The sequence below is a fragment of the Catenulispora yoronensis genome, from assembly GCF_039531695.1.
In the GTDB taxonomy this organism is placed as follows: Bacteria; Actinomycetota; Actinomycetes; order Streptomycetales; family Catenulisporaceae; genus Catenulispora; species Catenulispora yoronensis.
In genome coordinates this window covers 346,030-403,700 of record NZ_BAAAQN010000001.1, presented here as the reverse complement: position 1 = coordinate 403,700, position 57,671 = coordinate 346,030, and the positions used below count along the sequence as shown (strand labels likewise).

48 protein-coding genes and 1 pseudogene (2 of these 49 only partly in view) are annotated in these 57,671 nt (G+C 70.6%); 21 read left to right on the top strand and 28 right to left on the bottom strand.

Annotated features, from left to right (window positions below):
• From ABD481_RS01440 to cysD, 3 genes are all read right to left on the bottom strand, one after another.
• Nucleotides 1-2,444, bottom strand: the 5' portion of a protein-coding gene (locus tag ABD481_RS01440) for a hypothetical protein (protein ID WP_344663611.1). The gene continues 421 nt to the left of window position 1, outside the view; only the first 2,444 of its 2,865 coding nucleotides appear in the window; its start codon is at nt 2,442-2,444; its stop codon lies off the left edge, out of view.
• Nucleotides 2,445-2,668: 224 nt separating this feature from the next.
• A complete protein-coding gene (locus ABD481_RS01435) occupies nt 2,669-4,021 on the bottom strand; it encodes a sulfate adenylyltransferase subunit 1 (protein ID WP_344663610.1) in 1,353 nt (450 codons plus the stop codon).
• Nucleotides 4,021-4,926, bottom strand: coding sequence for a sulfate adenylyltransferase subunit CysD (cysD, locus tag ABD481_RS01430; RefSeq protein WP_344663609.1), 906 nt, complete (start codon nt 4,924-4,926; stop codon nt 4,021-4,023). The genes ABD481_RS01435 and cysD overlap by 1 nt, the downstream gene beginning before the upstream one ends.
• A gap of 429 nt (nt 4,927-5,355) precedes the next feature.
• Between cysD and ABD481_RS01425 the strand changes: the two genes are divergently transcribed.
• The 3 genes from ABD481_RS01425 to ABD481_RS01415 are packed head-to-tail and all read left to right on the top strand — an operon-like array spanning nt 5,356 to nt 10,125.
• Entirely contained in the window at nt 5,356-6,597 is a 1,242-nt protein-coding gene (locus ABD481_RS01425) for an NAD-dependent epimerase/dehydratase family protein (RefSeq protein WP_344663608.1), read from the top strand.
• A 58-nt stretch (nt 6,598-6,655) separates the two neighbouring features.
• Nucleotides 6,656-8,071, top strand: coding sequence for an HlyD family secretion protein (locus tag ABD481_RS01420; protein WP_344663607.1), 1,416 nt, complete (start codon nt 6,656-6,658; stop codon nt 8,069-8,071).
• The gene (locus tag ABD481_RS01415; RefSeq protein ID WP_344663606.1) at nt 8,071-10,125 is read left to right on the top strand and encodes a glycosyltransferase family 2 protein; all 2,055 of its coding nucleotides are present in this window, start codon (nt 8,071-8,073) and stop codon (nt 10,123-10,125) included. The genes ABD481_RS01420 and ABD481_RS01415 overlap by 1 nt, the downstream gene beginning before the upstream one ends.
• Here ABD481_RS01415 and ABD481_RS01410 read toward each other — a convergent pair.
• Both ABD481_RS01410 and ABD481_RS01405 read right to left on the bottom strand, forming a co-directional pair.
• Complete coding sequence (locus ABD481_RS01410; RefSeq protein ID WP_344663605.1) at nt 10,081-11,034, bottom strand: hypothetical protein; 954 nt, start codon at nt 11,032-11,034, stop codon at nt 10,081-10,083. The genes ABD481_RS01415 and ABD481_RS01410 overlap by 45 nt on opposite strands.
• A 68-nt stretch (nt 11,035-11,102) precedes the next feature.
• Nucleotides 11,103-11,828, bottom strand: coding sequence for a G1 family glutamic endopeptidase (locus tag ABD481_RS01405; RefSeq protein WP_344663604.1), 726 nt, complete (start codon nt 11,826-11,828; stop codon nt 11,103-11,105).
• A 272-nt stretch (nt 11,829-12,100) separates the two neighbouring features.
• Between ABD481_RS01405 and ABD481_RS01400 the strand changes: the two genes are divergently transcribed.
• From ABD481_RS01400 to ABD481_RS01385, 4 genes are all read left to right on the top strand, one after another.
• Nucleotides 12,101-13,147 carry a LuxR C-terminal-related transcriptional regulator gene (locus tag ABD481_RS01400; protein ID WP_344663603.1) on the top strand — a complete coding sequence of 349 codons (1,047 nt, stop codon included), beginning with the start codon at nt 12,101-12,103 and terminating at the stop codon, nt 13,145-13,147.
• 339 nt (nt 13,148-13,486) lie between these two features.
• A complete protein-coding gene (locus ABD481_RS01395; protein WP_344663602.1) occupies nt 13,487-13,690 on the top strand; it encodes a helix-turn-helix domain-containing protein in 204 nt (67 codons plus the stop codon).
• A gap of 7 nt (nt 13,691-13,697) precedes the next feature.
• Nucleotides 13,698-14,168 carry a Clp protease N-terminal domain-containing protein gene (locus ABD481_RS01390; RefSeq protein ID WP_344663601.1) on the top strand — a complete coding sequence of 157 codons (471 nt, stop codon included), beginning with the start codon at nt 13,698-13,700 and terminating at the stop codon, nt 14,166-14,168.
• Nucleotides 14,169-14,237: 69 nt separating this feature from the next.
• Nucleotides 14,238-14,618 (top strand): hypothetical protein, encoded by a 381-nt coding sequence (locus ABD481_RS01385; protein WP_344663600.1) that lies wholly within the window; start codon nt 14,238-14,240, stop codon nt 14,616-14,618.
• On the opposite strand, the gene ABD481_RS01380 is transcribed toward ABD481_RS01385, so the two are convergent.
• Nucleotides 14,615-15,109 carry a pyridoxamine 5'-phosphate oxidase family protein gene (locus ABD481_RS01380; protein ID WP_344663599.1) on the bottom strand — a complete coding sequence of 165 codons (495 nt, stop codon included), beginning with the start codon at nt 15,107-15,109 and terminating at the stop codon, nt 14,615-14,617. The genes ABD481_RS01385 and ABD481_RS01380 overlap by 4 nt on opposite strands.
• A 64-nt stretch (nt 15,110-15,173) precedes the next feature.
• Between ABD481_RS01380 and ABD481_RS01375 the strand changes: the two genes are divergently transcribed.
• Nucleotides 15,174-15,851, top strand: coding sequence for a winged helix-turn-helix transcriptional regulator (locus ABD481_RS01375; protein ID WP_344663598.1), 678 nt, complete (start codon nt 15,174-15,176; stop codon nt 15,849-15,851).
• A gap of 20 nt (nt 15,852-15,871) precedes the next feature.
• Here the strand turns inward: ABD481_RS01375 and ABD481_RS01370 are convergent, their stop codons facing one another.
• The 5 genes from ABD481_RS01370 to ABD481_RS01350 all read right to left on the bottom strand — a co-directional run bounded on the left by ABD481_RS01370 (nt 15,872) and on the right by ABD481_RS01350 (nt 22,368).
• Entirely contained in the window at nt 15,872-16,645 is a 774-nt protein-coding gene (locus ABD481_RS01370) for a hypothetical protein (protein WP_344663597.1), read from the bottom strand.
• An 876-nt stretch (nt 16,646-17,521) separates the two neighbouring features.
• Nucleotides 17,522-20,902: a pyruvate carboxylase gene (locus ABD481_RS01365; protein WP_344663596.1), complete on the bottom strand. Its 3,381-nt coding sequence runs from the start codon at nt 20,900-20,902 to the stop codon at nt 17,522-17,524.
• Nucleotides 20,903-21,136: 234 nt separating this feature from the next.
• Nucleotides 21,137-21,484, bottom strand: coding sequence for a VOC family protein (locus ABD481_RS01360; protein WP_344663595.1), 348 nt, complete (start codon nt 21,482-21,484; stop codon nt 21,137-21,139).
• Nucleotides 21,481-21,663 (bottom strand): ribbon-helix-helix domain-containing protein, encoded by a 183-nt coding sequence (locus ABD481_RS01355; protein ID WP_344663594.1) that lies wholly within the window; start codon nt 21,661-21,663, stop codon nt 21,481-21,483. The genes ABD481_RS01360 and ABD481_RS01355 overlap by 4 nt, the downstream gene beginning before the upstream one ends.
• A gap of 96 nt (nt 21,664-21,759) precedes the next feature.
• Complete coding sequence (locus ABD481_RS01350; RefSeq protein ID WP_344663593.1) at nt 21,760-22,368, bottom strand: DUF1707 SHOCT-like domain-containing protein; 609 nt, start codon at nt 22,366-22,368, stop codon at nt 21,760-21,762.
• A 422-nt stretch (nt 22,369-22,790) separates the two neighbouring features.
• Between ABD481_RS01350 and ABD481_RS01345 the strand changes: the two genes are divergently transcribed.
• On the top strand, nt 22,791-24,089 hold the full coding sequence (locus tag ABD481_RS01345; protein ID WP_425559084.1) for an FUSC family protein: 1,299 nt from the start codon (nt 22,791-22,793) through the stop codon (nt 24,087-24,089).
• Between the two features lie 56 nt (nt 24,090-24,145).
• Here ABD481_RS01345 and ABD481_RS01340 read toward each other — a convergent pair whose 3' ends face one another.
• Nucleotides 24,146-24,907, bottom strand: a complete 762-nt coding sequence (locus ABD481_RS01340; protein WP_344663592.1) for a sirohydrochlorin chelatase — start codon at nt 24,905-24,907, stop codon at nt 24,146-24,148.
• A gap of 299 nt (nt 24,908-25,206) precedes the next feature.
• Between ABD481_RS01340 and ABD481_RS01335 the strand changes: the two genes are divergently transcribed.
• Both ABD481_RS01335 and otsB read left to right on the top strand, forming a co-directional pair.
• Entirely contained in the window at nt 25,207-26,682 is a 1,476-nt protein-coding gene (locus tag ABD481_RS01335; RefSeq protein ID WP_344663591.1) for an alpha,alpha-trehalose-phosphate synthase (UDP-forming), read from the top strand.
• An 83-nt stretch (nt 26,683-26,765) separates the two neighbouring features.
• Nucleotides 26,766-27,521, top strand: a pseudogene (gene otsB, locus ABD481_RS01330) (trehalose-phosphatase); the annotation flags it as partial.
• A 181-nt stretch (nt 27,522-27,702) separates the two neighbouring features.
• Here otsB and ABD481_RS01325 read toward each other — a convergent pair.
• Complete coding sequence (locus ABD481_RS01325; protein ID WP_344663590.1) at nt 27,703-28,605, bottom strand: UTP--glucose-1-phosphate uridylyltransferase; 903 nt, start codon at nt 28,603-28,605, stop codon at nt 27,703-27,705.
• A gap of 426 nt (nt 28,606-29,031) precedes the next feature.
• Between ABD481_RS01325 and ABD481_RS01320 the strand changes: the two genes are divergently transcribed.
• Nucleotides 29,032-30,435: a diguanylate cyclase domain-containing protein gene (locus ABD481_RS01320; protein WP_344663589.1), complete on the top strand. Its 1,404-nt coding sequence runs from the start codon at nt 29,032-29,034 to the stop codon at nt 30,433-30,435.
• A gap of 123 nt (nt 30,436-30,558) precedes the next feature.
• Here ABD481_RS01320 and ABD481_RS01315 read toward each other — a convergent pair whose 3' ends face one another.
• From ABD481_RS01315 to ABD481_RS01305, 3 genes are all read right to left on the bottom strand, one after another.
• Nucleotides 30,559-31,947 carry a condensation domain-containing protein gene (locus ABD481_RS01315; RefSeq protein WP_344663588.1) on the bottom strand — a complete coding sequence of 463 codons (1,389 nt, stop codon included), beginning with the start codon at nt 31,945-31,947 and terminating at the stop codon, nt 30,559-30,561.
• Nucleotides 31,948-32,025: 78 nt separating this feature from the next.
• A complete protein-coding gene (locus tag ABD481_RS01310) occupies nt 32,026-33,162 on the bottom strand; it encodes a sensor histidine kinase (protein WP_344663587.1) in 1,137 nt (378 codons plus the stop codon).
• Nucleotides 33,162-33,821 carry a response regulator transcription factor gene (locus tag ABD481_RS01305; RefSeq protein WP_344663586.1) on the bottom strand — a complete coding sequence of 220 codons (660 nt, stop codon included), beginning with the start codon at nt 33,819-33,821 and terminating at the stop codon, nt 33,162-33,164. The genes ABD481_RS01310 and ABD481_RS01305 overlap by 1 nt, the downstream gene beginning before the upstream one ends.
• A gap of 228 nt (nt 33,822-34,049) precedes the next feature.
• On the opposite strand from ABD481_RS01305, the gene ABD481_RS01300 reads away from it, so the two are divergent.
• From ABD481_RS01300 to ABD481_RS01290, 3 genes are read left to right on the top strand one after another with little or no spacing between them, the layout of a single operon-like run.
• Entirely contained in the window at nt 34,050-34,760 is a 711-nt protein-coding gene (locus tag ABD481_RS01300) for an ABC transporter ATP-binding protein (protein ID WP_425559092.1), read from the top strand.
• Nucleotides 34,757-36,292 carry a DUF1349 domain-containing protein gene (locus tag ABD481_RS01295; RefSeq protein ID WP_344663585.1) on the top strand — a complete coding sequence of 512 codons (1,536 nt, stop codon included), beginning with the start codon at nt 34,757-34,759 and terminating at the stop codon, nt 36,290-36,292. The genes ABD481_RS01300 and ABD481_RS01295 overlap by 4 nt, the downstream gene beginning before the upstream one ends.
• Nucleotides 36,289-37,029 carry an ABC transporter permease gene (locus tag ABD481_RS01290; RefSeq protein ID WP_344663584.1) on the top strand — a complete coding sequence of 247 codons (741 nt, stop codon included), beginning with the start codon at nt 36,289-36,291 and terminating at the stop codon, nt 37,027-37,029. The genes ABD481_RS01295 and ABD481_RS01290 overlap by 4 nt, the downstream gene beginning before the upstream one ends.
• A 65-nt stretch (nt 37,030-37,094) precedes the next feature.
• Here ABD481_RS01290 and ABD481_RS01285 read toward each other — a convergent pair whose 3' ends face one another.
• From ABD481_RS01285 to ABD481_RS01270, 4 genes are all read right to left on the bottom strand, one after another.
• Entirely contained in the window at nt 37,095-38,936 is a 1,842-nt protein-coding gene (locus ABD481_RS01285; protein ID WP_344663583.1) for an ABC transporter ATP-binding protein, read from the bottom strand.
• Complete coding sequence (locus ABD481_RS01280; RefSeq protein ID WP_344663582.1) at nt 38,933-39,490, bottom strand: hypothetical protein; 558 nt, start codon at nt 39,488-39,490, stop codon at nt 38,933-38,935. The genes ABD481_RS01285 and ABD481_RS01280 overlap by 4 nt, the downstream gene beginning before the upstream one ends.
• Nucleotides 39,491-39,557: 67 nt before the next feature.
• Complete coding sequence (locus ABD481_RS01275; RefSeq protein WP_344663581.1) at nt 39,558-40,082, bottom strand: MauE/DoxX family redox-associated membrane protein; 525 nt, start codon at nt 40,080-40,082, stop codon at nt 39,558-39,560.
• Between the two features lie 101 nt (nt 40,083-40,183).
• Nucleotides 40,184-40,336 (bottom strand): hypothetical protein, encoded by a 153-nt coding sequence (locus ABD481_RS01270; protein ID WP_344663580.1) that lies wholly within the window; start codon nt 40,334-40,336, stop codon nt 40,184-40,186.
• A 136-nt stretch (nt 40,337-40,472) separates the two neighbouring features.
• On the opposite strand from ABD481_RS01270, the gene ABD481_RS01265 reads away from it, so the two are divergent.
• Nucleotides 40,473-41,456: an ArsR/SmtB family transcription factor gene (locus tag ABD481_RS01265; protein WP_344663579.1), complete on the top strand. Its 984-nt coding sequence runs from the start codon at nt 40,473-40,475 to the stop codon at nt 41,454-41,456.
• Nucleotides 41,457-41,481: 25 nt separating this feature from the next.
• Here ABD481_RS01265 and ABD481_RS01260 read toward each other — a convergent pair whose 3' ends face one another.
• Both ABD481_RS01260 and ABD481_RS01255 read right to left on the bottom strand, forming a co-directional pair.
• On the bottom strand, nt 41,482-41,976 hold the full coding sequence (locus ABD481_RS01260; protein ID WP_344663578.1) for an ester cyclase: 495 nt from the start codon (nt 41,974-41,976) through the stop codon (nt 41,482-41,484).
• A 168-nt stretch (nt 41,977-42,144) separates the two neighbouring features.
• Entirely contained in the window at nt 42,145-42,984 is an 840-nt protein-coding gene (locus ABD481_RS01255; protein ID WP_344663577.1) for an SDR family NAD(P)-dependent oxidoreductase, read from the bottom strand.
• A gap of 99 nt (nt 42,985-43,083) precedes the next feature.
• On the opposite strand from ABD481_RS01255, the gene ABD481_RS01250 reads away from it, so the two are divergent.
• The 3 genes from ABD481_RS01250 (at nt 43,084) to ABD481_RS01240 (ending at nt 46,721) form a co-directional block, all read left to right on the top strand.
• Nucleotides 43,084-43,776, top strand: coding sequence for a TetR/AcrR family transcriptional regulator (locus ABD481_RS01250; protein ID WP_344663576.1), 693 nt, complete (start codon nt 43,084-43,086; stop codon nt 43,774-43,776).
• Between the two features lie 388 nt (nt 43,777-44,164).
• Complete coding sequence (locus ABD481_RS01245) at nt 44,165-45,067, top strand: transposase (protein WP_344663575.1); 903 nt, start codon at nt 44,165-44,167, stop codon at nt 45,065-45,067.
• Nucleotides 45,068-45,167: 100 nt separating this feature from the next.
• The gene (locus tag ABD481_RS01240) at nt 45,168-46,721 is read left to right on the top strand and encodes an FAD-binding protein (RefSeq protein ID WP_344663574.1); all 1,554 of its coding nucleotides are present in this window, start codon (nt 45,168-45,170) and stop codon (nt 46,719-46,721) included.
• A 45-nt stretch (nt 46,722-46,766) separates the two neighbouring features.
• Here the strand turns inward: ABD481_RS01240 and ABD481_RS01235 are convergent, their stop codons facing one another.
• From ABD481_RS01235 to ABD481_RS01215, 5 genes are all read right to left on the bottom strand, one after another.
• Nucleotides 46,767-48,482, bottom strand: a complete 1,716-nt coding sequence (locus ABD481_RS01235) for a M48 family metalloprotease (protein ID WP_344663573.1) — start codon at nt 48,480-48,482, stop codon at nt 46,767-46,769.
• Nucleotides 48,479-49,309: an RNA polymerase sigma factor gene (locus tag ABD481_RS01230; protein ID WP_344663572.1), complete on the bottom strand. Its 831-nt coding sequence runs from the start codon at nt 49,307-49,309 to the stop codon at nt 48,479-48,481. The genes ABD481_RS01235 and ABD481_RS01230 overlap by 4 nt, the downstream gene beginning before the upstream one ends.
• 80 nt (nt 49,310-49,389) lie before the next feature.
• On the bottom strand, nt 49,390-53,352 hold the full coding sequence (locus tag ABD481_RS01225) for a tetratricopeptide repeat protein (RefSeq protein WP_344663571.1): 3,963 nt from the start codon (nt 53,350-53,352) through the stop codon (nt 49,390-49,392).
• 196 nt (nt 53,353-53,548) lie between these two features.
• Nucleotides 53,549-54,583, bottom strand: a complete 1,035-nt coding sequence (locus tag ABD481_RS01220) for a zinc-binding dehydrogenase (protein ID WP_344663570.1) — start codon at nt 54,581-54,583, stop codon at nt 53,549-53,551.
• 44 nt (nt 54,584-54,627) lie between these two features.
• Nucleotides 54,628-55,605, bottom strand: a complete 978-nt coding sequence (locus ABD481_RS01215) for an aldo/keto reductase (protein WP_344663569.1) — start codon at nt 55,603-55,605, stop codon at nt 54,628-54,630.
• Between the two features lie 141 nt (nt 55,606-55,746).
• Between ABD481_RS01215 and ABD481_RS01210 the strand changes: the two genes are divergently transcribed.
• Complete coding sequence (locus ABD481_RS01210; protein WP_344663568.1) at nt 55,747-56,661, top strand: helix-turn-helix transcriptional regulator; 915 nt, start codon at nt 55,747-55,749, stop codon at nt 56,659-56,661.
• 28 nt (nt 56,662-56,689) lie between these two features.
• Here the strand turns inward: ABD481_RS01210 and ABD481_RS01205 are convergent, their stop codons facing one another.
• Complete coding sequence (locus ABD481_RS01205; protein ID WP_344663567.1) at nt 56,690-56,980, bottom strand: hypothetical protein; 291 nt, start codon at nt 56,978-56,980, stop codon at nt 56,690-56,692.
• A 159-nt stretch (nt 56,981-57,139) separates the two neighbouring features.
• On the opposite strand from ABD481_RS01205, the gene ABD481_RS01200 reads away from it, so the two are divergent.
• A protein-coding gene (locus ABD481_RS01200) for a DUF3050 domain-containing protein (protein ID WP_344663566.1) crosses the window boundary here: on the top strand, nt 57,140-57,671 show its 5' portion. 260 nt of this gene lie beyond the right edge of the window; 532 of the gene's 792 nt are visible here — the first part of the coding sequence; its start codon is at nt 57,140-57,142; the stop codon falls past the right edge of the window.

Sequence of the window (57,671 nt, the reverse complement as noted above, 5' to 3'; positions counted from 1 at the left end):
ACGAGGACCAGTGACCATGGCTCAGGGGTCTGATAGCGGCCGCGGAGGCTGGCGATGGCCGCGGTGAGTGTTGTGGCGTGCTTGCCTTGTGCCGGGTCGTCCGCGAGTCGTCGCACCAGGTTCGGGGCCTGGTCGGTGCCGGATCCCGTGGTGATCAGGGCCTGAATGAGCGCCGAGGCCAGCTCCGCCTCGTCGGGATCGGGACCGAACAGGGTGTCGACGAGGTCTTCGAATCCGCCCGAATACCACGGGGCCCAGACCCGGAACGCCTTCAGCCCCCGGAACCGCACGCCGCCGTCGTCCGAGGCCGGCAGCAGGTTCCGGATCAGGGCCGCGTAGACGGCGCGTGCCTCCGGCGGATACTGGCGTGGATGCGGCTGAAAGAGCGTGCGGATCAACGCCTCGCTCATTCCCGGTGCGACGGACGCGGCGACGGCGTCCAGTGCCCGCGGATCCTCGGTGGCGCCGCGCAGCACGACCGCGATCGCCACTCGCACGTCCCGGTGCGTGTCAGGCTGCTGCCAGGCTCGGAGCAGCACGTCCAGGTGGCCGGGGATCCGGTTGCGGCGCAGCTGGCGGACCACCTGCTTCCGCAGTGAGATCTTGCTGTCCGGGGCGACGAGAGCCGAGGTGAGCGCCGGCCCGAGGACGGAGGGGCGGACTCGTGCGCAGCACTCCGTGAGCGCCGCGACCGCCTCCGGCGACTGCGGGCCGTTGGCCTCGGCCAACAGGCGGGACAGCGCGGATTCCGCCGACTCGGGGGAGCGCGACGCCGCCGCGGCTTCGGGCGCCTCGGGCGCTTCGGACGGTTCGGCCTGATCGGTCCGTCCGGCAGCCGCTGGAAGCTCCGGACAGTTCCCGGCCCGCCGCCCCAGCGCCCGTCGCAGATCCCTGACCACCGCGTCGTCGTCCAGCCACGGCCGCAGCAACGCGACCAACTCGCGTTCCTGTCCCGGACGCAGTGCCAGGTCCAGTCGCCAGTCGGTCATCTGCGGGGTCACGTGAATGTACCGGTTCCGGCGCCGTCTCCGCGCAGGCGGCACCGCGTCCGGCGCCTCGGGCTCCGGAACGGCCAGCCCCGCCGCGCCGAACCGGGCGACGAGCCGCCGGTACACGTCCAGTGCCCAGGCCACCAGCCCCGGCGAGGTCTGGTGCCGCAGTGTCCGCCTGGCCAGGACCCTGAGATGGAACCGCGTCGAGTCCGACGTGTCCCGCGCCTCGGTCACGACTGCCGTCAGCCGGTCCAGGACCGGTACCCACGTGTCGTCGAACACTGCGATCGGAAGCGCGCCGAGCGAATCCAGGAAGCTCCCCCGCACCGGATCCTGCTCGTTCAGCACGCGCGGCGCCAGCGCCTCGACCTGCCGCAGCACCTCCCCCGCGTCGCCGGTCCGGGCCGCGCACCGCAGCAGCAGCGCCCGGGCGCCCACCCGCACCGTCGGCGTGCCCGCCGCCGCGCCCTCGGTCAGCACTTCGACCGCCTCGGCATACGGCAGATACGACGCCAACTGCAGTTCGGCCACCTCGGCCTGCGACCGCCCCCGCGTCGCGTGCCACTGCGGCCGATGCCACTCCAGCATCCGCCGGGCCTCGGCCTCGGCCCGCGCCCTGGGCAGCTCGTCGAGCAGCGGTTCGGCCCACATCGGAGCGAGCCCCGGGGCGGCCGCGGCGAAGGTGTCGACCAGGGCTTCGCGCCGGTTCGGCGGCAGGTATCTCAGCACCGCCGACAGCGTGTAGAGGTCGCCGTCCACGGTAGCGATGATCGCCGCATCGTCCAGCTCGGCGACGGCGCGGAAGTAGCGCTGCTGGTTCTTCAGCCGGCCGTCGCCGCGCACCACGGGCCAAGCGCCGATCGGATCGGCCTTCGTCAGCGCCGTCATGGCGTGGGCCGGGAGCTGCTGCCCGTAGCGAGTGTTCTGCTTCTTCAGCAGGGCGATTGTCCGCGTCGGCAGGGACTCGGCGAGGATCGCGACGGCGTCCCCCCACCGTTTCCAGAACGCGTATCCGAGCACTTCGAGCGCCGGGTCACCGCTGTCCAGGTGCGCCATCACGGCTTCGGGATGCCGCCGGGCCAACGCGGTCCACGAGCCCACCGCGTGCGCCAGCTCCGGCAGCTGTTTCGCCGCCACGTCGGCCGAGCACGCCGCCAGCAGCAACGCGGCCTCGCCGTCACCCCACTGTCGCCGCACCGACGGCAGCAACCGGTCCGCCAACGCGGTCCGCCGCGCGTGGAACAGGGTTCGATAAAAGGCCCGGCGCAGTTCCAGCGACGCGTCCGTCAGGACGGCCGCCGCCGCGTCGTCCGCCACCGGAAGCGTCCTGACCGCTCGCAGCGCGGCCCGCCGGAGTGCGAGGTCCTCGCCTCGCAAGGCTTCCTCGATGACCGGGAAGTCCCGATCGACCATCGCCTGATGCAGCGCCGCCCGGCGCTCTGTCTCGATCATGCGCCGACGGTGCCGTCGTCCTTCCGCGTGTTCATGGTCGCGATGCTCGCAGCCGGGTCGCACGCGACGCAACGCAATTGCCGCCCGGGACATGTCAGAGGCCTCAATCCGGCCCGTCGGATTGAGGCGCTGAACAGGTGTTTCGGTCTGCTTCTGTTTTGCGGCCTGCGGAAGTTTGCAAAGGTTACGGAAGATCCAGCGAGATCTGGGAAGTCCGGGAAAGGTCAGCTACCGTCCGCGTCCTCCAGCGAGGTCCGGCCGATCATCCCGGCCGTGAGGGTGTCGCCGTGCGCTTCGTCGATCAGCAGGAACGCTCCGCAGTAGCGGTTGACGGCGTAGTCGTCGGCGACGATCGGCGCCGCCGTCCGCAGCATCACGCGGGCTATGTCGTTGACCCGGAGTCGGTCCGGATACGGGCTCCTTTCCAAAGTGGTGATGTCCAAGCGATAACTGAGCTCTGTGACGACGGCCTTCACCGTTCGGGTCGTATGCCGGAGCAGGACCCGGTCGCCGACGCACAGCGGACGGTCCGAGAGGTGGCAGACCATGGCGGTCACGTCCCGGGTGGCTGCCGGGGCCGAGACGGTGGCCGCCATGAGGTCGCCCCGGGCCACGTCGATGTCGTCCGTGAGGCGGACCGCCACGGATTGCGGAGCGAACGCCTCCTCGACCGGCTCGCCGTTCACGTCGATCGCGGAGATCGTCGAGCGCTGGTCCGAGGGCAGCAGCGCCACCTTGTCGCCCGGCCGCAGGACTCCGGACACCAGCTGCCCGGCGTAGCCGCGATAGTTGTGCTCCGCGGACCGGATCACGTACTGGACCGGGAAGCGGACCGGCTCGGCCGCCGGGTCGTCGGCCACCGGGACGGCTTCGAGGTGGTCGAGCAGTGTAGGACCCTGATACCAGTCCATCGCCGTCGAGCGCTCGACGACGTTGTCGCCGCGCAGCGCGCTGATCGGGATCACGGTCAGCGACTCGATGCCCAGCCGGGTGGCGTGCGCCGAGAGCCGGCTCGCGACGTAGGCGAAGATCTCCTCGTCGAAGCCGACCAGGTCCATCTTGTTGACCAGGAAGACCGTGTAGGGGACCCGCAGCAGGGCCGCGATCGCCAGATGCCGGCGGGTCTGCTCGACCACGCCGTGGCGGGCGTCGATCAGCAGGGCCGCCAGCCGGGCGGTGGAGGCGCCGGTGACCATGTTGCGGGTGTACTGCACGTGTCCCGGGGTGTCGGCCAGGATGTAGCGGCGCGTGGGGGTGGCGAAGTAGCGGTAGGCGACATCGATGGTGATGCCCTGTTCGCGCTCGGCCCGCAGGCCGTCGGTGAGCAGCGCCAGGTCGGCCGCGGCCAGTCCGCGGTCGTGGGAGGCCCGCTCCACCGCCGCCAGCTGGTCGGGCAACACGGCGTCCAGATCGTGCAGCAGGCGGCCGACCAGCGTCGACTTGCCGTCGTCGACGCTGCCCGCGGTCGCGATCCGCAACAGCGCCCTGGTCCCGCTCCCGGACCCGGGCGGATCCGGCTCGAACCGCCCGCCCTCGGCCGGCTGGCGCCCGGTGCGCGGTGTCGTCGACGGTGCCATCAGAAGTAGCCCTCTCGTTTGCGGTCTTCCATCGCCGCTTCCGACAGCCGGTCGTCGGCCCGGCTCGCTCCCCGCTCGGTGAGGCGCGAGGCGGCGATCTCGGCGATCACTTCGGCGACGGTGCCGGCGTGCGAGTCGACCGCGGCGGTGCAGGACATGTCGCCGACGGTGCGGTAGCGCACCGTCCTGGTCTCGTTCCGCTCCCCGGCGCGGGCGCCGCCCCAGGCCCCCGGGGCCAGCCACATGCCGTCCCGGAGGAAGACCTCGCGGGTGTGGGAGAAGTAGATGGACGGCAGTTCGATCCGCTCCTGCCGGATGTAGGCCCAGACGTCGAGCTCGGTCCAGTTCGACAGCGGGAACACGCGCACGTGCTCGCCGACCCGGTGGCGCCCGTTGTAGAGCTGCCACAACTCGGGGCGCTGGCGCCGCGGATCCCACTGGCCGAACTCGTCGCGCAGCGAGAACACCCGCTCCTTGGCCCGGGCCTTCTCCTCGTCCCGGCGCCCGCCGCCGAACACCGCGTCGAAGCGGTGGGTCCGGATCGCGGCCAGCAGCGGCACGGTCTGCAGCGGGTTGCGGGTGCCGTCGGCCCGCTCGGACAGCCGGCCGTCGTCGATGAACTCCTGGACCGAGGCGACGTGCAGCCGGATCCCGTCCAGCGCGGCGATCCGGTCGCGGTAGGCCAGCACCTCGTCGAAGTTGTGGCCGGTGTCGACGTGCAGCAGCGGGAACGGCAGGCCGCCCGGGGCGAACGCCTTGGCGGCCAGGTGCAGCATGACGATGGAGTCCTTGCCGCCGGAGAACAGCAGCACCGGGCGGTCGAACTCGGCCGCCACCTCGCGGAAGATGTGCAGCGCCTCGGCCTCCAGGACATCGAGGTACGGCAGGGTGTGGCTCGGCCCCATACGCTCACCTGCTTTCCCGTCAGGAATCGAACTCGAAAAGGTCACCCCTGATCGGTGATACCGCGCAGTAGCGGTCACGTCAGGAGCATGATGAGTTTATTTGACGAACCCTTTACCGAGCGGCGTCCCGCCGGCTACGGAAACCAGACTTGTCAGGAACTCGCCAATTGCCCGCCGAGGTTTTCAGAAATCCCGGATGCAAGTCTCTGACCTGCGTGCGCTTCCGATAGCAGGGAGCTGGGAGCCTCGCAGTACACGGTGCCGGGGCGGACAGCCCGCCTTGACGCCGGAAATGGCCGAGCGTACTTTCCGGATCGTTCGCCCTCACGCTTATTGGTGATCACCGAAGAGGCCCGGCAGCCTATTCAGCGCATCGCCCGGCCATTGTGCCGCCCTCCCATTTCTTTCTTTCGAAGGGTGTCAGTCATCATGCGTGTCCTCATTCTCGGCGGCGATGGTTTCTGCGGCTGGCCGACGTCCTTGCACCTGTCCGATCTGGGCCACGACGTCACCATCGTCGACAACCAGAGCCGGCGGCGGATCGACCTGGAGCTGGAGGTGGAGTCCCTGACCCCGATCCGGTCGCCCGGCGTGCGGATCCGCGCCTGGCGCGAGGTGTCCGGGCGGGACATCGGCTTCGTCCGGCTGGACCTGGCCGCCGAGTACGACCGGCTGGTCGCCCTGCTCCAGGAGCTGCGCCCGGACGCGATCGTGCACTTCGCCGAGCAGCGGGCCGCGCCGTACTCGATGCGGTCGGCGGCGGCCAAGCGCTACACCGTGGACAACAACGTCCGGGCCACCCACAACCTGCTCGCGGCGCTGGTGACGACCGGGATCGACGCGGCGCTGGTGCACCTGGGCACGATGGGCGTGTACGGGTACGGATGGTCCGGGTCGGCGCCGATCCCCGAGGGCTACCTGACGGTCAAGGTGCCGACCCCGGACGGCGACCTGGAGCGGGAGATCCTGCACCCGGCCAACGCCGGCTCGGTCTACCACATGACCAAGACCCTCGACCAGCTGATGTTCGCCTTCTACGCCGCCAACGACCGGCTCCGGATCACCGACCTGCACCAGGGCATCGTCTGGGGGACCCAGACCCCGCAGACGGTCCGGGACGAGCGCCTGGTCAACCGGTTCGACTACGACGGCGACTACGGCACCGTCCTGAACCGCTTCCTGATGCAGGCGGCCATCGGCCATCCGCTGACGGTGCACGGCACCGGCGGCCAGACCCGGGCCTTCATCCACATCCGGGACACCGTCCGCTGCGTGGAGATCGCGCTGGCCAACCCGCCGGCCGCCGGCGCCAAGCCGGCCATCTTCAACCAGGTCACCGAGAGCCACCGGGTCTACGACCTGGCCAAGCTGGTCAGCGACCGGACCGGGGTGGAGGTGGTGCACCTGCCGAACCCGCGCCTGGAGGCGGTGGAGAACGACCTGGTGGTCCGCAACGAGCAGTTCCTCGCCCTGGGCCTGCGGCCCACGACCCTGTCCGAGGGCCTGCTCGCCGAGTGCACCGACATCGCCACCCGGTACCGGCACCGGGTGGACCTGTCCAAGATCGTCGCCCGCTCGGTGTGGCAGGCCGGGATGGAGACCGCGCAGGACCTGATGACCGACCTGCCGGACGGCCCGGACCCGCTGGTGCCGACCGTCGCAGCTTCCTGACCGCACCCCGATCACCCGCCGATCGCACCCTGATCACATCGCACCCGGAGGACACACCATGGCGAAACGGGCCCGTACGCGGGGCATGAACGCGGCCCTGGACAGCGGCGAGGCCGGCGTCGGGGAGATGAAGCCGGCCCACGCGCCGATGCGGCCCCGCCAGCTGGCGGTCGCGTCCGTCGTGGCGCTGACCGGATCCGGTCTGGGCCTGGCCACCTATCACCGGGTGGCCGCCAAGACGCCGACGTTCAGCGGGCAGGCCACCCCCGCCCACACCTTCTACCTCAACTTCCCGACCGCCGGGACGGTGCAGACGCTCACCGTCAAACCCGGCCAGACCGTGCACGCCGGGCAGGTGCTCGCCACCATGGACGGCGGCGTCGCGGCGGCGAACCTCGCCGCCGCCCAGGCCGCCGTCGACGCCGACACCGCGACGGTCGCCGCCGACGAGTCGCCGCAGGCCGGAGCCGCGCAGGCGGCGCAGGACAAGCTGAGCGTCACCCAGGCCGGCGCCGCGACCGACTCGGCGAAGAACGCGCTGCTGCTGACCCAGAACAACGACCAGCACACGATCGCCGCGCAGACCGTCGTGGTCACCGGTGCCCAGAACGCTTATAACGCCGACAGCTCCGACTACGCGCAGCAGTGCGCTTCCTCGACCGGGAAATCACCGACGACCGCGGCCACCCCCACCGCTACCCCCACCCCCGCGCCCTCGACCTCCAGCACCACGCAGTTGCAGTTCTGCCAGAACCTGAAATCGAAGGTGGGCCACGACGCCACCGACCTGTCCATGGCCCAGGCGGAGCTGGCCAGGCTCCAGTCCACGGCGAAGCTGGACGAGGCCCAAGCCCTGGACGACGTGACCCAGCGCCAGGCGGTCCTCACCGCCGCCCAGCAGAAGGTGACCGCGGCCACCGCGCCGCTGACCGCGGCGACCATCGCCGCGGACAAGGCCCGGCTGACCGACGCGCAGGCCCAGGTCGCCACCTACCAGCAGGCGGTGCGGAACGCGACGCTGATCGCGCCGGCCGACGGCGTGGTGGCCGCCGTCGCCGGCGCGGTCGGCGACCTGGCCGGGCCCGAGGGCGTGCACACCTACGGCGGCCCGGCGGCCCAGGCCGGGACCCAGGCCGATCAGCAGCCCGGCTTCCAGCTGTTCGTGCCGAACTCCGGCGGCACCGGCGGGTCCGGGCCGGCCTCCGTCTACCAGCCGCTGCTCACCCTGTACGCCGGCCCGATGACCGTCGTCGCGCAGATCCCGGAACAGAACATGGCCGCCGTGCACGCCGGGGCGCGCACCCGGCTGGACGTCACGGCGACCGGGACCGCGGCCGTCGGCACGGTCGGCGAGGTCACGCTCGACCCCGCCCGCGTCCCCGGCACCACGACGTACTACGACGTCCGGATCGCCGTGGACTCGCCCCCGCCGGAACTGCTGGCCGGGATGACCGTGGAGGTCAGCCTCTTCTGATGTCCGATCCGATATACAACCGCCAGGGCCTGGCCCTGCTCGTCATCGACCTGATCGTCCTGGTGGCGGTGATCTGGCAGCCGCTCTCCCGCCGCCACGACGACTCCGACCACGGCACCGACCGGCTGGTGCGGCTGCCGCCCTTCCGCAAGCCCTCCCTGCGGCGGCTGTTCGCCTTCCTGGCCGTCGGGCTGACGGTGAGCACCGGCATCATCGGGTGGCACGACTTCCAGCTGCTGCGCGTCTACCAGGTGTTCGTGGCCGACGTGATCAGCACGGTCGACCGCGACCCGGCCGCCGTCGACTACGCGAAACAGGTCGCCCCGCTGGTCCCGGCCGCCGTCGTCGGCTACCTGCTCACCCTGGCGGTCGTGCTGCCGGCGACGCTCGGCCGGCGGGTCATGATCCTGCTGCACGCGCCGCTGTTCGTCGCGGTCTCGGTCGTCGCCACCTGCCTGGTCGGCCTGGCCGGGACCGCCGCCGGCGTCCCGGCGGGGCTGGTCCCGATCGCCACCATCTACTTCCAGTACGTGCTCGGCTTCATGATGATCTTCCGGCTGTCGTTCACCACCTACGCCCTGCCGCGGACCACCGGCCAGCCGATCCTGCGGCGGGGCGACTGGCACGACAACCTGACCCTGCTGTGCTGCCTGATCGGCGCCACCGGCGGCATCGGGACCCTCGCCCTGGTGCTGATCGGGGCCGCCGGCGACCATCCGGTGGCCGTGTTCCTGATCATCGTGTGCCTGCGGACCGCCATCTCCGACGTCGTCTTCATCCTGCTCGGCGTCGTGAAATGGGCCGGCGGTCGGCGGCCGCAGCCCGGCCCCGAGCGGCCGGCGCTGGACGTCATCATCCCGGCCTACAACGAGGCGGTCGGGATCGAGCGGCTGCTGCGCTCGATCGACCGCGCCGCGCAGGCCTACGGCGGCCCGGTCCGGGTCGTCCTGTGCGACGACGGCTCCACCGACGAGACCAGCGAGCTGGCGCTGGCCGCGATGGCCGCCTACCGCTTCGCCACCGGGGAGGTGATCCAGGGCAGCCACGGCGGCAAGGCCAAGGCGCTCAACCTGGCGCTCGCGCGCTGCACCGCGGACTACGTCTACCGGCTCGACGCCGACTGCGCGATCGACGCCGACGCCTTCGTCTACAGCATCCCGTACTTCCTCAACGACTCGCGGGTCGGCGTGGTCGGCGCGTTGACGATCCCCAAGGAGCCCTACCACACCTGGATCGACCGGATGCGGGCGATCGAGCAGATCTTCAACTTCGGGTTCTCCCAAGTGATGCTGTCGCAGGTCGACGCGGTGCCCTGCATCCTGGGCAGCTTCACCGCGTTCCGGCGCGCGGCGGGCGTGGAGCTCGGCGGGTTCGTCAGCGGCATGTTCGGCGAGGACGCCGAGTTCACCTGCGCCCTCGGACGGCGCGGCTGGCGGGCGGCGCTCGACCCGCGCATCGTGTCCTACGAGGACGTCCCGCCGACCATCAAGGATCTGCGGGTGCAGCGGTTCCGCTGGGGGATGGGCGGGCTGATGGTCTTCGGCCGGTTCACCCCGTTCGGCAACGGCGCCCCCGGCCCGCGGTTCTGGTATCAGCTCCCCAAGAGCGCCGGCTTCAGGCTGTTCTCCTCAGCCCACTTCTTCATCCTGATGCTCGCCCTCCAATACGCCACGATCGCGCCCGGCATCCGGCACGACATCGGGAAGTTCGCGATCCTGCTGCTGATCTCCTTCATCCCGGGCCTGGCGCCCCGGCTGCTGATCCTGTTCCACTACCGGCGGCTGGACATCCTGCCGTGGAGCCCGCTGTGGCTGCTGTTCGCGATCCTGAAACGGGTGTTCCTGCTGGAGGCGATCCTGGCCTGCGGGGTCCGCCCGGTGCGGCCGCCGCGGGCGCTCCGGGCCCGCCGTCCGGCCCGGAGCACGCGGAGCGCTCGGAGCCGGAGCACGCGGAGCCAGAGCACGCGGAGCACCCGGGCGCGGCCCGGCGTCCACTTCCCGGCGGCCGGCTCAACCGATCCCCGGGTCGCGGGCGAGGGTGGCCAGAACGGATAGCGCGACCTGTGGGAAGGGCCCGACGCAGGTCGGACAGTACTGCGATCGGGCCGGATCGTTGAGCCAGAAGCCGTCGACCGACGAGCGGACCGACCGGATCGCGGTGACGAGCGTCGCGGCGTCCACCCCGCGGCTGTCCGAGCTGGTGCTGATCCCGGCCAGCACCACGACCGCGGGATTGCTCTGCCGGGCCTGGGCCGCCGCGGCGACCACGAAGGCGCGGTAGGCGGCCAGGTTGGTCTCCGTGCCCTGCGCCTGGAGGTCGATGGCGTCGGCGACCCGCGCGATCGAGCCGATCAGGCCGGACGCCAGGAAGGCGCTGTAGCGGTCCTGGCCGGGCGATCCCGCCGCCAGGCTCACCCCCGGCGTGGCGACGAGCAGCAGGCTGTGCCGGTGCGCGAGCGTCGCCGCCAGCTGGTAGTAGCGGGCCGGATCGGCCTGCTCCCCGGCCGGGGTCAGCCACCAGCGCTCGTTGTCGTACAGCACCGCCCGGGCGTGCGGGTCCAAGGTCCCGTCCGTGACGGCGCGCTGCATGGTGGCGTAACTGGTGAAACTGGCGGTCGGCGTGCTGGTCCAGCCCCGGGGGATGGACCCGTAGTTCGACATCAGATACGCGTGCGGCGTGTCGAAGAACCGCGTCGTCACGGTGCCTTCGGCATCGGTCGCGCGCAGCTGGTTCAAGGTGGTGCCACCGACGATCCAATACAGGGCACCGCTGTGAGGTGACGGAGCGCTCGCCGTCGCCGTGGCGGCGGTCGGCGCGACCAGCAGGGGGGCCGGCGGGCCAGAGGTCCGGCCACGGGGCGTCCGCGTCGCCGGCGTCGCCTTGGCGGGCGTCGGCTGCGCGTGGACCGAAGGGGCCGAGGAGGCCCCCGAACAACCCGTGGCCGTCGCGAACACCAGGCTCACCGCCGCCAGACTCGCACGGCGCCTGGCGCTCGACGCGGACTCACCCCCGGCCCGCCGGTCCGCCCGCCTCACGGAACCATCGCGAACGAGCCGTTGGACAACGCCGTGGGCCGGTAGCCCCCGCTCGACAACCCGATCGGGTTGTAGCTGTCCAGGACCCGGCCGTTGACCGTGATGCCGCTGAACGAGCACGACGAGAAGCGCGGGTAGCTGTGGCTCGGCGACTCGATGATGGCCTCGGCGCTGACGTTCTGCGCGCCCAACTGCTTGGTGGTGCGGTAGCTCCAACCCTGGGTGTTGTCCTTGAGCGTCAGCGTGTAGCTGCCGTTGCCCGCGGTGGTGACCGTGCCGGTGAACGAATCGCCGGCGTGGACCGGATGGGTCGCGGTGGCCAGGTAGACCGGGTTCGCCGGGTACATCTCGTACCAGGCCCGGTACCGCGGCGAACCGCTCGCGCAGCTCACCTCCGCGCCGACCTGCTCGACGGTCGAGGACCCGTAGCCGTCGATCCCGACCCACGGCGCGAACAGGTTGCTGCTGCTGGTGCAGCTGACGGTGGGCTCGATCCAGGAGCCGACGATGCTGCGGAACCCGCTGCCGGTGGCGACGTAGCCGCCCCAGACGCTGTCGGCCAGCTGCCCGGAGACCGGCGCGTACCCGAGGGCGCGCCCGGCGCCCGCGGCGCCGGCCGAGACCGGGGCCGCACCGGCCGGTACGGCCAGGGCCGCGGCCGCGACCGCCTCGGCCAGCCGGGGCCCGCGCCGGCGCGGGCCGGCGGTGCTCGATGTCCTCATGCAAACTCCTTTGGCGGGGGGCGGGGTGTGCCGGGGAGCCGCCCGAGCGAAGCCGGGCACACCGGCCCGACCATTCACATCAGCATGCTGACGAAGCCGCGGCGCCGGCGAAAGACGTGGTCGTGGCGAGATCCGGACATGACGGAAACCGGTCGCCGTATTTGCCAATGTTCTGATTCAGAGGTATGCCATGGCTCAGCCCGTGACGGCGCGGAGCGGACCGGCACCGCACCGCTGTCGTCTGCCACCCGGAGCGACAAGAAGGTGAATCGGTGTTCGATCAACTGGAGAGCTGGAGGAGATCCGCGCACGACGTGGGTCCGACCCGAGAAGAGGAGGACGTCTATCTGGAGCTGTGCCGGCGCGGCACGGCGAGCATCGCCGAGCTGGCGGAGGCCCTGACCGTGCGGCCGGAGGAGGTGCTGCGGTCGCTGGCCGGCCTGCACGGCCGGCGGTTCGTGCGGATGTCGGACAGCGGCGCCCGCGCCGCCTGGTTCGCGACCGCCCCCGACGTGGCCCTGGAAGGGCTGCTCAGCGGGCGCGAACGCGCCGACCGCGACCTGCACGCGGAGATCACCCGGCTGCTGGACGGGTACCACCAGGAGCGCTGCCGCCGCGATCCCGGCCGCAGCGACCTGGTCGAGGTCGTCACCGGCCGCGAGGCCATCACCGAGGTCTGGCTCTCCCTGCTCGCCGGGGCCCGCCAGGAGGTCGCGGTGCTGGTCCAGGAGCCGTTCGTGCAGGACGACGTGATGAGCGCGGAGCTGGAGGTGCTGGGCCGCGGCGTCGCCTGGCGGTCGGTCTACGAGCGCGCCACCCTGCTGGAGCCGGAGAACCTGGCCCAGGTCCGGCTGCTCATGGCGGCCGGCGAGACCGCGGCCGTGGTCACCGACCTGCCGTTCAAGCTCGCCGTCGTCGACCGCCGCTGGGCGCTGATCCCCGTCGCCTCGGGCGCCGAGCTGGACGGGGCACTGGTCGTCCGGCCGTCCCCGATGCTCGACGCGCTGATGCAGACGCTGGAGACGCAATGGGCCCGCGCGATGCCGCTCCCGGGCAGCACGCATCGCGACCACCCGCGCGACCACCCCGGCGGCGACGCCGGCCCCGAGGCCGACGACCATCCGGAGGGCGGCCGCCGCCGGGACAGCCCGGAGCTGCTGACCATGCTGACCGCCGGCATGACCGACGACGCGATCGCCCGCCAGCTCCAGGTCTCGGCGCGCACCATCCAGCGCCGTGTCAGCGAGCTGATGAAGGAACTGGGCGCTCGCAACAGGTTCCAGGCCGGAGTGCAGGCGGTTCGGCGGGGATTGTTGTAGCGGGGACTGCTGGAGGCGGGTCCGGTCGGGTGTGACTTGACCTGACCGGACCTGACCGGACCTGACCGGACCGGACCGCAGCCGACGGGTCCGGGTCCGATTCCCTCAGGGGAGCCGGACCCGGACCTGGACTGCTCGGGGACCGGTGCTCCGTGCTCCCCGTCAGGATGCGGGCCCGAACCAAGTGCCCAGTGCTTTGCGCAACGCTTCCTGAGCGGCCCCCGTTTCGGACACAGGACTCTCCCCTCCAGCTGCCGCTCTCGTCAATCTGAATCGGCATCGGCATTGGGCGTCAATTTGGATTGACAGAAGACTCGATGTCAATCCAGACTGACAGACATGGAATCCGATGAGCTCGCCGAGCGCCTCCGCTCCCGGGACCCCGCGGTCGGCCTGCGCGCGGTCGGCGCTCTGCACCGCCTGGCCGAACAGGTGGAGGCGGCCGCGGTGGCCAGGGCCCGGGCCCAGGGCTGGTCCTGGGAGCAGATCGGCGACGCCCTGGGCGTGTCCCGGCAAGCCGCCCACACCAAGCACGGGAAATGAGACGGGAATGTTCGAACAGTTCGCATCCGGCGCCCGCACCGTCGTCACCGCGGCCCTCGACGAAGCCCGGCACCGCGGCGACCGCCGTGTCGGCACCGAACACCTTCTGCTCGGCGTGCTGCGCCTGCCGGACACCCCCGGCACCCAGGCGCTCGGCGTCGACCTCGCAACCGCCCGGGCCGCCCTCGACGCGCTCGACCGCGAGGCCTTGGCCGTGGTCGGCGTCGACGTGGCCGGCCTGGACCGCCCCCCGATCCCGGCCTCGCGCAAACGGACGCCCTTCACCTCGGCCGCCCGCGGCGTCATCCCGAGATCGCTCGTCGAGGCGCGCAAGAGCAGCAGCCGCCGCATTACCGCCGAACACCTGCTGTTGGCCATCCTGGAACGCGAGCAGCCAGACCCGGCGGCCGACCTGCTGGCGCACTTGGGCGTCGACCGGAAAGCCGTCACACAGCGGGTCCGGCAGGCGATCGCCTAGATGGTCCGGGGGCCGGGTATGTGGGGGGACCTGCCACGTCGCGCACGCTGGGTTGCCGCAGGGTACGTCGTGGGCTTCGCCGAGGGATTCTGCTCGCACGCGTACTCCCTGTGGACCGGAGGGATTCACGCTTACGGCCGTGACCCTGTCCTGATCCAGGTGCTGTTCCACGCGATGCTTGTCTTCGACGCGCTGGCCGTCGTGCTCATCATCCGCGCGAGCCCGGCGGGGCCGCCGCTGGCTGCCGCCGCGATGCTCGCCGACGCTTCCGCGAACTGGTGGACCCAGGCTCCGGATATGGCGCGTCATCCACTGCGCTACCTCGTCCCGTTCGGGTTGCTGCCGATCACGCTGTTCGGCGTGTTCGTACTGGTCACGGCGATACCGCTGTACCAGACGATCGCCGCGAGGCGGCCGGCTGCGGATCAGGCTTCGCGGCAGCTCGCCTAGGAGGCTGCGCCGAACGCGGCCAGGACCGGCTCCGGCGTCCGCTCGGGGAACCGCTGCTCCTGGAAGTCCAGGACGCCGACCCAGGTGGGCCGCAGGCCGATCCGCACCATGCGCAGGCCGGGCTTGTCGATCGCGGCGAGATAGGCGTCGCCTGCTTCCGGGCCCATCACAGAGCGCTGCGTCACGGCGTATTCGGGGAGCACGCCCTCGACTTCGGCGAGGGTGACCTGGCCCCGCAGCATGAGCACCTTCGGCGGGCCGTCGGCGGTGTCGACGCAGACCGCCACGTCCGGCCGGGCCCGCAGGTCGCGGATCTTGTAGGTGCCGGCGAACGCGGGGATGACCAGTTCGTCGCCGGTCCACAGGAAGTTCACCGGGATCAGGCGCGGAGTGCCGTCCTTGCCGGTGTAGGCCAGGCGTGCCAACGAGAGCGTGAGGAGGTGCTTGGCGGTGGACGTGTCGAGCAGCTTCAGGTCACCCTGCGACAGCATGGATATCGCTCCTAAAAACTAACTTAAAATCCTGGGTTCGGACTGTAGCAGGTATGCTGCTGTCATGAACACCGGCAAGCGCACCTACGCGAATCCCTGCGGCGTCGCCCGCGGCCTCGACGTCATCGGCGAACGCTGGGCGCTGCTGGTGGTGCGCGACCTGCTGCTCGGGCCCAAGCGCTTCAACGACCTGCTGGCCGGACTGCCCGGCGTCAGCCCGAACGTGCTGAGCCAGCGCCTGCGCGAGCTGGTCGACCAGGGCGTGGTGCGAAAGCGCGACCTGGGAGCGCCGACGCGCGTCCGGCTCTATGAGCTCAGTGAATGGGGAGCAGAGCTGGAGCCGCTGCTGTTGGAGCTCGGACGCTGGGGGAGCCGGGCTCCGGCCGAACCGCAGGGCCTGCTGGGCATCGACTCCTTGATACTGGGAGTCAAAGCCGGATTCGATCCGGCCCGCAGCGTCGCGCTGGAGGGCGTGTACGAGCTCGACATCGATGACGACACCTACGTCGCGAAGGTCGCCGACGGAAGGATCGAGGTGGCCCGCGTCGCTGCGGCGGGGCCGGTGGACGCGGCATTCGCGGCCGACCTGGCAACAATGCGAGCGGTGTGCGAGGGCGTCATCACGGTGGCGGAGGCCGTGGAGTCTGGCGCCGCACGGTCGACTGGCACAACCGACGCCCAGCAGCGCCTCGCCGATCTTCTGTGGCGTTCCGCCGCTGCGGCACCGAGCCGGCTTCCATAGCCCAGCGTGTCAGGGGGCGTTCAGTTCCTGGGCCAGTGCCAGGGAGATTGCTCGGTCTCAGGAGTGTTCGCGCTCGGTCTGCCCGAACGGCCGCGGCGGCTGACTCGGCGCAGCAGCGAATTCCTGCCACGGCTCGCCACGGGGCCGGGCACCTCGCCGAACATGGGGCCGGGCAGGCTTCCGGTCATCGGGCCCCGCATGACGCCCGGCATGACGCCCGGCGAGGTGCCCGGCAAAGCGCCCGGCGAGGCGTCGTCGGCCGACGGCTTGGCACTACGCGGTGCTCGCGCGGGTCTCCGGGTGGCGGGGGAGGGGATGGTCCTTCTGCGCCTCGGCCGTGGTGCGGGCTCCACTTGTTCCGGTGCCATGCCGCCGAAGTCGCCGGCGAAGGGAGCCGCCTGCTCGCCGGGTTCGGGGCCGTCCTCCCGGGCGAGATACCGCCACGCCAGCAGCGCCACCGCCACGGCGATGGTGATCCCCGTCTGGCTCTTGTACGCGGTCGTCGGGTACAACCGCATGAAGTCCCCGATCACCGCCATGCACGTCAGCCCGAACAGCGGGAAGTGGTCGCTCAGGAACATCACCACGGCCGCCGATATGGCCATGGCTTCCCACAGGTGCCGCGCGAAGAACTTGTCTCCGGTGGTGGAGTGCTCGTAAAAGCATATGAGGAAGCAGAGATACCCCAGCCTGGGCAGTGCCACCCGCAATACCTGGGACGTACTTGAGGCGACCGCCAATGCAGCGGTCGCGACCGCGATACCGATGCCGAAGTCCTGGGGGCTGGGCGCCACGATCTACTCGCTCCTAGAGTCGGCGTGCGCTGCTCCGGCCAAGAGCCGGGTGCGGTGGCGGACCCCCGTGGCACCAGTCACCTGAACCGAAGTGTCTCAGAGTTCTGATGACTTTGCATCCTCCGACGTCAGGCGGCTCCGGGTCCGGCGGCGACCCTCGCGCCCCGGGGTCCCGCCGGAGCCCGCGGCCTCGAATTCACCGAGAAGTCACCGCAACAGCACGGTGTTCCTGTGGCGCAGCACCCTGACGACCTCGTCGAAATAGCTCTCCCGCTCGTCCCGCCCCTCGCGCACATTCGCGAGCGCCGCGCGCGCTATGTCGGAGTCGTGCCAGACCAGAGTGAACGCCCGTGGGAAGGCCGGCCCACTGGTTCGGCTCTGCGGGAAGGCCCGCGGAGAAGATCTCCCAAATGGGCCGCGCGGCGGTCGGCGGCGCGAACAGGAAGTGCGGCAGGGTGATGTCGACCAGGGCCGCACCGAGCACCGACGGCCTGATCTCCTCGACCTCGGAGACGACGTCGAAGCTGTCCAGGACCCGGCCGGTCCGGTCCAGCGCCACCAGCTGGGTGTAGCTGCGCGGCGGAAGCGGGTGCGGTCCCCGGTAGGCGAGTTCGCACCCGATGAGCGTCAGCGGGTTGAGGCGAGATTCCCGCGTCGATGCCGGCGCCGATGACGACGTCGACGAGGGCCGGGTCATCAGCATTCTGCGACCGGCTGACAATGGCGACGTCGCTCAGGATCCACGAGTCCGCGTAGCCGGTCCCGGTGCGAGCCGCGATCGTCAGCCGGCCGTACTGCTTCTGCGTTCCGTCCAGGGCGCTCGGTCCCAAACCGTCCAGTCCTGCCGCACACGACCTCCGGAAGCGCGTTCCGCCTCTACCCCTCGCTGATGACCAGCAGCAGATCGCCGCCCTCGACCTGCTGCACGCTGCTGATGGCCAGGCGCGACACGATACCGGCCCGGGGCGCGGTGATCGCCGCCTCCATCTTCATCGCCTCGATGGTCGCGAGCCGGTCGCCGGCCGCCACCGCGCTGCCCTCGGTCACGGCCAGCCCGACGACGCCCGAGAACGGCGCGGCCACATGCCCGGGGTTCGCCCGGTCGGCCTTCTCCGCGGTGGGGATGTCGGCGGACGCCGCGCGGTCGCGCACCTGGATCGGACGCAGCTGGCCGTTGAGCGTCGCCATCACCGTGCGCAGGCCGCGCTCGTCGGGCTCGCTGACGGCTTCCAGGCCGACCAGCAGCCGCACGCCCGGTTCCAGGTCGACGGCGTACTCCCGGCCGAGCCGCAGGCCGTAGAAGAACTCCGCGCTGTTCAGCACGCTGGTGTCGCCGAAGGCCCGGCGGTGCGTGTCGAAGTCCCGCGTCGGCCCGGGGAACAGCAGGCGGTTGAGGGCCGCGCGCCGGTCCGTGGCCAGCTGGTCGTCGTCCTCGGGCGAGAGCTCCTGGACCGGCTTGGCGTCGGCGCGCCCGTGCAGGGCCTTGGTGCGGAACGGCTCGGGCCAGCCGCCGGGCGGCGTGCCCAGCTCGCCGCGCAGGAAGCCGATCACGGAGTCGGGGATGTCGAACTTGTCCGGCGCCGACTCGAAGTCCTGCGGGCTCACCCCGGAGCCCACCAGGTGCAGCGCGAGGTCGCCCACCACCTTCGACGACGGCGTGACCTTCACCAGGCGTCCGAGGATCCGGTCGGCGGCGGCGTACATCGCCTCGATCTGCTCGAACCGGTCGCCGAGCCCCAGCGCCACCGCCTGGGTCCGCAGGTTGGACAGCTGGCCGCCGGGGATCTCGTGGTCGTACACCCGCCCGGTCGGCGCCGCGAGGCCGGCTTCGAAGGGCGCGTAGATCCTGCGGACGCTCTCCCAGTACGGCTCCAGGTCCCCGACGGCGCGCAGGTCCAGGCCGGTGGCGTGCGGGGTGTGGTCGGTCGCCGCGACGATCGCCGACAGGGAGGGCTGCGAGGTGGTGCCCGCCATCGACGCCACCGCGCCGTCCACCGCGTCCGCGCCGGCCTGGATCGCCGCCAGGTAGGTGGCCAGCTGGCCCCCGGCGGTGTCGTGGGTGTGGACGTGGACCGGCAGCTCGAACTCCCGGCGCAGCGCCGAGACCAGCGTGGCCGCCGCCGGGGCGCGCAGCAGGCCGGCCATGTCCTTGATCGCCAGGACGTGCGCGCCCGCGGCGACGATCTGCTCGGCCAGGCGCAGGTAGTAGTCCAGGGTGTACAGCCGCTCCGACGGGTCGGACAGGTCCGCGGTGTAGCAGAGCGCGACCTCGGCGACCGCGGTCCCCGTGGCCCGGACGGCGTCGATGGCCGGCCGCATCTGGCCGACGTCGTTGAGCGCGTCGAAGATCCGGAAGATGTCGATGCCGGTCTCGGCGGCCTCGTGGACGAAGGCGTCGGTCACCGCGGTCGGATAGGGCGTGTAGCCGACGGTGTTCCGCCCGCGCAGCAGCATCTGGAGGCAGATGTTGGGCACGGCGGCCCGCAGCGCGGCCAGCCGCTCCCAGGGGTCCTCGGCGAGGAAGCGCAGCGCGACGTCGTAGGTGGCGCCGCCCCAGCACTCCAGGGACAGCAGGCCGGGCACGGTGCGGGCGACGACCGGGGCGACGGCGAGCAGGTCCTTGGAACGCACGCGCGTGGCCAGCAGCGACTGGTGGGCGTCGCGGAACGTGGTGTCGGTGACGCCGACCGCCGGGCTGTCGCGCAGCCACCGCGCGAAGCCCTCCGGTCCCAGGTCGGCCAGCCGCTGCCGGGACCCGGCGGGCGGCTCGGCCGCCGCCGGGCGCGGCAGCTTGTCGTTCGGGTCGCTCAGCGTGGGCCGTTCGCCGTGCGGCTTGTTGACCGTGATGTCGGCCAGGTAGGTCAGCAGCTTGGTCCCGCGGTCCGCGGGCTGGCGGGCGGTGAGCAGCTGCGGGTGCTGCTCCACGAACGAGGTCGTGATGCGCCCGGCCTGGAAGTCCGGGTCGTCCAGGACCGCCTGGATGAACGGGATGTTCGTGGCCACCCCGCGGATGCGGAACTCGGCCACGGCGCGCCGGGCCCGGCTGATCGCGCCGCTCAGGTCCTTGCCGCGGCAGGTGAGCTTGACCAGCAGCGAGTCGAAGTGCGCGCTGACCTCCGACCCGGCGTGCGTGGTCCCGCCGTCCAGCCGCACGCCCGAGCCGCCCGGCGAGCGGTAGGCGCTGATCCGGCCGGTGTCGGGGCGGAACCCGTTGGTCGGGTCCTCGGTGGTGATCCGGCACTGCAGCGCGGCCCCGCGCAGGCTGACAGTGTCCTGCGACAGGCCGAGGTCGGCGAGCGTCTCGCCCGCGGCGATCCGGAACTGGGCCTGCACCAGGTCGACGTCGGTGACCTCCTCGGTGACCGTGTGCTCGACCTGGATCCGCGGGTTCATCTCGATGAACACGTAGTCGCCGTTCGGGTCGAGCAGGAACTCGACGGTACCGGCGTTGCGGTAGCCGATGGCGCGCGCGAACCGGACCGCGTCGGCGCAGATCCGCTCGCGCAGCGCCGGGTCCAGGTTGGGCGCCGGGGCCAGCTCGATCACCTTCTGGTGGCGGCGCTGCACCGAGCAGTCCCGCTCGAACAGGTGCATGACGGTGCCGTGCCCGTCGGCGAGGATCTGCACCTCGATGTGCCGCGGATCGACGACGGCCTTCTCCAGGAAGACGGTCGAGTCGCCGAACGCCGACGCCGCCTCCCGGGCGGCCGCCTCGATGGCCTCGCGCAGCGCCGCCGGCTCCTCGACCCGGCGCATGCCGCGCCCGCCGCCTCCGGCCACGGCCTTGACGAACACCGGGAACCCGATGTCCGCCGCCGCCCCGAGCAGCTCCTCGACATCGCTGGACGGCTGCGACGACGCCAGCACCGGAACGCCGGCGGCCCGGGCGGCCGCCACGGCGGTGGCCTTGTTGCCGGTCAGCTCCAGCAGGTCGGCGCCGGGGCCGATGAACGTGATGCCGGCGGCCTCGCAGGCCCGCGCCAGCTCGGGGTTCTCCGACAGGAACCCGTAGCCGGGATAGACGGCGTCGGCACCGGCCAGCCGGGCAGCGCGGATGATCTCCTCGACGGACAGGTACGCCCGCACCGGGTGTCCCGGCTCACCGATCTGATAGGCCTCGTCGGCCTTGAGCCGGTGCAGCGAGTTGCGGTCCTCGTGCGGAAAGACCGCGACGGTCTTGACGCCCAGTTCGTAGCCGGCCCGGAAAGCGCGGATCGCGATCTCCCCGCGGTTGGCAACCAGTACTTTGCGAAACATGGCCATCGCTCCTTCGGATCACGAAATCCAGGCAATAATGCCCTATCGCGGTGCTATCGCACTCGGCCGGTGATCCAGCCGACCGCGGTGTCCACTATGGGGCACAGCGGTCGGCAGCCGGCACCTGCCGCTTGGGGCGGCTCGGGCGGCTCGGGCGCCTCGGGCGGCTCGGGCGGCGATGTCAGTCCGCAGAAATCGTGATCCCTCAGAACCCGGCTCCTGGCTCAGGTCTGTCTAGTCGCCTTTGCCCGGAGCCTGGACGGCCCACAGCCGGCCGTCGGGGTCGCGCACCGTCATCAGCCGCGTCCCGAAGTGGGTGTCCTCGAACGGGCTCACCACCTCCACGCCCGGCCCCGGCTCGAACGCGTCGGCGTCGTCGACCTTCAGCACCAGCTGCAACGGCGTCCCGCGGTCGGCCGGCACCTCGGCGATGAACACCGAGGGGCCGATCGCGGCCCGCAGCTGCCCGGAGTTGTGGCCGGTGTCGAACTCCAACTCGTAGCCCAGCGACTGGAAGAACTTCGCGGTCCTGCCCCAGCTGTGGGTCTCGATGAAGATGGTGTCGATGCCCTCGGTCGTCATGTCCGCTTCTCCTTCTTCGATGGCTCGGGCGCCGCCGAGCTGTCGTCCCCGAGGTACGCGCGCAGCGCGGTCGCGACCAGCTCCGACAGCGAGTGCTCGTCCTCGATGGCCCGGTGCTTCACCCGCCTGATCAGATCGACCGGCAGATAGACGTTGAACTGCTTGACCTCGTCCGGCATGGCTAGAATGCTAGCAAGCTAGATAACCGACGGCAACTCGACCCCGCCCTCATCCGCCACGATGTCCCCTGTCGCCCGGACCCCCGCCCGCCCCGCCTACGAAGTACGAGGCGCCTGCGCCTGCCACCGCACCGCGACGCCGCCATGCTTGATCCGCCCGGTCAAACGAATACGCAACGTCTCCGGCGTGGCATCTTCCTGATCCCGGGCGATGTCCACCCCGGCGAACCGCGCCGCGAGCTCATTGGCGTCCACACTCATCCCGGGAGCGAGGATCACCTCGACACCGCCACCTCGGACACGCAGCTCGACGATCAACTCCGGACCACTGGGCACCGCCTTGGTCAGATCGAGAGTGACGCCACTCCACGCCGTCCGCACCACGAGCCGATGCGGCAGCACCCACCGCCCGTCCCGACGCACCACACCGTGCTTCTCCCGAATGGTTAGCTTCTCGACCACCCCAGCCGCCGGAACCGCCACCGCCCGCCCCGCCCCAGCCGCCACCGGCGCCACCCCCAGATCGGCAGTGAGCGCCGCCAACGCCTCATGCGTCCGAGCAGCCAACGCCGCCTCCACCCGCTCATCGAACTCGGCCGGGAACAACCTGCCGTCGGCCACGGCGCCACGCAGCACATCGATGGTGCGGTCACGATCGGCGTCGGATGCACGCAACGCGGGCGTATTGGGCTGGTTCTCCGACATATGGCCTCCTCGATGGGCGGGTTGGCGCGCAGCCACCGGCACTCACGTTATATCGCTACGCTTTCGCCGCGTGTCTGACAACCTCGCGCGACGTGCTGGCCGCAGGAGCTTGATGGCGTGGTCGGGGTCGCACACGCTCGAGTCCAGATCACCGTCAACCGCGGCCGCGTCAACGGCTGGACCAGCCACAATCGCGTGTTCGGGATCTGTGCGGCGGTCGACGGGGTGGCGCTGCCCGGGGTGCCGGGCAAGAGGTCTCAGCCTGTCCTGGCACGGTACGTACTGAGCGCTGAGTCGTGGAACACGGATCTCAGCCCACCCCCGTCCGGGCAAACGGGTGATCGCCCCGATTCAGATCCCTCCGCACGGGCATCCTCCGATCGTTCGAAGGCGTCACCGGCGGCGGGGAAAGGCTGGAGCACATGCGGCTGTTCCCGGCGCGCGCCGCATCCCGCGCCGCATCCCGCGCCACAACCCGTGCCAAGTCCCGCGCCGCCTCCCTGACCTCGTCGCTGGCGCCCTACCGCAACGACCCGGTCGTCATGTGGACCCTCCGCGCCACCGCCGCGTCGGTCCTCGCCTACGCTGTCGCGCTCCGGCTCAGCGCCGAGCCCGCGCCGCTGACGGCTCCGCTCACGGCGTTGCTCGTCGTCCAGGTGACGCTGTACGCGACGCTTCACACCAGCATCCGGCGGGTGATCTCGGTCGTCGCCGGGGTGTTGATCGCTGTCGGCTTCAGTGCTGTCGTCGGGTTGTCGTGGTGGAGTCTGGGCCTGATCATCCTGGCGGCGCTCACCGTCGGGCAGTTCATCCGGGTCGGGGAGTTCGTCAACGAGGTCGCGATCAGCGCGATGCTGGTCCTGGGCGTGACGCAGGCGGCGTCGCAGGCGTGGGACCGGGTGCTGGAGACGCTGATCGGCGCCGGGGTCGGGCTGATGTTCAACTTCCTGCTGGTTCCGCCGGTGTGGGTGGATCCGGCCGCGGAGTCGATCGTCGGGCTGGCGCGCCGGACCCGGAATCTGCTGCTGGACATCGGTGAGGAATTGGAGAGTCCGGTGCCGGTCGCGCGGGCGGCGGACCGGTTGCACGAGGCGCGCCGGCTCGACCAGGCCGTCGCCGAGGTGGACGCCGCGCTGCGCCAGGCCGAGGACAGCCTGCGGCTCAATCCGAGGATCAGCGAGGGCCTGCTCGCGCGCCTCGTCCTGCGGACCGGCCTGGACACGCTGGAGATCTGCGTGGTCGTCGTGCGGGTCATCACCCGGTCGCTGACCGACCTGGCCAAGCGGCGGGCGGAGGGGGAGCCGCTGTTCCCGCCCGCCACGGCCCAGGCGCTTCAGGAGCTCCTCGCCGACGTCGGCGCGGCCATGGTCAGCTACGCGGTGCTGGTGACGACGCCGGTCAGCAGCAGCGCCGAGCAGGCCGAGGACCGGCTGGCCGCCGAGCTGTCGCAGGCCTGGGACCACCGGGAGGCGGTCGCCCAGATGTTCCTGCGCGGCGTGCAGCAGCATCCCTATGCCTGGCAGCTGCACGGCGCGCTGCTGGCCGAGATCGACCGGATCCTGGACGAGATGGACCTGGAGCACCGCTCCCAGCGCCTGATGGAGGAGCTCGACCGGTCCGCCGCCGCCCGCCACGAGCTGTCGGCCCGGTTCGCCGGTCTCAAGCGCCTCGCCAAGGTCGGGGCCGCCCGGTTCGGACGGTCGCCGCGCGGCGACGGGTGATCGCCGTCACCCGCCCGATCAAGTTTCAGTAGGCAGTGAGCGGTAAGCAGCAAGCACTACGAAGCATCGGACACCGACTCCTGCCAAGGATCCCCACTGTGCCCATGATCATGGTTGGCATCGAGACCTGCCGCGATCCCGTCGTCGCCGCGGCCGAGCCGCAGCATCGCGGCCGCGACGCGCGTGGCCAGCATGCCGGAGATCGTCGCGGGACTCAGAAGCCTTCCACTGTCGACCACTTCCGCCACCGGCGCTTCGAGCGCCGGCCCGAAGCCCGCCGGGATCGCGACGATCCGGCGCGCCCCCAGCTGCGCACACCGCTCGGCGCCCTCGGTGACGTCGGGATCGCCGCCGTGGAAGGCGACCTCCACCCACGGCACGTCGGCCTGCGCCTTGACCAGGTGCGCGATCCGGAACAGCTCGGCGTCGTCGAACCGGTTGGCGGCGTTCGCCGTCAGCAGCACCGCCAGGTCCGTCGCCCCCAGCTCCCCGGCCGCCCTGGACACCGCGACCCGGAGCCATCCGGTCAGCAGCGTCGCGTCCCCGAACGGCTCGGCCAGCATCACCCGGCCGGCGTGCACGCCGCCGGTCAGCCAGGTGAGCGCCCGGGCGGTGTCGGCGACCAGCTGCGGATCCCGTCCCAGCGTCATCGGCACCACGCACACCGGCTGCGCGGAGTTCTCAAGGGCCTGATGCACGGCCTCGTCCAGCGGCTTGCCCGGCGCCGAGCGCAGCAGCGGCCCGTGCTCGGCCAGCGGTTCCAGCTCCACGTCGCCGCCGCCCTCGTGGCCGCCGACGATGATCACGGTGGCCTGCACCGGCTCCGGCGGAGCAGCTTCCGGCAGAACGGTTTCCGGCCGTTCGGCGTCCAGTCGCTCGGCTACCGCTCTGTCATCTCCGTCACCACTGCGCTCACTAGCCACCCTCCATGTCTAGCACGTCCGACGGTGGCGCGGTGCGCACCCCTGATCCGTGCTGCGAACGGTTCAGGCTCCGACGACACCGAACGGGCGAAACCCTGACCCCCATATGCCCCCCTGTTCCGCGCACTGCGGATGCGGGCCGCGAGACGGTTGCAGAGAATCAAACTCATATCAATGCGAGAGGCGTTTTACTGGTGGGAGCGACAACGGGACACGGCGCGGACTTCTTGGTGGTGGCCAACCGGTTGCCGGTGGACCTGGAGCAGCTCGAGGACGGGACCGAACGGTGGCGCCCGAGCCCCGGCGGGTTGGTGAGCGCGCTCGAACCCTTCCTGCGCAGCCGCAACGGCGCGTGGATCGGCTGGTCCGGCCGCGCCGATCTGGACGTGGACTCCTTCGACGACGACGGCCTGCTGATGCACCCGGTCCGGCTGTCCGCCGCCGAGGTCCGGGACTACTACGAGGGCTTCTCCAACGCCACGCTCTGGCCGCTCTACCACGATGTCGTCGTCCCGCCGGTCTTCGAACGGTCCTGGTGGGACAGCTACGTCCTGGTCAACCGGCGCTTCGCCGAGGCCGCCGCGGCCGAGGCCGCCCCGGGGGCCACCGTCTGGGTGCAGGACTACCAGCTCCAGCTCGTCCCGGCCATGCTCCGCGAGCAGCGCCCCGACCTGCGCATCGGCTTCTTCCTGCACATCCCGTTCCCGCCGGTCGAGCTGTTCGTGCGGCTGCCCTGGCGCAAGGAGATCGTGCGCGGGCTGCTCGGGGCCGACGTCATCGGGTTCCAGCAGCCCGGGGGAGCGCAGAACTTCCTCAGGCTGACCCGGCAGCTGCTCGAACTGGAGCCGACCAAGGCGGCGGTCCGGGTCCGCAGCCGCCCCGGGTCGGTGCCGTTCGACGGCCGCCAGGTCCACGTCGGGGCCTTCCCGATCGCCATCGACACCGCGTCCTTCGACAAGCTGTCGCGGCAGGCCCGGACGACCGAGCGCGCCCGGGAGATCCGTTCGGAGATGGGCGACCCCCAGCGCCTCCTGCTGGGCGTGGACCGTCTGGACTACACCAAGGGCATCGACGTGCGGCTCCGCGCCCTGCGCGAGCTGCTGGTCGCCGGGCGGGTGGACCCGGAGACCGTGGCGATGGTCCAGGTGGCCACGCCGAGCCGCGAGCGCGTCAACCAGTACCAGGCGATGCGCCGCAGCATCGAGGAGCAGGTCGGGCGGCTCAACGGCGAGTTCGGCCGGGTCGGCCGCCCGATCGTGCACTACCTGCACCAGTCGATGGACCGCGACGAGCTCGTGGCGCTGTACTGCGCGGCCGACGTCATGGTGGTCACGCCGCTACGGGACGGCATGAACCTGGTGGTCAAGGAGTACATCGCCACCCGGCACAACCTCGACGGGGTCGTGGTGCTGTCCGAGTTCGCCGGGGCGGCGGCCGAGCTGACCGGCGCCCTGCTGGTCAACCCGTACGACCTGGACGGGGTCGAGCACGCGCTGGAGCGGGCGCTGACCATGGATCCGACGGAGGAGCGGGGGCGGATGCGGACGCTGCACCGCCAGGTGAAGACCCACGACGTGGACCGCTGGGCGCGGTCGTTCCTCGACTTCCTCGATCCTGGCGACGCTTCGGCCTCGATCAGCACGCCCGAAGTCGAGGCGTCGCACTCGTGACCGCCGAGCCGCGGCCGTCGCAGCCGCCGTCAGCGGTGCCGTCGCAGCTGCCGTCAAAGCTGCCGTCACAACCGCCGTCGCAGCTGCGATCACCGCTGCGAGAGGCCGTCGCCCGCATTGCCCGCACACCGCGACTGCTCGTGGTGTGCGACTACGACGGAACGCTCGCGCCGATCGTCCAGGACCCGACGAAGGCGGTGCCGCGCCCGGAGTCGGTCGAGGCCCTGGTCGCGCTCGCCGCGCTGCCCGCGACGACGGCCGGCGTGATCTCCGGCCGGGCTCTGCGCGACCTGGCCGTGCTGTCCGGACTGCCGGCCGAGGTGCACCTGATCGGCAGCCACGGCGCGGAGTTCGACGCCGAATTCGCCCAGGCGCTCGGCGACGACGCGCAGGACCTGCACCGCCGGCTGGCCGCGGACCTCGAACAGCTCGTCGGCCGCAGCCCCGGCGTGTTCCTGGAGTCGAAGCCGGCGAGCATCGCGGTGCACGTCCGCCGCGCCGAGCCGGCCGTCGGCGAGTCCGTCCTCGAAACGGTCCGCTCCGGCCCGGCGCGCTGGGAAGGCGTGCACGTCACCGAGGGCAAGGCCGTGATCGAGCTGGCCGTGATCGAGACCGATAAGGGGCACGCCCTGGACGTGCTGCGCCGCCAGGCCGACGCCACGGCGGCGCTGTTCGTCGGCGACGACGTCACCGACGAGAAGGCGTTCGCCCGCCTGACCGACCCCGACGTGGGCGTCAAGGTCGGCGAGGGCCCCAGCCTGGCCGAGTACTTCGTGCCCGACACGGAGGAGACCGCGGTGATGCTGGCCGACCTGCTGGCGCAGCGGCGCGCCTGGCTGAACACGGCTGGAAGCTAGCACCGCGCATATGGGGCCCCCGGCAGGCCAGGTGCCAAGCACCTGGCCTGCCAGCAGGCCAAGCGCTAAGCGCCCGAGCCTGCTGGCACCAAGCTCTAGGCACCAAGCACCCGGCCTGCTGGCGCTCGGCGCTAAGCGCTTAGCGCCGAGCGCCAGCCGCCAATCAGCCCGACTTCTCCTCACCGGCAGCCAGCGACCGCAGAATCGGCCCGTACTCGGGATCGGCCAGGGCGTGCGCGAACTGCGCCACCAAGTAGTCCGCCGGATTGCCGGTGTCGTACCACCGCCCCGCGATGACCTGCCCGTACACCGCGCGCGTCTCCGCATAAGCATTGATCGCATCCGTGAGGTACACCTCGCCGGTGCGCCGCCGCGCCCACCGGACCGTGGCCTCGTGCAACTCCTCCACGATCCCCGGCGTGACGACGTAGCCGCCGATCGCCGCGAAGTCGCTGGGCGCGTCCGCCGGCTTGGGCTTCTCCAGCAAGCCCGACACCCTCAGCAGACCGTCCCCCAGATCCTCGTGAACCACCGGGACGCCGTACCGCTCGGACTGCGACCGGTCCATCGGCATCAACGCCAGCACCGGACACCCCGTCGCCTCGTAGGCCGCGATGAGCTGCTGCGCCCGAGGCACCTCGGCCACGAACACGTCGTCGGGCCACAGCACCAGCATCGGCTCGTCCCCGCCCAACCCCCGCGCGGCGTTCAACACAGGAGTGCCGTTGCCATAAGGGCCGTGCTGGTCCTGATACGTGATGTGGCCGGCGCGCGCGAGCTCGGCGACATCCTCGACCGCCTGGGCGTAGGCGTCCTTGCCGTCCGCCTGAAGCTGCTCCACCAACGCCGGATTCGGCCGGAAATGGTCCTGAATCAGCGATTTCCCACCCGAGACCACAATGGTGATGTCCGTGATCCCGGACGCCACCAATTCCCGCACCGTGTGCTCGATGACCGGCCGATCGCCGACCGGCAGCATCTCCTTGGGAATGGCCTTGGTCAAAGGCAGCATCCGGGACCCGATCCCGGCAGCCGGAATCACTGCTCTGCGGATGGTCGTAGCCACACCAAGGTCCTCCCACTCGCCGTCGAACCACCGGTGGCCCCGGCGGCGTACGACGGACGCTACCCAAACCCCCGCCCGGCGACACGGTGCGACACGCTCAGTCGGGGGAACGGCGCCTCGATCCGATCGCCGGGCCTCGGCGTTCGCCTCGTGCGCGGACCGGGCAGCGGCGAGCTGAAGGGTGCCGTGTCCGCTCACCGGGCGATGAAGGTCCCGGCATGTCGAATCGCCACATCGAACAAATCTTCGAAAACGCGGTTCACGGCACGCCATCTTCAGTCACGTCATCCCGCCGATCTCCTGCCATCCCGGCATGTCGTGAACCTCACGACGACCGGAAGGCGGCAGCCATGGAACATGAAGGCCTCCTATGCCTATCGTTGACACACAGTTACCGATCACGCACCGCTGAGAAGAGGGCGGGCCATGGCCATACCGGACGCGACCCGTACGGCCGGGCTGCCGGGGCGTGTCCAGATGCTGCGCCGGCTGATGGCTCAGGGCCGGGCGCGCGAGGTCATCACGTTGGGCGGCCTGATCCTGGCGCGTCCCGGGGACCCAAGGGACAAGGCCGTCGCGTCCATCGAGCGGTTGGCGGCGCTGTTCAACCTCGGGCAAGCCGGGTCGGCGACCAGCCACGAGACCGAGGAGCAGGCGGCCGAGCTGGCGCGCGAGGTGGGGTCGCCGACCGCGTTGGGGCACTTCCACGCCATCGCGGCGGCGATCGGCAACGCGCGGGGAATGTTCGACCAGGCCCTGGCCCATCTGCTCGACAGCCAGCGGTATCTGGATCTGGAACAGAACACCGCGCCGGCCACCGAACAAGCCTGGTACGACCTCGCCACCGCGCAGGGCATCATGGGGCTGAGCGAGAACGCCCTGGCCTCGGTGCAGCGGCTCAGCCAGATGGCCGAGGTCCAGCGGGCCTGGCTTCCGCCGCGCCTGGAGGCCGCGCTGGCGATGGACCACGTCGGCGACACCCAGGGTGCGATCGCCGCGCTCGACGAGATCCTGCGCCTGGGCCGCGCCCACGGAGGCGCCGCCCCCGGCGGGCTCCAGCACCGCGACGCCGTCTGCTACGCCTACGCCGCCGCTCGCCGGAGCGTCCTGGGCCCCGACGCCGACATCACTCCGTGGCGGCTGCGCCACACCGCGGACGACGCCTTCACCGCGGCCTTCGACCTGCTCATCCAGGCCTGTCAGGCGATCGCCGCGCACCGGCCTCGCCAGGCCCTCGCGCTCCTGGACCGGATCGGCCCGGACTGCCCGCTCCCCGCCTCCGAGCTGCTGCGGGTCCGCTCCCTGGCGCTGACCGAGGCCGGCGACGCGCGCGGCGCCGTGGAGCTGGAGCGGCGGTCCTTCCGGATGCAGAGCCAGCGGATGTTCCAGTTGCAGCGGCTGCTGCTGACGCGGCCGGCGGCGGACGGCGAAGGATGGGACCTGTCGGCCTACGTCCGCGAGGCCCTGACCGACCCGCTGACCGGCCTGCCCAACCGGCGCCACCTGGAGCGCCGGCTGGCCGAGCTCACCGCGCAGGGGCAGACGGCCGCGCTGGCGGTCCTGGACCTGGACGGGTTCAAGCAGGTCAACACCGTCCACGGCCACGTCGCCGGGGACCGGGTCCTGGAGCGGATCGCGCGCATCGTCGCCGCCACGCTGCGCACCGGCGACTTCGTCGCCCGATACGGCGGCGACGAGTTCGTGATCCTGCTGCCCGGCACCGCGGAGCCCGAGGCGCACGTGATCGGCGGACTGGCACGCTCTCGCGCCGCAGACGCCGATCGGGGCGAGCATCGGGTGGACGGAGCTGGCGGCGCATCACAGTCCTGAGGCGGCCATCCAGGCGGCGGATCAGGCCATGTACGCGGTGAAGCGCTAGGCTGGAGTGATTACGCCGCCGACCGGTTCGGCGCAGGAGACACACCCGCGGCGCCGACCGCCGCGACCACCCGGCTACGCCACCGACTCCTTCGCCGCGAGCGCCGCACCCGCCCCGACCCCGGTCGGGCACCCGGGATCGAACGCCGCCGCGACCAGGATCCGTTCCATCTCCCGCAGGATCTCCTCCAGCTCCTCCGGCGTCACCTTCTCCGTATTGACCCGCAGCAGAATGCTGACTGTGTCAGGCACCGGATTGAGCTCCAGGAACGTCTGCGCATCCGGAACATCCGTGTGCGGGCCCCACGTCAGCGTGGTCGACGGCAGCGCGCCCTGGATCTCCTCCGGCGTCGGGAGCGGCCCGGGCCGGACCGCCGCGAACTCCCGGCGCAGGTCGTTGAAATAGCACAACAGATCCACGCTCTGGCCCCGCTCGGCGGCCACCCGCTCGAACATCGACAACAGGTCGCGGGTGTCGAAGTAGGCGAACTTGGAAGCCTTCAGCTGGCTGCGCCAAGCCCGCAGGGCGACGGTGTCGAAGTCCGTGTCCGCCACGTCGACCACGCACAAGCACGTCGCCATCAGCGGCGTGACCGACTCCCGCAGACCCGGCCGGAACCGGTTGCTGACGAACGTCCGGATCGCGCTGGGACTCTTCCCCGAGACCTTGGCCAGGCCCACCGCGTACGCACCGAGCAGGATCGAGCCGGTGTTCGCACCGGTCCGCGCGGCGATCGACGTCGCGGCCAGGTAAGCGGCCTTCGAGTCGAGAACGGCCTGCCACCACTGCGGGGCCCGCGGCTCGTACTCCGTGTCGAAGCGGCGCCCGGGCACCGAGCGCACCATCTTCTCCCAGTACTCGACCGACGCCGCGCTCTGCCGGCGGGCCACGGCGCCCTGCTGCTGGCGCGCCAGCTCGAACGGCTGCAGGCCCGCGCGCGGCGCCAGCCGCTCGCCGGTGTCCTGGTCCAGGTTGTCCAGGTCGGCGACCAGCGCCTCGAAGCCGAGCCCGTCGATGGCGACGTGCGGATACATCGCGGTGAAGTACACCGGGACCCCGGCGCGCCGGATGACGGCCATCTTCACCGGCCAGTCGGTGGTGACGTCGAACGGCGCCTTCTCGTACTCCGACCGCACCGCCTCCGCCGCCTCGGCCGGGTCCTCGCCGGGCCCGATGTCGACGAGGTCCAGGGCGACCTCGCCGGAGGCGGACAGCACCTGCACCGCCTCGCCGTCGTCCCCGAACCGGTAGCGGGTGCGCAGCGACTGGTTCCGCTCGACGATGAACGCCAACAGGTGGACCAGGTTCTCGACGGTGGTCCCCTCGGCCAGGGGCACCGTGCCGCCGATCATCTGCCCGTCGCCCGCGAGCTGCATCATGCGCAGCATGTTGCGCTGGCCCCAGGTCAGCACCGACTCGCCCGACCCCGCACCCGAGAACGGCACCAGAATCCGGTCTCCCACCAGCCCACCACCGATTCTCGTCGAATTCGCCTATCCCGTGAGGACGGGAATCATCGTGAGACAGAGCTGGAGGTAACGTCAATACTCTGCTTTGACCGGCCGGAACTCGACGAGGATCTCCAACCCGCCCTCGGCCGGCGCCCGCGACCGGACGTCGGCGCCGTGCGCGGAGCAGATCGCCTGCACGATGGCCAGCCCCAGACCGTGGCCGCCGCCGGGACGGCCGCGCCGATTGTCGAGCTGCTGGAACGGCAGGAACAAGCGGCCCAGCTCCTGCGCCGGCACAACGGGACCGCTGTTGCGGACCCATATCCGGGCTCGATCACTGACCGACTCCGTCAGGACCTGCACATACCCGCCCGGCACGTTGTGGCGCAGCGCGTTGTCGACCAGATTGCCCACCAGGCTGCGGACCAGATCGGGATCGCCGGCGGTACGCGCCGCCTCGAACCGGGTCGTGACGTCGATCGCGACGCGGCTCGACGCCGTGTCGCGGCGCGCGCTGACAGTCTCCTCCGCGATCGCCGCCAGATCCACCGGTTCGCGACGCTCCAGACCGCGCTGGCTCTCGGCCAGGGTGAGTAAGGACTCGATCAGGCGCCGCTGGTCGTCCCCCAGCATCACCACCGCCTGGCACGCCTCGCGCAGGGTGTCCGCCGTGGCGTCCGGATCGGCCAGCGCCACCTGCACCACGGTGCGGGTCGCGGTCAACGGGGTGCGCAGTTCGTGGGCCGCGTTGGCGACGAAGTCGCGCTGCGCGGCGAAGGCGGCTTCCAGCCGGGCGAACAACGCGTCGAGCGTGTCGGCCAGGGCTTTGAGCTCGTCGTCGCGGCCGGCGGCGGACAGCCGGCGGTGCAGGTCGTGCGCCGAGATGTGCCGCGCGGTCTCGGTGATCTCGCGCAGCGGACGCAGCAGACGTCCCGCGACCAGCCAGCCGAGGCCCAGGGCGACGGCGAGCAGCACGAGCACGCCCGCCGCCATGTCCACGACCACGGGAACCGCGGATGCTCCGCCGCCTGCGTTGTCCGCGTGTCCCGGCGTCAGGGGCGGCCCGGTCTGACGGACCTGGAACAGCGCCACGAACAGCAGCAGCGAGATCGTCATCGCGGCCAGGAACGGCCCCGCGTACAGCCAGGCCAGGCGGGTCCGGATGGTCACCCGGGGCCGGCCGGACGCGGAGCTCGGAGCCGCCGAGGTCGGGGGAGCGGCCACCATCAGCCCCCGATCCGGTATCCGCCACCCCGCAAGGTGTCGATGAGCGGCGGATCGCCCAGCTTCACCCGCAGCCGCCGCACGGTGGTCTTGACCGTCGTCGTGAACGGATCCGCGGCGGCGTCCCAGGCCTGCTCCAGCAGCTGCTCGGCGCTCAGCGGCCGGCCGAGCTGCCGCAGCAGGCACTCCAGCACCGCGAACTCCTTCGGCCCGAGGTCCAGGCGCCGTCCGGCCCGGAAGGCCGTGCGCCGCGCCGGATCGACCGACAGATCCGCGTACTCCAACACCGGCGGCACCGCCGCCGCCGACCGCCGCCCCAGCGCGCGCACCCGGGCCACCAGCTCGGCGAAGTCGAACGGCTTGGGCAGGTAGTCGTCGGCACCCAGCCCCAGACCCGCCACCCGCTGCCGCACCGATCCGGCCGCCGTCAGCATCAGAACCCTGGTTCCGTCGCCGCCGGCGACGACCGATCGGCACACGTCGTCGCCGTGCACGCCTGGCAGGTCGCGGTCCAGGACGACGACGTCGTACCGGGCGGCGGCCAGCGCCTCCAGCGCCTGTTCCCCGTCGGCGCAGACATCCACGGCCATGCCCTCGCGGCGCAGCCCCATCGCCACCGCCGCGGCCAGGATCTCGTAGTCCTCGACGACCAGCACCCTCATCCTCGCCACCCTTCCACGCCCCCGGTGACACCACGGTGACAGGCGCGCGAACCGTCCCGTCACCGTCCGCCGCGTACACCTGCGACCATGGCACAGCATCCGCGATCCTCTGTCTCCTCTTCCACCTCCGCTTCGTCCACACCCACGTCCACGCCCCCGCCCGGAGCCACGCCCGCAGCCCCGGCCGCCGTCGTCGAGGTCTCGGGAGTCAGCAAGAGCTTCGGTCCCGTGGCCGCATTGCGCGGCGTCACGTTCACCCTCGGCCCCGGCCGCGTCACCGGCATGGTCGGCCCGAACGGCGCCGGCAAGTCCACCCTGATGCGCGTCATCCTGGGCCTGGACCGCCCCGACGCCGGCCGGGCACTGGTCGACGGACGCCCCTACCGCGACCTGCCCCGTCCCCTGACCCGGGTCGGCTCGCTGCTGGACGCCTCGGCACCGCACCCCGCGCGCAGCGCCCGCGACCATCTCCGCTGGCTGGCCCACTCGCAGGGCATCCGTGCGGCCGACGCCGACCCGCTGCTGGACCGGGTCGGCCTGGCCGCCGCGGCCCGCCGTCGCGTCGGCGGCTTCTCGCTCGGCATGCGCCAGCGGCTCGGCATCGCCGCGGCGCTGCTCGGCGATCCGGCGGCGCTCCTGCTCGACGAGCCGTTCAACGGACTGGACCCCGAGGGCATCGTCTGGATGCGTGAACTGCTGGCCGGCCTGGCCGCCGAGGGGCGTGCCGTCCTGGTGTCGAGTCACCTGATCGGCGAGCTCCAGCATGTGGCCCAGCATCTGATCGTCATCGGGGCCGGCCGGGTGGTCGCGGACGCGCCGGTGCCCGACCTGCTCGCCGCGCAGGGCTCGGGCGGGGTCGGCTTGGAGGACGTCTACTTCCGGCTCACGCACGGCGCCGCACAGCATCAGGGCACGAACATGGACGGGGAGCAGCGATGAGATTCCCGCGTCAACTGCGTGCCGAGTGGACAAAGTTCCGTTCCGTCCGTGGCTGGGTCCTGGCCGTCCTCGGCGCCACCCTGATCACCGCCGCGCTCGGCCCGCTGGACCTGTCGAGGCAGCCCCCTCCGAACGGCGGGCCCGGTCCGGCGGTGGTCCGTGGACCCGATGGCCGGGCTGTGAACGACAGCTTCTACTTCGTCCGCCGCGACCTGACCGGCGACGGCACGGTCACCGCGCGGATCACCGGCCTGTCCGGAATCGCCGTCACCGGGCCCGACCGCGTGTCCCACGAGGTCCAGGGCTGGGCCAAGGCCGGGATCATCGTCAAGGAGAACCTGACCCCGGGATCCCGCTACGCCGCGATCATGCTTACCGGTGCGCACGGGGTCCGTTTCCAGGACAACTACATCCACGACACGGCCGCCGACACCATTAGCGCTATGGCCCCTTCTCCTTCTACTCCTTCGTCTCCTTCCTCTTCGCCCTGGCTACGCCTGACCCGCACCGCGGACACCATCACCGGCGACGAATCCGCCGACGGCGTCCACTGGCAGCACGTCGGCAGCGTCCGGATTCCCGGCCTGGACCCGCGCGTTCCGGCCGGGCTGTTCGTCACCAGCCCGTCCACGGTGCACGTCGCCGCCATCGACGTGCCGGAGACCAACCCGGCGGCGGCCGTCGGCACCTTCGGCCCGATCGCACTGACCGGTGCCTGGTCGCCCGAACCATGGACCGGCGCGCAGTTCGGCGGCCTGGGGACCTCGGGCAGCTACCCGCCGGACGACGAGGGCGGCTCCACCGGCACCGCGGACACCGCGCTGACGCTGACCGGCGCCGGCGACATCGCCCCGGTCGTCGGCGGCACCGTCCTGGGCGTCGGGGTCACCGTCGACGGCTTCGTCGGCGGCACCTTCGCCGGCCTGGTCGCCCTGGTGGCGGTGGCCGCGCTGGTCGTGACCGCCGAGTATCGCCGGGGCCTGATCCGCATCACGCTGGCCGCCTGCCCGCGTCCGGGCTGCGTGCTGGCCGCGAAAACCACAATCGTCGCAGGCCTCGGATTCACGAGCGGCGTCCTCGGCGCGACCGTCGCGATCCTCGCGGGCCGACACATCGCCGACGCACACCACGTCTACGTCGTGCCGGTCAGCACGCCGACCGAACTGCGCGTCGCCATCGGCACCGGGCTGCTGTCAGCCGCGATGGCCGTCCTGGCGCTCGCCGTCGGTACCGTCCTGCGCAGCGGGGCGTCGGCGATCACCCTGGTCGTCGTGGGAACGGTGCTGCCCTACCTGCTGGCCGTGTCGCCCGGCCTGCCGACGTCCGCCGCGCAATGGCTGCTCCGCGTGACCCCGGCCGCCGGCTTCGCCATCCGGCAGAGCCTCCCGCGCTTCGCCCAGGTGGACAGTACCTATATCCCGCCGGACGGATACTTCCCCCTCGCGCCGTGGACCGGGCTGGCAGTGCTGTGCGGGTATTGCGTCGTGGCCCTCGTCGCCGCGGCGTTCCTGGTGCGGCGGAGGGACGCGTGAAAGCGGCTTTGCACGCGGAGTGGACAAAGCAGCGCAGCGTCGCGAGCACCTGGTGGGCGCTGACCGCGACGCTCGCCACCACCCTCGGCGGCGCGGCCGCGATGGCCGCGCTGGTCCACGCCGACACGTCCGACGACGTCGCGCGGCTGGCGTCGTCCGGCGCCATGGTGAGCCAGGCCCTCGTGACGATCCTGGGCGCCGCGACGATGGGCGACGAATATAGAAGTGGCCTGATTGTGGCGACGCTCACCGCCATACCTCGGCGGGGCGTTCTCTTGGCGGCCAAGGCCATCGTGCTCAGCGGCGCGGTATTCGCCACCGGCCTGCTCGCAAGCACAACCAGCATCCTGGCGACAGCTCTGATCAGCCCCGAAGCTTCTGGACCGAGGCTCGGCCCGGCAGCCCACGCCACCCTCGCGACGGCGGCCTACCTGGCCCTGATCGCCCTGCTTGCCCTCGGCACCGCCGCAGCCTCCCGCAGCACGGCAGCAGCCACAGCCCTGACCCTGGCACTGCTCTACCTGCCGCCACTCCTGGCCGCCACGGTCACCAACCGCACCTGGCAAATCCGCATCCAACGCTTCGCCCCGATGAGCGCCGGCCTGGCCCCACCGATCGGCGGCGAAGCCGGACGGCACCAGCTCGCGTCATGGAGCGGCCTGGGCATCGTCGCGGCTTGGGCATTGGCGGCGTTGGCGTTCGGCGGCCTTGCCCTGTGGCGGCGTGATGTCGCGTGATGGCGGCGTGATGTCGCGTGATGTGTGAGGCAGACGGCGCGGCGCCGATTCCCCACCAATCCAGGTCACCGACGCCGACTGACATAGCCATCGAACTGCATCCGGAACAGCGCCGCGTACACCCCATCCGCAGCCATCAGCTCCTCGTGCGCGCCGCGCTCCACAACCACACCGTCGGCCAGCACGTAGATCTGGTCGGCCCATCGCTGAGTGCTCATGCGATGGGAGATCTGGACGGTGGTGCGCATCGTGCTCATGTCCGCCATCTTGTCGAGCAGCGCCTGCTCGGCCTCGGCGTCCAAACCGGAGGCGGGCTCGTCCAGGATCAGCAGGTCCGCACGATCCCGGAGGTAGGCGCGCGCCAACGCCACGCGCTGCCACTGCCCGCCGGACAGGAACGCGGTCTTCTCCGTGCCGTCCGGCGGGAGGTGGCGGCTCAACAGGGTGCCGTAGCCGTTCGGCAGACGGGCCAGGAACTCGTGAGCCTCGGCTTTGGTCGCCGCCGCGGTGATCCGCTCGTCGTCGCTGCCGGCCGCCGCGTCGCCGATGGCGATGTTCTCGGCCGCCGTCAGGTCGTACGGCACGAAGTCCTGGAAGACCGCGCTGATGCGTGACCGCAGACTGTCGAGATCCAGTGTTCTGATGTCGACGCCGTCCCACAGGATGCAGCCTTGGTGCGGCTCGTACAGGCGGCACAGGAGTTTGATCAGCGTGCTCTTGCCGGCCCCGTTGGTCCCGATGATGCCCGTCGATCCGCCCGCCGCGATGGTGAGGTTCACGCCCCGGAGCACCCACGGCAGGTCGTCCCGATACCGGAACCACACGTCGCGGAACTCGATCGCCCGGCTCAGCGCCGGAGCCGCGATCGTGCCCTCGGGGACGTCCGGTGCCTGGGACAGCACCTGACGCAGAGCCCTGAACACCAGCACCGAGGCCCGGACCCACCCGAACCCGGCGGCCACGGCGAACGCGCCGTTCTGCACCCCGACCGCGGCGCCCAGGAACAGCGAGAGCCCGCCCGGGGACAGCCGTCCGTGCAGCGCCAGCGACGCCGCGACCACGATCGCCACGACCGTGGCGGACATCTCGATCGCGCCGAGCACCGACTGGCGGCGCAGCAGCCGGCCGTCCACGACGGCCTCCTGCTCGTTCATCAGCGTGATCTCGTGCAGGACGCGGTCCGCGACGAACCGCTCGGCGCCGAACACCTTGAGCTCCTTGGCGGACCTGGCGTCGGCCATGAGCATCCGGAACGCCAGCTGGCGCCGGGTCCGCGGGGCCTGCCGCACCACCAGCTCGGCCTGCTGGCGCCCGACGGCCAGCCGCACCGGGACGATCGGAGCCACCGCCGCCGCCACGATGCCGATCGCCGGCGGCCAGACCGCCGCCAGCGCGAACAGCCACCCCACGACCTGGACCAGGCCCTGCACGGACGAGATCAGGGAACGGAGAAGCTGCGCCGGAGCCGCGTCCGCGGCGTCGCCGGCCAGCCGCAGCCGGTTCTGGAAGTCGCTGTCCTCGAGCAGGCCGATTCCGCGGATCACCGTGAGCCGCTCGTAGAGCATCGCGTTCGCCCGGAACCGGACCGTGCGGCGCACCGTGTTGGACGCGAAGGAGCCGAGCTCCTGCACCAGCGTCATGGCCAGGCCGACGGCGGCGAATCCGGCCGCCGCCGGCATGACGGCGCCGGTTCCCGCGTGGCCCGCGTGGCCCGCCCGGCCCGCCACGGCGTCGAGGATCACGCGCAACAGCCACCCGCTGAGCACCGGCAGCACGCCCGCGACGACCGTGCACAGCAGGACGAGGGCCGCGGGTCCGGGCGCCGCCCTGACGATCAGGGACAGCGCCCAGCCCAGCTCCCGGAGCGACCGCCGAGGCCGCGCCGGTGACGGTTCCGGGACCGTCATCGGTTCGCGAGGCTGCGGCCGACCACGAACTCGAGCATGCTCACGCTCCGGCCCGCGCCGACCACGACGCCGTTCTCGACCAGCACCAGCAGCGGCCAGCTGTCGATGTCCATCAGGCTCTGGATCTTGTCGGCCTCCGGTCCCTCCACGACCTGGGACACCTGGGTCAGCCGGCTGACGTGCTCGGCCCGCAGCTCGCTGGTCGGACCGTCCACCACCGAGATCCACCGGGCCCAGCCGGGCGCGTCGGCGAACGTGTTCGTCAGCAGCGTGATCTGGTCGCCGCAGGCGTTGCAGCCGGAGGCGAAGAAGCTCAGAACCGTGAGTCCTTCGAGGTCTCCGGAGTCCACCTTGGAGCCGTCGCCGGCCGTGACCTCGAACAACGGCAGCGGCAGGCCGGGCTGCGGCAGGCGCGGGTCCTCGTGCGGGGCCAGGACCCGGGGCGCCGCCGCCGGGGCCGCCGCCATCTTGCGATGGAGGGAGATGGTGAGCAGCAGTGACGCCGCGGCCAGGAAATTGGCGGCGATGATCGCCGTCCAAGCGAGAGAGGTCATTGTCTGTCTCCAAGAATCAATGGTCTGTCGTCGTCGGGAATTGGTCGCGCGGGCTTCCGCGGAAACGTCATTCGTGCTGAGCGGGAACGACGATGGAAGCCACATCCGCGATGAAGAAGACGAGGAGGAACACCGGCAGCGCGAGCATCCCGGCGAGTACGGATCGTTCGGCGTCGGACGCCTGGTTCGCGGCCGGAACAGTCAGTACCACCAACGCCATCAGGGTCAAAGTGAAGTTGCGGGCAATATGGATTCGGGACAGCTCATGCTTCGCCGCCCCAAAGCACGCGCACTTCGCGCCGTTCGCTTTGCGGACCGTCACCGCGACTCCCACGGTGAGGACTCCGAAGAAGAGAAAAGCGAGAGCCGATCCCGGCCGGGCCGTCGCCGGCGCGGCCATCGTCGCCGCTATGACCAGCTCGGCGACCAGCAGGGCCGCGGCCGCCGGCCGTCGCAGCGCCGGGGGGAGCCCGGTCTCGGCCAGGCTGTCGGCGAGAGTGCGCACCGGCCGCCGGCGCGATGCCTTGCCGGCGAACGCGACCACGCAGACCAGAAGCAGGGTGAAGCGCAGTGTGGTTGTCAGGATGCTCAATGCCATTTCCGTCCGCGTCGCGGGCCCGCCGAGCCGAGCGGCGGGGGCGACGGCTCGGCGGGAGTTCTCAGACTGTCATCGGGGAAGGGAACGCCACTGAATCAGCAGTCGTACATACATCCGATGCCCGACTTGTACCACGGGCCGCAGACCGTGCCCGCGCCGTCCGACCAGCTGCAATCCCGGCAGTAACGCTGCTTGTACCAGAGGATGCAGCCGGAGCTCGTGCAGTAGCAGTCCTGGTAGTTGTACATGTCAAACCTCCCAGTCCGAAACAGGAATCAGCGCCATCGCGCCGGCCCAAATTGTCCGATGGCCGCCGATCGCGGTGCTACGTTTTCGGCCTGAACCGTAAAGCCCTGATAGCAGTGTTCGTATATGGGAGGCGGCTTGATAGGCATCCGTCTGACCGGCGAGGATGTCGCCGGGATCCGTATCGTCGACACGGCGGATTTCAGCGCGGAACTCTTCCGCGCCGGTTACCTTCTGGCCACCGGAGGCCGGTCGGCCAGGCTGGATTCCTGGCGCCGGGATCTGGGCCGGGGCTGGAATCCCGGCATCGCCCGGCTGTTCGACCTCTACTCCCCGTCCGTGCTGCCCGGGGTGTTCGACGGATCGGTGCACCCCGATCCGGCCGCCACCGCCACGGCGGTGGAGGCGACCGATCCGGACCGGCTGGCCGACTACATACGGACGCTGAGCCGCACCCGTCCCGTGACCGAGTTCGTCCGGTCGCTGGCCGAGGGCCAGGCGCAGGCCTACGCCAGCCTGGGACGCGCGGTCGCGGACCTCCAGGCCGTGGCCCTGGACCCGTACCGCCGGCGGATATCCGCGGCCACGGCTGCCGCGGCGGCCCAGGCCCGGGCGCGGGCCGCGAAATCGGGTCCCGACGTGATGCTGCGGTCGTTGCATCCAGGGGTGCGCTGGGAGCGGTCCATGCTGATCCTGGAGACGGTCAGCACCGCGGAGGTCGAGCTGGACGGCCGCACCCTGGTGCTGAGCCCTTCGGTCTTCTCCATCCGGCCCGGCCATTCCGGCGACATGTTCCACGACCGGCTGGTCGTGTACTACCCGGCCAGCCACTCGCCGCTGGTCCGCGATCCCGGAACGCAGGAACCCGGTCCGTCCCTGGTCGCGCTCCTGGGAGCCACCAGAGCCGCCGCGCTGTCCGTGGTGATCGGGGCTCCGGGCCTCACCACCGGCGGCTTGGCGACGGCGCTGGGGGTGTCCGCGTCGACGGCCTCGGAACACGCCGCCGTCCTGCGCGAAGCCCGTCTCATCACCACCTTCCGCGAGGGCATGAGCGTCCATCACCAGGCCACGCGGCTCGGCCTCGAACTCGCCGACATCCTGGGCGGGCAGTATGTCGGATAGCGACGGCTGACCGGGACCCGAGGTCTCAGAGCGTGACGATGCCCGCCTGGAGCAGGAACGCCAGGTTGTCCTCCAGATGCCAGTTCTCGAAGATCAGGTCCTCGCCGACGTGCTGGATGTCGAAGGCGATGAACTCGATGGCGCGGCCGTCGCCCTGAACGCCTTCGAACTCGCCGGAGAAGTGGCCGCGGAAGACCAACCGCACTGCCGCCTTCGCGCCGGCGATGACGACGTCGGCCAGCTCGCAGGTCAGGTCCGGAACCGCGGCGCGGAACGTCTTCGAGGCCAGGGCCACGCCTTCGAAGCCCTGCGGCCGGCCGGCGGGAAGCGTGTTGTCGGCGAACGCGGCGTCCACGGACGCGTGCAGGAAGCGGATGTCTCCGGTGTGCCAGAAGGTGTAGATGGTCTGGGTGATCTTCACCAGGTGCGCCGCGCGCTCCCGTGACAGACCGCCGTCCACGGACAGCGCCAGCGGACGCACCAGCTCGGGGTTCGGGTCGAGCAGATCGTTGGTCGGCATGGGGTTCCCTCGTCTTCCGTTCAGTGATGATCAGCTGAGGTGTCAGACCAAGGTTCGTTCGCGCCGACGGAGATTGCGTGAGTTATTCGACGCTCTCATGCGGACTCTCCATCAAAGGTTCAGCGGCCGCCGGACTCCCGCGACGGACGAGTCCGGCAGCCGCGGATCTCACTCCCCGTCGGCGTAGTCGACGTTGGTCCCCACGAACGCCCACTTCTCGTCCTCGGCGGCCACGGTCTCCATGTCCTGCGCCGCCAGCCGGACCGCGTCGCGGCCGAGCAGCAGATGCAGCGGCGGCTCCGGCTGCTCGGTCACGAAGATCAGTGCCTGGGCCACCTTCACCGGGTCGATCGGCTCCTTGCCGGTGCGGGAGCGGACCAACGTCTCCAGTGTGCCGACAGTCTGCTGATAAGCCGGGTCGAACTCGGGGATCCGCATGGAGCTGCCGGCCCAGTCGGTGCGCATGGCGCCGGGTTCGGCCAGCGTCACCTTGATGCCCAGCGGCCCGACCTCCTTGGCCAGCACTCCGGTGAAGCCTTCGACCGCCCACTTGGCGCTCTGGTAGGCGCTCATGCCGGGCGCGGTGATACGGCCGCCGATCGAGGTGACTTGGATGATGTGACCCGCGCCCTGGCGGCGCAGGATCGGCAGGACGGCCTTGGTGACCAGGACGGTGCCGTAGAAGACTGCTTCGACCTGGGCTCGGAAGTCGTCCATGGCGATGTTCTCGATCGGCGCCATGTTGGCGTAGCCGGCGTTGTTGACGACGACGTCGAGGCGGCCGAAGTGCTCCACAGCCCGGGTGACGGCGGCCTGGACCTGCTCGGGGTCGGTGACGTCCAGCGGGAGGGGCAGGATCTGCTCGCCGTATTCGTCGACCAGCGGCTTCAGGGCCGACACGGTGCGGGCCGTGGCCGCCACCTTGTGTCCCGCGGCCAGGACTTGTTCGGCGATCGCATAGCCCAGGCCCCGCGAGGAACCGGTGACGAACCAGATGTTCTCGGACATGTTCATCCTCCGACGATCTCGGCGTTAGCGCAACTCGCTTGCGTTACTCACTCTATAACGCGCCGAGCATGCGTTAATTCCCGCGGCTAGACTCGGGGCGTGCAGGATGATCCACAGGTCTTCCAACGTGCCCGTTCCGCGGAGCACAAGCAGCGGCGTGCCGCCGACCTGCTCGCCGCCGCCCGGCGCCTGGCCGAGCAGCACGGCGTCGGCGCGGTGACCCTGGCCGACACCGCTGAGCTGGCCGGGGTCCACCCCTCGGCGATGCGGCGCTACTTCTCCGCCCGCGAGGAACTGTTCCTCCGGCTGGCCGCCGAGGACTGGCACGAGTGGGCCGACGCGGTCGGCGTCGCGCTGAGCGGCAGCGCCGGGCGCCGCTCGACAGCGTCTCGGGTGACGCGAGTGACACGAGTGGCCCGGGTGCTCGGCGACACCCTCGCCGACCGGCCGCTGTTCTGCGACCTGTTGGGACACGTCATCGTCACCTTCGAACCCGAGGCCACGGCCCAGGCCGCGCGCGACTACAAGCTCTCAGCACTCGACGACGCCCAAGCCATCACCCAGGCCTGCCGCGCCGCACTGCCCGACCTGTCGGACCGGGCCGCCGCCGACCTGCTCGCCACCGCCACCAGCCTGGCCGCGATGCTCTACCAGATCTCGAACCCCGCCCCGGGCCTGGCCGAGCTCTACGTCACGGAACCCAGGCTGGCCCACGCCGCCGGGGACTTCCGCCCTCGGCTGACCAGGCTGTTGACCGCCACCTTGAGCGGACTGGTGCCCGAAGCTGCTTGATGAGCGCACGCTCTGAGCTAGTGGCTTGTCGCGCAACGTTGGTCAGGTAAATGCGCTGCTTGGCTCCGTAGCCTTGCGGCATGAGGCGTGGGGGTAGGTATCGATGGCGGACCCGGTTGCGGCGGCGCTTGCCGTGGTTCTTGGTCGATCGCGGGGTCGCTGCGAAAGGCGTCGGGGATTGTGGTGACCACGAGTGGTACAACCACGACGGTGTCATCGCGCGGTGCTACCACTGTGAGGTCGGTGAGCGGTCCTGGCCGGTGACGAGCCAGGACGGCGAGGTGTCCCGCGGGTAGTTGATCTGGCCCGGCCGGGTCGGCAGCCTGTCTCCGAGAGCTGATTCTTGGGACGCAGGCTGCAGCGGATCACTCGAACCGCGAAGGATCCGGTGAAGCTGCGGCGGGTGATCGTGGTGATGATGTCCGCTCAGGGCCAGTCGGTCCCGGACATCACTTCGCTGATGCAGGTCACCGACGACTACGTGCGTGATGTGATCCACGCGTTCAACGAGCGGGGGTTCGAGGCACTGGACCCAAAATGGAGCGGGGGCCGTCCACCGACGATCTGCCAGGACACGCGTGAGCGGATCTGCCTGATCGCCCGGACGGTCCCCGCCGAGTGGGGCATCACCGGCATGTCGACCTGGAGCCTGGGAACGCTGGCCGCCCACCTGCGCCGGATCCTTCGCAAAGCCGGGGTGTCCTGGCAGACCACCACCACCTGGAGGCGGCCGGCAGGGCGACCGGCCCGGCTCCGCGCGACCTACAACCGCCACGACGGGGTGATGCACATGCTCGCCGCCCTGGACCTGGCCACCGGCCGGATGTTCTACCGGATCCGCAAGCGCAAGCGGTGGCGGGAGTTTCTGTCGTTCCTCAAGAGCCTGCGGGCCCGCTGGCCCGGTAAGAAGCTGTACGTCATCGCCGACAACTACTCGCCGCACAAGCACGCCGAAGTCCGCACCTGGGCCGCGGACAACCAGGTCGAGCTGGTATTCCTGCCCGCCTACGGATCTTGGTTGAACTGGATCGAATCGGAATTCGCCGCGCTGCGGTACTTCGCGCTCAACGGCACCGACCACCGCAGCCACGCCGACCAGAACACCGCCATCGCCGGGTACGTCCGCCACCACAACACCCGAGCCCGCCCAAAGCCAACTTCGCCCAAAGCTCACCCATCCGCAGCTGGACCAGTTACCCGGCCAAGGCTGCGTGACAAGCCACTAGCTATAGCTGAACGGCTCCGGATGCACCGACTGGCCGCCCCGAGTTGCACCTTTGGCGCCACGTGAGACTCTCATGGCTGAAACGCCCCATAAAAGGCGTTCCTCTCCCAATCATGGAGCTTCGAACATGTCTACTCCGGCTGCGAGTACCGGTTCACGTCCCGTAGTGCTGAGCGACCGTCAAGGATTCAATCGGCGATGGTTCGCCTCGACCCTTGAAGCGGTCTACGTCCCCATGAATGACGCGGAGGCGGTCACCCAGATCGGCGAGGCCGTCTCCCGCTACGGCCGCGACGTCAAAGTCGTGTCCGGGCGACACTGCTACGAAGACTTCGCATACAACGACACGACCAAGGCCATCATCGACATGTCCTCGATGAATCGGGCCGGCTGGGACGACCGCCGGGGTGCCTTCTTCGTCGAGGCGGGCTGTGAGAACTGGTCGGTCTATCGTGCCCTGCTGAACGGCTTCAACAAGACGCTCCCCGCGGGAAGCTGCTACTCGGTCGGCGCCGGCGGCCACATCAGCGGCGGCGGATACGGGCTCCTGTCGCGCCTGCACGGCCTGACCGTCGACCACCTCACCGCCGTCGATATCGTGACCTGGAACGTGTCGTCCAGCAGCGCCGAACTGCACCACGTTTCGGCGGCGAGCACCTCGAAGGACGAACAAGACCTCTTTTGGGCCTTGCAAGGCGGCGGACCCGGCAATTTCGGTGTCATCCTGCGGTACTACTTCCATGAGCTGCCCGACGCCCCGGAATTCGCGTCGATCTACACGCTCTCGTGGGACTGGAGTTCGATCGACACGGCCGCCTTCGCGAACCTGCTCGCCTACTATGCGGACTTCGTCAGTGATCTGCCAGACACCGACTTCAGCTTGCTGAAGCTCACCCATGTGTCCGCCGGCCAACTCGGCATGGTCGTCCAAGCGGTGTCTCCCGAAGGGGCGACTCTCGTCGAACATCGCGCCGAGGTCGAGCGTCGGCACAGCGAAGCGCGATCACGCTTCGGAGCGATCGCCGAACCCGTTCCGCTGCGCATTCCCCTCGGGGGCCACCCCGGTTGGATCACGCCTTCCGCGGGTACCGAGAGCGTGCAGCACGTCACCTATCTCGAAGCACTGCAAACGATGAACGGCTCGGGGCCCAACCAGTTCGGCAAATACAAGTCCGCCTACATGAACAAGGCTTTCCCGCCGAACCAGGTCGCCGCGATCTATCGCTGGCTCAACACGACCCCGAAGGGCGTCCTCGAATCGGACATGAGCCAGAGCCTCTTGCAGGTCGACAGCTACGGCGGCGCCGTCAACCGCGTGGCTTCCAGCGCGACCGCCGTTCCCCAGCGCGACTCCATTATGAAGCTGCAATACCAGACCTACTGGCTCAACGCATCACGCCCCGGCGAGGCGAACCAGCCTCCTTACAACGTCCAGTCCGACGCCCACCTGCGCTGGATCAACGACTTCTACCGCGACGTCTACATCGACTACGGCGGGACCCCCAACCCGGCCAACGACCCGACCGGAACCGTCGCTGGCGCCTACTACAACTATCCGGACAACGTCCTCGGCACCCATGCCGAAGGCAACGTCGACGACGCGCTGTGGCTCTACTTCCTCGACAACTTCCGCACCAACCAGCGGAACCTCGTCGCCGTGAAGCGCCGATGGGATCCGGCGGACGTCTTCCACCACGCGCAATCGATCCCGGTGCGGTGAGTGTCAGCCCTGCGTGACACCGAGGAGTGATCGACGGACGCGGCATCAATGGCAGGTGGACGGGCCAGGCCCCGCCACCGGCACAGTCAGGTCGCTGCCGGCGCGAATTAAGGAGGAACTCAGCTGGTTGGCCTTCTCAAGAGCGTCGACGGTCGTGTGACAGCGTACTGCGATGGCCGACAGCGTGTCGCCGCTTCGCACATGCACCAGGACGCCGGCCGCTGTAGGGACAAGGGGGAGCCTGGATTCAGTGACCACAGGGAGGTGCAGGTTCGCCCACGGCTCTGTCCCCAGTCGCGATGGCAGGGGCGGAACGAGCGCCGGCATGGAGGGGAATCCGCTGAACCGTCCCGGGATCGAAGGGAACCCGAACGTCGGAGACATGCTGGGGCCGCCGGTCGCGGGTCCCGGTGCGGGCAGTACCCCGATCGTCACCAGCGCGAACCCGAGCGACGCGACCAGGATCTGGGTGACCCGGACGTCCACCGAGCCGATATCGGGCCGGTAGGCGCTGACCACCAGGTCGCTGAACAGCCCGTCCCAGTTCCGGCCCAGGCAGGCCATCGCCGGTTCCGGGTCCCGCAGCGCCGGGTCGGGATCGCCGACGCCCAGCATGTCGAGCCGTTCGCGCAGCCCCGGGTGCGTGTCCTCGCCGCTCGGGGCGGGGATCCGCGGTGCGCCCCGCATCAGCTGTGTGAACTGCCGCTGTCCGTCCGGTCCCTCGATCCACAGGTGGAAGGCGTTGAAGATGTTCTCCCACAATGGTTTGGGCTTCTGGACCGGTGGCGTGAAAGTGTTCCATCGCGCGGCGGCGGCGTAGACGGCGCACAGTCCGGCGCCGAACACCTCCGGTCCCACACTCGCCGCCGCCAGCGCGTCGGCCTCCAGTTCCTGCTGCCGGTTCATGGGCAGCGAGACCCGGTCGTAGGCGGTGTTGTACGCGGTCAGCAGGCGGTGCATGCGCCCGTGGCTGTCGCCCGGCGCGGCCGACGGAGCCAGCGCCGGGGCGTGGCAGCGCGCGTAGGCGGGCCGGATCGAAGGCGAGTGCCGGTAGGCCATGACGGCCCAGCGGGTGTGGTTGCACGCGTAGTGCGCCAGCTCGTGGGCGAGGACGGCGCGCAGTTCGCTGGTCCGCAGCGCGCTGATCAGCGGGGCGCCGATGTAGAGCCGCCTGGTCCAGCCCCGGAACAGCCCGCGCGGGAGGAGTTCCTCGGTGACGGCGGCGTTCGGGGTGTCGGTCAGCCAGACCTGGTGCGGCGCGGTGGTACCCAGCGCCTCGGCGAGTTCTTGCAGCGTCCGCCACAGGTCCGGGGCCTGCCGCGGGCCGATCTGCACGGCTCCCGCCGGCTTCGGGCGGGCTGCCCGTCCGATCCGGGTGATGGTGAAGGACAGCAGGACGACCAGGATCAGGACTCCGATGCCCAGGCGCTTGTCGGCCATGGCGGCGTTGCTGTAGCGGTCCCGGGCAGTCAGGCCGCGAACCAGGATCACGGCACCGGCCGTCGCCATGGTGGCGAGCAGTCCGTACGCCATGATCGGCCGCCGCGCGCGGTCGGCGGCCGCGACCGCGTAGAAGGCCGCGATGAAGAACGGCGTGATTCCCACGGCCGCGATGCTGATCAGGGCACTGTTCGAGCCGTAGCCGCCCGCGGACGCCTTCGTCGCGACGACGGCGTCCGCGAGCACCAGGCCGAGCACGAGCAGGTGCAGGTCCATCAGCAGCCAGGCCGCGAGGACGAACCGCAGGGCGGCGCTTCTCATGGCCGGTCCTCGGCGTATTGATCGGCTTCGGACGCCGGATGGTCCTCGGACGCCGGACCGTCTTCGGAGGCCGGACCGTCTTCGGCCGCCGGATGGTCTTCGGACGCCGGATCGGCTTCGGCCAGGACCGTCAACGCCGTTCGCACCCGGGCGCCGACCGCCGCGGCGGATTCGGCAAGGGCGCCGGCCAGCCAGTGCTCGGCGGCGGCCAGCCGCTCGGCCAGCGGATCGACGGCGGTCGGTCCGGCGCCGGCGAAGGTGGCCAGCGAGACCGTCGGGACCAACTGCAGATTGCCCCCGCGGATCCGGCCGGCGCGGCGTGCCGATTGCATGCCCAAGCGCTTTCGCAAAGTGGTCCGGGCCTTGTTGATATGGGCGCCGACTGTCCCTGGTGAGATGCCCAGGTGCTCCGCGATCTCCAGGTAGGACAGCCCGCACAGGCTGTGCAGCACCAGGGCGGTGCGCTGTTGGTCCGCCAACTGCCCGATCGCCTTCAGCACGGCCCGGGCCTCTTCGGTCTCCTCCGTCGTGGCCTGCGGCGGTGCCGGCAGCCTCCAGAGCGCCTCCTCCCGGCGGCTCCGTTTCGCCACCTCCGCGTGCCACAGGTTCGCCATCACCCGGACCAGCCAAGCCTCCGGCGAGTCATACTCGACTCGGATCCGGTCCCAGGCTTTGTGGGCGGCCAGGTAGGCCTCCTGGACGAGGTCCTCGGCGTCCTGTCGTCGGCCGGTGAGTACCGCGGCTCGGGCCAACGTGCGGCCGGCGGTGCGGTGGACGAAGTCCTCGAAGCTTTGGTGGTCAAAGCTCCCGCTGGCGTTCGGATCCACACGACGTCTCCTTCGGAGTGTCTTCCAGGTCAACCTTCCGCCTCTTAGAGGGCCAGTGGACGGCTTTTCTTTACTGCGATTCACCGGTTCCGTTCCAGAACGGCGGCGACCCGTTCCAGATTGTCCCCATCGGACACAAGCCGCAATCGGTGCATGACGGCTCGGGCGTCCTCAAGGACATCTGTGCGCGCCTCGGCATTGCCCGCCTGCACGAAGCAATCCGCGGCCGCGGCGTAGGCCCTCACAGCTTCGCCACGCTTGCGCAGCCTGCTCAAGCAATTGGCGAGGCAGTGGTACGCGAACCCAAGATCCTCGACAAGGTCGCTGCCACGCAGGAGGCTGATTCCCTGACGAGCGACCTCGACCGCCTTGCGGTACCGGCCGAGCATCCGCAGGCAATCGGCGAGTCGGCACAGTGCGGCACCCTGCTCGTCCGCCTGGCCCAGGCGTTGGTAGACCTCGGCAGCCTTCTCAAAGACGGCCGCCGCCTCGGTGTCGAGGTGCGCTTCCTCCAGGGTTCCGCCGTATATCGTCAGCGTCTTGGCCAGCAAGTCCAGCTCCCCGAAACGGCGCGCGGCACCGAGCGCGCGGCGGGCCGCGTCCACGGACTGCTGGCTCTGCCCGGCCACGGTGTGAGCGATGGCGGCCAGCAGGGACGACAGGGCCTCGTTCTCGTCGTCACCGACCTGCTGATACAGATCGGCGGAGCGCAGCTGCGTGACGGCGGCGTCAGCGTGCCGGTCGAGACTGGTGAGGACGTTGCCCAGCCTGCTGAGGAGAAGCGCGGCTTCCTCCCATTCCTCGCACTCTTCGTACGCTGTGATCGCGTCGCTATATGCCTCCGCGGCCTCTGCGAACCGACCCGCCTCCGCCAGCCGGTCCCCGAACACCCGAGAGGTGCGCGCTGCGCTGTCCCGATTGCTGCCGGCCTGGCTCTGCGCGGAGAGCTTCCGCAACACGTTCAACCCGATCTCGGCCATCGCGCCCTCCGGCAGGATCCCGGCAGGGAGCGAGGTGGAGCCCTCGTCGCCGGCCAGCATCTCTGTGCGCCGGGCGCGCGCGACAGCGAGTCGTGTCGGGAATCGCGAATCAGGCCATTGCTGCGCGAGCCGTTCAAGGATCGGGATCGCCTCATCGAAGGCTGACACGGCCTCGGCGCGCCGCCCAAGCCGCCCGAGCACCTCGGCCTGACTGGCGAGAGCGGTGACGAGATCGGGTTCGTGGCGGGCCGGTCGCGCGGCGGCCAGCGGCCGGACAACGGCCACCGCTTCCTCGGCCAGGACGATTGCTTGTGCGAGACGGCCGTTCTCGGCCAGCGCGCCGACGTTGATGTGCAGGCTGTCGAACAGGTCCGGCAGATAACGGGCCCTGCTGCGCTCGACCAGGCGCCGACGCATGGTCAACGCCTCAGCAGCCACTTCAAGGGCTTGATCGTGCTGCGCCGCCTGAAGAAGCATCGAAGCGAGGTTGTTCAAAGCTTTGGCGAGATGATGCTCATACGCTGCGGGGTTCTCAACGGTTAGGGGACGCAGCAACTCGATGGACTCCATGGTCGCGGCGAGGGCGCCGTAGGTGTGTCCCACGTCGTGTCGTGTCAGTCCCAGTGTGGTCAGGCCGACGGCCAGATCAGCCCGATAGCCGCTCTCCGAGGTCTCGACGAGCGAACGCAGCGCGTCGACGGCTTGTTCGGACCACGTCAGGGCGGCTGCGGATTGACTGAGCGCCTGTAGGCGGAGCGCCAGGCTGTTCGCGGTGTCGGCGAACAGCGGAAGAAAGCGGTCCCGGTCACTGTCGACCAGCGTGCGCGCAAGATGCGCTGCTTCCTCTACGCACCGGTGCGCTTCCCGGTGATGGCCGAGATCGGCGTAGCAAGACCCCAGACTGCGCAACGCCGAGGTGAGATTCGGCAAGAGCGCCGGATCGCGCTCGGAGAGGATCCTGAGCCGAGCGACGTTCGCCTCGTTTCCGGCCAGCGCGTAGGCGGCCTGACCGAGCGCGGTGTGCAGGATGCTGAGATTGACCTGGTTGACCGCACGGCCGGCGGCGGTTTCACCGTCGTCGTCAGTGCCCTCGGCGGCCTCTGCCGCGATCCGGAAGGCCTCTTCCGCCTGCTGCATGTACTCGCCGGCCGCGTCCGGGCGTCCGGCGCGTGCCAGAGACCTGCCTACCTGGGTCAACGTCTGGCCGTGGAACGCACTGAAGCGTGCTGGACTGTTGGCGGCCAGCTCCTGCGCGGCCACCATTGCTTGCGCGGCGGCCAGCGTGGCCTCGCCGAAGTCACCGACTTCGTACAGCAAGATACTGCGATACTGCTGGTCGAGCGCGAGTGGCGTGATCACCGAATCCGTGGCGATGGCTTTGAGTTGCGCGATGTGGTGCGTTACGGCGGCCAGCCCTATGGGGTTGCGCGAGGTGCTCTCGGGGAACCGGGTCGCCAGTTCGTGCACCAGGGCGCCGAGATCGGAGACGTCCAGTGTCGGTGGGCCCGCGACGTCCGCGTCGGGGCGTTCCAGCACCTCAACGACCGCGGATCGGAAGCGCACCGGATCCACCCGCACCACCGCCGGGAGGAACCCGGGCGGATGATCGCGGACCAGCGCCTCCACCACGGATCGGATGCGTCGCCAGCCCTTGGCGTGCAGCTCGTCGGCTCGCGGGGTCGACAACGCTCGGGTCAGCACTCTGACGATGTGATCGGCATGGGCTGCCGACTCCGCCGGATCGCAGAGGTCGAGGAGAGCGCGGTGGGCGTCGGCATCGGCGCTGTCGTACTCGGCGATCATCAGCAGATGCGTGTCGGCGAGGCGGTCCGGGCGCGGCTGTTCCCACTGGGCGCCTTCGGCCGACGGATAGATCCGGCCCAGGAGCCCCGCGAGCCGGTCGAGATGGTCGTCGCCGAGCGCCTTGAGGACGGTGCTGGCGGCCAGACGCCGGCGCGCCTGCTCCCTGGACGCGGCGGGATGCATGATGACGGCGGCCAAGGCGTGTGCCTGCTCGGCTTGCCGACGTTCGGCGGTCGCCGCGACGCGCACCTCCGCGCTCAACCAGGCAGTGGCCAAGTACCGTCGTTCATGCCTGACGAGCTCGGCGACCGGATCGCGCCGAGGGTCTTCCTCCCCAGGATCGCCGCCGGTGCCGTATTTGACGGCCAGGACCCTGATGAGCGCCTCGGCGAAGAGGTCGAGCGTGGTCGCATAGCGTCCCGGCGGACGTGAGGTCAGCGACTCCAGCGCAGGAAGGTCACGTAGGAATCCGGAGGCGACCGCGTAGTGTGCGAAGGCAGCGATCGCACCGGCCCAGACCGCGTCACCGGTGACGCCCGGCTGTTCGCTCACCGCATTCAGCAGCACCGGGTCGGGGTCGATCCAGGGATGCAGCGGACTGGTCACCGCTATCTCGTCCCACCAGCCGGCGGTATGGCGCGCGAGCAACAGGATTCTGATGTTCTGGCCGTCGCCTCCAGCAGGCGTGGCGAGCTGCGCGGCTGTGCGTATCAGCTGAGGAAGCAGGGCGGCGTATTGCTCCGCGTAGTCCACCACGAGAAGGGCCGATCGGCCGAAGCCGACGAGCGACTCCATGGCCCCGGTGATCCGCTCGATCGCCGGGACCGTGCGGTGCGCGACGTCGGCCCCGCCATGGCTTGCCTCGGCCGATGGCGCGAGGTCGACGAATCCCGCGGCCCAGCCCGGCTGCTGCCGCACCCGCTCGCACACCCGCTGCGCGAGATGGCTCTTGCCCTGGCCGCCCTGGCCCTCGACCAGCCGGACCAGCGGGCCGTCCGGAGCCAGGCACCAGCGGGCCAGCCGCTCGGTCTCCGGCCGCTCGATCAGATCGATGATCCCGGCCTCCGGCCGGAGCCACTGCGTGGGCCGGTCCAGGAACAGCGGCGCGGGCATGGCGAACAGCCACGCCGCCGCCTCCTCGACGGTCGCCGCCGACGGCGCGCCTGCCGAGGAGCCCGCGCCGATCTGCTGAAGGATCACATTGCGATCGCCATGCACCACAACGCTGTCGGTGAGGTGGCCGTACCTGAAGTCGTTCATAGGTCGGGCCGACCGAGGGTGGCGTCCAGGAAGCTGAGACCAGTGCCCATGCCCATCGTGCCTCACCGTCATCGCTCGGGCCGGTAGCGAATACGCGTACTGATTCTGTAGGCACAACACTCTACGCCGACGAAGGCGCACGGAGACCAGCGGCCCGACGCCCTTTCGTTCCGGTCCAGGATCGCCACACCTCGTCTCAGGGCTCGATGAGAACCTTCAACGCCGTGCGATCGGCCATCGCGCGGTATCCGTCCGGTACGTCGTCGAGGCCGACGGTGCGGTCGAAGACCCGGCCGGGTTGGACGCGGCCGTCGAGCACGTCGGGCAGCAGCTCGTCGATGTAGGCGCGGGCCGGGGCGACGCCGCCGGTCAGGGTGATGTTGCGGAGGAAGTCCGGGAAGCCGAAGGACACCTTGCTGTACTGCGGCGCGCCGACGCGGCTGATGGTGCCGCCGGCCCGTACAACGCCGAACGCGGTGGTCAAGGCCTGCTCCAGGCCGACGCATTCCAGCACGGCGTGGGTGCCGTCGCCGCCGGTCAGCTCCTTCACCTTCTCGACGCCCTCCGCGCCGCGCTCGGCCACGACGTCGGTGGCGCCGAACTCCAGGCCCAGGTCGGTGCGGTCCTTGTGGCGTCCCATCAAGATGATCCGCTCGGCGCCCAACCGCTTGGCGGCCAGCACCGCCGACAGTCCCACGGCGCCGTCGCCGATGACGGTGACCGTGGTGCGGGCGTCAACGCCGGCCGTCACGGCGCAGTGGTGTCCGGTGCAGAACACGTCGGACAAGGTAAGCAGGGACGCCAGCAGCGCGGGGTCCGCGCCGACCGGCAGCTTCACCAGGGTTCCGGCGGCTTGGGGCACGCGCACGGCCTCGCCCTGGCCGCCATCGACCCCGTCGCGGGCCCACGATCCGCCGTGGCGGCAGGAGGTGTGCAGGCCCTCCCGGCAGAAGTCGCAGGTCCCGTCCGACCAGACGAAGGGCGCGAGGACCAAGTCGCCGCGGGAGAGCCCGGACACCTCGGAGCCGAGGTCCTCGATGACGCCGAGGAACTCGTGCCCGATCCGGTCGCCGTGCGGGGTGGCGGGCTTGGAACCGTACTGCCACAGGTCGCTGCCGCAGACGCAGGCGCGCACCACGCGCACCAACGCGTCGGTGGGCTGCTTGATGACAGGATCCGGCACCTCGCCGACCCGCACGTCGCCGGCACCATAGATCAGGGTCGCCCGCATGAGAATGAGTCCTTCCAGACGGTTTCAGGTCGATGTGCCGCGGCTCAGCGCTCCAGCATCCGCATCTGCGCCTCGGTGTGGTGGTCGCCGGCCGGCGGTGTCAGGGCAGTGAGTTGGGCGATCTGCTCGTCGGTGAGCTGCACGCCCTCGGCGGCGACGTTCTCCTCCAGCCGGTGGATGTGGCGCGTGCCGGGGATCGGGACGATGTCCTCGCCCTGGGCCAGCAGCCAGGCCAGCGCGATCTGGGCCGGCGTGGCGCCGGCTTCGGCGGCGACGGCCTCGACCTCGGCCAGTATGCGCAGGTTGTGCTCGAAGTTCTCGTCGGCGAAGCGCGGGTTGCTCGTGCGGGAGTCGTCGGCGGCCAGGTCGTCCCGGGAGCGGATCTTCCCGGTCAGGAAGCCGCGGCCGAGGGGGGAGTAGGCGACGAAGCCGATGCCCAGTTCGCGCAGCAGGGGAAGCACCTTCGGCTCCTGGTCCCGGGTCCACAGCGAGTATTCGGACTGGACGGCGGCGACCGGATGCACGGCGTGTGCGCGCCGGATCGTCTCCGGCCCGGCCTCCGAGAGCCCGAAGTGCCGGACCTTGCCCTCGGCGACCAGTTCGGCGAGCGTGCCGGCGACGTCCTCGATCGGGGTCCCGGGGTCGACGCGGTGCTGGTAGTACAGGTCGATGTGGTCGGTGCCCAGGCGCTTCAGGGAGCCCTCGATCGCGGTCCGGATGTTGGCCGGGCTGCTGTCCAGGTTGCGCGGGCCCGCGCCGGCGTGCGAGACGAAGCCGAACTTGGTGGCCAGCACCACCTCGTCGCGGCGGTCGGCGATGGCGCGGCCGACGAGTTCCTCGTTGGTGAACGGTCCGTAGATCTCGGCGGTGTCGATCAGCGTGACGCCGAGGTCCAGGGCGCGGTGGATGGTGCGGATCGCCTCGGCGTCGTCCAGTCCTTCCCGGCTGTAGACGCCGGCCATCGACATCGCGCCCAGGCCGATGCGGGCGACGTCCAGGGATCCGAGTGTGACGTGTTGCATGAGTTCTCACCTTCGTCGCGGGCCGGGGTCCCGTGCCCCTCGGTCCCATACAAGCGGTATCCGTCTCGGCCTGGGAGTTCTTGATGTTCCTGGTACTGCCAGGACCTCCCAGGCCGGGCCGGTTCGAAGTACCGTCGGGGCATGCACCGCGGCAACGACGTCGACCCTCGCAGCGAGATCCGCGACTTCCTCACTACGCGACGCGCGAGGATCTCGCCTGATCAGGCGGGCCTTCCGGCTTACGGCACCGAGCACCGCCGGGTTCCCGGCCTGCGGCGCGAAGAGGTCGCCATGCTCGCCGGCGTCAGCGTCGACTACTACACGCGCTTGGAACGCGGAAATGCTCGCGGGGTGTCCGACCAGGTGCTGGACGCGCTGGCTCGGGCCCTGCACCTCGACGAGGCCGAGACTGCCCACCTCTTCGACCTGGTGCGCGCCACCAACGCCGCCGCGTCGGCTGCGTCGGCCCGGTCGGCCGCGTCGGCCGGGCACCGTCCGTCCGGGCAGCGGGTCCGGCCCGGCATGCAGCGGCTCCTCGACACGATGGCCATGGCGCCGGCCTACGTCCGCAACGGTCGTATGGACGTCCTGGCGTCCAACAGCCTGGGCCGGGCCCTGTTCGCCCCGCTGTTCGACAGTCCCGTCCGTCACACCAACATCGCCAGATTCATGTTTCTCGATCCGGCGGCCCAGGACTTCTACGACGGTTGGGACCGCCACGCCGCCGATACCGTCGCGCTGCTGCGCGCCGAGGCCGGCCGCAATCCGTACGACAAAGCGCTGTCCGACCTGATCGGCGAGTTGTCCACCCGCAGTGAGATCTTCCGTGTCCGCTGGGCGGACCACAATGTCCGCTTTCACCGCTCGGGGATCAAGCATCTGCACCATCCCGTCGTCGGCGAGCTGATGCTCAGCTACGAGTCGATGGAGCTGACGGCGGATGCCGGGTTGCGGCTCAATGCCTACAGTGCGGAGCTTGGTTCAGCGTCCCAGGACGCGCTCAATGTGCTGGCCAGCTGGTCTGCGACGACGACCACGGCGGTCCAGGAGTCCTGACCACCCGGGGTCCGGCCTGGCTCCAGGCTCAGCCGCGCCCGGTCTTCAGGCTCGCCTTCATTGCGTCGATAACTGCCTTCGACTCGCGCAGGCTCGCGCCGGTGAGCGAACGATGCAGTTTGATGGCCTGGATCGGCTGGTCGCCGCGGACGAGTTCCATGACCGGATCCGTCACGGACGCGGGAATCCGGTCGGCGACTGTCAAGGCCCTGAGTCCGTAGGCGGCGTCCTCGTCGACTCCCAGCCGCGCGAGCAGCAGATCGAGTTTGGCCTCGATCGCGGCGAGCCGTTGCTCGGTGCTGATGTTGTCGGACGTCATAGCGCCCACGTTAGCGGTCCCGCCGCGCGCCGGCACGTGAATCGGATTCGCAGCGGATTCGCAGAGTATCTGTAGCGCGGCAGCTCACTGTGGAGGTGCTTCCAGACCAGCGCTGGGAGTGCGTCCGCCAGAGCCGTCATTCAGATCGGAGCATCACCCGTGAGCACGAGCCGCTACAACTGGAACCGGACCCACCCCGGTCTGGTCAGTCTGCAAGAGGCCATCGAGCCGGTCCGGCGCCAGGTCGTCACCCACGCGATCTACAAGGAGATCTCCACCCTGGAGAACGTCCAGACGTTCCAGGAGAACCACGTCTTCGCGGTGTGGGACTTCATGTCCCTGCTCAAGTCGTTGCAGCGGCAGCTGACGCGGGTCGAGCTGCCGTGGATCCCGTCCGGCCCGACCGCCAGCCGCCGCCTGATCAACGAGATCACCCTGGTGGAGGAGAGCGACGAGCTCGGCGAGGGCTACATCAGCCACTTCGAGCTCTACCTCGACGGCATGGCGAACGCCGGCGCCTCGCGCCTGGCCGTCGACGCCTTCATCGACCTGCTGCGCGACGGCACCCCGGTCGCCGAGGCGATCACCGGCGCCGGCGTCCCGGCCGCGGCGGCCGACTTCATGGCGACCACCTGGCGGATCATCACCACCGAGCCGGTCCACTGCCAGGCCGCCGCCTTCGCCTTCGGCC

Bases quoted from the DNA above. Each gene is read 5' to 3' on its own strand.
- ABD481_RS01350 (WP_344663593.1), bottom strand. From the start codon at position 22,368: ATGTCGGAGAACCAGCCCAATACGCCCGCGTTGCGTGCATCCGACGCC.
- ABD481_RS01205 (WP_344663567.1), bottom strand. From the start codon at position 56,980: ATGACGTCCGACAACATCAGCACCGAGCAACGGCTCGCCGCGATCGAG.
- ABD481_RS01415 (WP_344663606.1), top strand. From the start codon at position 8,071: ATGTCCGATCCGATATACAACCGCCAGGGCCTGGCCCTGCTCGTCATC.
- ABD481_RS01295 (WP_344663585.1), top strand. From the start codon at position 34,757: ATGAGATTCCCGCGTCAACTGCGTGCCGAGTGGACAAAGTTCCGTTCC.
- ABD481_RS01260 (WP_344663578.1), bottom strand. From the start codon at position 41,976: ATGCCGACCAACGATCTGCTCGACCCGAACCCCGAGCTGGTGCGTCCG.
- ABD481_RS01285 (WP_344663583.1), bottom strand. From the start codon at position 38,936: ATGACGGTCCCGGAACCGTCACCGGCGCGGCCTCGGCGGTCGCTCCGG.
- ABD481_RS01310 (WP_344663587.1), bottom strand. From the start codon at position 33,162: ATGGTGGCCGCTCCCCCGACCTCGGCGGCTCCGAGCTCCGCGTCCGGC.
- ABD481_RS01355 (WP_344663594.1), bottom strand. From the start codon at position 21,663: ATGCCGGACGAGGTCAAGCAGTTCAACGTCTATCTGCCGGTCGATCTG.
- ABD481_RS01235 (WP_344663573.1), bottom strand. From the start codon at position 48,482: ATGAGAAGCGCCGCCCTGCGGTTCGTCCTCGCGGCCTGGCTGCTGATG.
- ABD481_RS01305 (WP_344663586.1), bottom strand. From the start codon at position 33,821: ATGAGGGTGCTGGTCGTCGAGGACTACGAGATCCTGGCCGCGGCGGTG.
- ABD481_RS01215 (WP_344663569.1), bottom strand. From the start codon at position 55,605: ATGCAACACGTCACACTCGGATCCCTGGACGTCGCCCGCATCGGCCTG.
- ABD481_RS01270 (WP_344663580.1), bottom strand. From the start codon at position 40,336: ATGTACAACTACCAGGACTGCTACTGCACGAGCTCCGGCTGCATCCTC.
- ABD481_RS01220 (WP_344663570.1), bottom strand. From the start codon at position 54,583: ATGCGGGCGACCCTGATCTATGGTGCCGGCGACGTGCGGGTCGGCGAG.
- ABD481_RS01365 (WP_344663596.1), bottom strand. From the start codon at position 20,902: ATGTTTCGCAAAGTACTGGTTGCCAACCGCGGGGAGATCGCGATCCGC.
- ABD481_RS01210 (WP_344663568.1), top strand. From the start codon at position 55,747: ATGCACCGCGGCAACGACGTCGACCCTCGCAGCGAGATCCGCGACTTC.
- ABD481_RS01380 (WP_344663599.1), bottom strand. From the start codon at position 15,109: ATGCTGTCGCAGGGTGACCTGAAGCTGCTCGACACGTCCACCGCCAAG.
- cysD (WP_344663609.1), bottom strand. From the start codon at position 4,926: ATGGGGCCGAGCCACACCCTGCCGTACCTCGATGTCCTGGAGGCCGAG.
- ABD481_RS01420 (WP_344663607.1), top strand. From the start codon at position 6,656: ATGGCGAAACGGGCCCGTACGCGGGGCATGAACGCGGCCCTGGACAGC.
- ABD481_RS01375 (WP_344663598.1), top strand. From the start codon at position 15,174: ATGAACACCGGCAAGCGCACCTACGCGAATCCCTGCGGCGTCGCCCGC.
- ABD481_RS01390 (WP_344663601.1), top strand. From the start codon at position 13,698: ATGTTCGAACAGTTCGCATCCGGCGCCCGCACCGTCGTCACCGCGGCC.
- ABD481_RS01280 (WP_344663582.1), bottom strand. From the start codon at position 39,490: ATGACCTCTCTCGCTTGGACGGCGATCATCGCCGCCAATTTCCTGGCC.
- ABD481_RS01320 (WP_344663589.1), top strand. From the start codon at position 29,032: ATGGCCATACCGGACGCGACCCGTACGGCCGGGCTGCCGGGGCGTGTC.
- ABD481_RS01435 (WP_344663610.1), bottom strand. From the start codon at position 4,021: ATGGCACCGTCGACGACACCGCGCACCGGGCGCCAGCCGGCCGAGGGC.
- ABD481_RS01405 (WP_344663604.1), bottom strand. From the start codon at position 11,828: ATGAGGACATCGAGCACCGCCGGCCCGCGCCGGCGCGGGCCCCGGCTG.
- ABD481_RS01225 (WP_344663571.1), bottom strand. From the start codon at position 53,352: ATGAACGACTTCAGGTACGGCCACCTCACCGACAGCGTTGTGGTGCAT.
- ABD481_RS01255 (WP_344663577.1), bottom strand. From the start codon at position 42,984: ATGTCCGAGAACATCTGGTTCGTCACCGGTTCCTCGCGGGGCCTGGGC.
- ABD481_RS01425 (WP_344663608.1), top strand. From the start codon at position 5,356: ATGCGTGTCCTCATTCTCGGCGGCGATGGTTTCTGCGGCTGGCCGACG.
- ABD481_RS01345 (WP_425559084.1), top strand. From the start codon at position 22,791: ATGCGGCTGTTCCCGGCGCGCGCCGCATCCCGCGCCGCATCCCGCGCC.
- ABD481_RS01360 (WP_344663595.1), bottom strand. From the start codon at position 21,484: ATGACGACCGAGGGCATCGACACCATCTTCATCGAGACCCACAGCTGG.
- ABD481_RS01395 (WP_344663602.1), top strand. From the start codon at position 13,487: ATGGAATCCGATGAGCTCGCCGAGCGCCTCCGCTCCCGGGACCCCGCG.